Annotated in this window: 43 protein-coding genes and 2 pseudogenes (2 of these 45 cut by a window edge); 29 read left to right on the forward strand and 16 right to left on the reverse strand. The window is 69.8% G+C overall.

Annotation, left to right across the window (positions count from 1 at the left end; all coding sequences use genetic code 11):
- Window positions 1-297, forward strand: partial view of a hypothetical protein gene (locus tag ACIG36_RS08820; RefSeq protein ID WP_399924286.1) — the end only. It extends 714 nt beyond the left edge of the window; the window shows 297 of its 1,011 coding nt (coding positions 715-1,011); its start codon lies off the left edge, out of view; the stop codon is at window positions 295-297.
- 16 nt (window positions 298-313) lie between these two features.
- Here the strand turns inward: ACIG36_RS08820 and ACIG36_RS08825 are convergent, their stop codons facing one another.
- A complete protein-coding gene (locus ACIG36_RS08825) occupies window positions 314-1,633 on the reverse strand; it encodes a D-arabinono-1,4-lactone oxidase (RefSeq protein ID WP_399924289.1) in 1,320 nt (439 codons plus the stop codon).
- Window positions 1,593-2,834 carry an MFS transporter gene (locus tag ACIG36_RS08830; RefSeq protein WP_399924292.1) on the reverse strand — a complete coding sequence of 414 codons (1,242 nt, stop codon included), beginning with the start codon at window positions 2,832-2,834 and terminating at the stop codon, window positions 1,593-1,595. The genes ACIG36_RS08825 and ACIG36_RS08830 overlap by 41 nt, the downstream gene beginning before the upstream one ends.
- A 143-nt stretch (window positions 2,835-2,977) precedes the next feature.
- On the opposite strand from ACIG36_RS08830, the gene ACIG36_RS08835 reads away from it, so the two are divergent.
- Both ACIG36_RS08835 and ACIG36_RS08840 read left to right on the forward strand, forming a co-directional pair.
- Window positions 2,978-4,105, forward strand: a complete 1,128-nt coding sequence (locus tag ACIG36_RS08835) for a ferrochelatase (RefSeq protein WP_399924295.1) — start codon at window positions 2,978-2,980, stop codon at window positions 4,103-4,105.
- A gap of 14 nt (window positions 4,106-4,119) precedes the next feature.
- Window positions 4,120-4,920, forward strand: a complete 801-nt coding sequence (locus tag ACIG36_RS08840; RefSeq protein ID WP_399924298.1) for an inositol monophosphatase family protein — start codon at window positions 4,120-4,122, stop codon at window positions 4,918-4,920.
- A gap of 122 nt (window positions 4,921-5,042) precedes the next feature.
- On the opposite strand, the gene ACIG36_RS08845 is transcribed toward ACIG36_RS08840, so the two are convergent.
- Window positions 5,043-5,210, reverse strand: a complete 168-nt coding sequence (locus tag ACIG36_RS08845; RefSeq protein ID WP_399924301.1) for a hypothetical protein — start codon at window positions 5,208-5,210, stop codon at window positions 5,043-5,045.
- 298 nt (window positions 5,211-5,508) lie between these two features.
- Between ACIG36_RS08845 and ACIG36_RS08850 the strand changes: the two genes are divergently transcribed.
- The 4 genes from ACIG36_RS08850 to ACIG36_RS08865 all read left to right on the forward strand — a co-directional run bounded on the left by ACIG36_RS08850 (window position 5,509) and on the right by ACIG36_RS08865 (window position 8,915).
- Window positions 5,509-6,162 carry a response regulator transcription factor gene (locus ACIG36_RS08850; protein WP_030368611.1) on the forward strand — a complete coding sequence of 218 codons (654 nt, stop codon included), beginning with the start codon at window positions 5,509-5,511 and terminating at the stop codon, window positions 6,160-6,162.
- Between the two features lie 6 nt (window positions 6,163-6,168).
- Window positions 6,169-7,419, forward strand: coding sequence for a sensor histidine kinase (locus ACIG36_RS08855; protein ID WP_399924305.1), 1,251 nt, complete (start codon window positions 6,169-6,171; stop codon window positions 7,417-7,419).
- A 406-nt stretch (window positions 7,420-7,825) separates the two neighbouring features.
- Window positions 7,826-8,122: a DUF4193 domain-containing protein gene (locus tag ACIG36_RS08860; protein ID WP_399924308.1), complete on the forward strand. Its 297-nt coding sequence runs from the start codon at window positions 7,826-7,828 to the stop codon at window positions 8,120-8,122.
- A gap of 13 nt (window positions 8,123-8,135) precedes the next feature.
- Entirely contained in the window at window positions 8,136-8,915 is a 780-nt protein-coding gene (locus ACIG36_RS08865; RefSeq protein ID WP_399924311.1) for a hypothetical protein, read from the forward strand.
- A gap of 32 nt (window positions 8,916-8,947) precedes the next feature.
- Here ACIG36_RS08865 and ACIG36_RS08870 read toward each other — a convergent pair whose 3' ends face one another.
- Window positions 8,948-9,391, reverse strand: coding sequence for a DUF3093 domain-containing protein (locus tag ACIG36_RS08870; RefSeq protein ID WP_399924314.1), 444 nt, complete (start codon window positions 9,389-9,391; stop codon window positions 8,948-8,950).
- Between the two features lie 59 nt (window positions 9,392-9,450).
- Between ACIG36_RS08870 and ACIG36_RS08875 the strand changes: the two genes are divergently transcribed.
- From ACIG36_RS08875 to ACIG36_RS08910, 8 genes are all read left to right on the forward strand, one after another.
- Entirely contained in the window at window positions 9,451-10,035 is a 585-nt protein-coding gene (locus ACIG36_RS08875) for a PaaI family thioesterase (protein ID WP_399924316.1), read from the forward strand.
- Window positions 10,035-10,532: a dUTP diphosphatase gene (gene dut, locus ACIG36_RS08880; protein WP_399924319.1), complete on the forward strand. Its 498-nt coding sequence runs from the start codon at window positions 10,035-10,037 to the stop codon at window positions 10,530-10,532. Before ACIG36_RS08875 ends, dut begins: the two co-directional genes overlap by 1 nt.
- Window positions 10,492-11,322, forward strand: coding sequence for a DUF3710 domain-containing protein (locus ACIG36_RS08885; RefSeq protein WP_399924322.1), 831 nt, complete (start codon window positions 10,492-10,494; stop codon window positions 11,320-11,322). Before dut ends, ACIG36_RS08885 begins: the two co-directional genes overlap by 41 nt.
- Before the next feature lie 312 nt (window positions 11,323-11,634).
- Complete coding sequence (gene kdpF, locus ACIG36_RS08890; protein ID WP_043188605.1) at window positions 11,635-11,724, forward strand: K(+)-transporting ATPase subunit F; 90 nt, start codon at window positions 11,635-11,637, stop codon at window positions 11,722-11,724.
- A gap of 8 nt (window positions 11,725-11,732) precedes the next feature.
- A complete protein-coding gene (kdpA, locus tag ACIG36_RS08895; protein ID WP_399924325.1) occupies window positions 11,733-13,424 on the forward strand; it encodes a potassium-transporting ATPase subunit KdpA in 1,692 nt (563 codons plus the stop codon).
- Window positions 13,421-15,544 carry a potassium-transporting ATPase subunit KdpB gene (kdpB, locus tag ACIG36_RS08900; protein WP_399924328.1) on the forward strand — a complete coding sequence of 708 codons (2,124 nt, stop codon included), beginning with the start codon at window positions 13,421-13,423 and terminating at the stop codon, window positions 15,542-15,544. The genes kdpA and kdpB overlap by 4 nt, the downstream gene beginning before the upstream one ends.
- Before the next feature lie 4 nt (window positions 15,545-15,548).
- The gene (kdpC, locus tag ACIG36_RS08905; protein ID WP_399924331.1) at window positions 15,549-16,208 is read left to right on the forward strand and encodes a K(+)-transporting ATPase subunit C; all 660 of its coding nucleotides are present in this window, start codon (window positions 15,549-15,551) and stop codon (window positions 16,206-16,208) included.
- A gap of 169 nt (window positions 16,209-16,377) precedes the next feature.
- Window positions 16,378-17,064: an RICIN domain-containing protein gene (locus ACIG36_RS08910; RefSeq protein ID WP_399924334.1), complete on the forward strand. Its 687-nt coding sequence runs from the start codon at window positions 16,378-16,380 to the stop codon at window positions 17,062-17,064.
- A 217-nt stretch (window positions 17,065-17,281) separates the two neighbouring features.
- Here the strand turns inward: ACIG36_RS08910 and ACIG36_RS08915 are convergent, their stop codons facing one another.
- On the reverse strand, window positions 17,282-17,818 hold the full coding sequence (locus tag ACIG36_RS08915) for a GNAT family N-acetyltransferase (RefSeq protein WP_399924337.1): 537 nt from the start codon (window positions 17,816-17,818) through the stop codon (window positions 17,282-17,284).
- A 232-nt stretch (window positions 17,819-18,050) separates the two neighbouring features.
- Here ACIG36_RS08915 and ACIG36_RS08920 point away from each other — a divergent pair, with 232 nt between their 5' ends.
- From ACIG36_RS08920 to ACIG36_RS08935, 4 genes are all read left to right on the forward strand, one after another.
- Complete coding sequence (locus tag ACIG36_RS08920; protein ID WP_399924340.1) at window positions 18,051-20,606, forward strand: ATP-binding protein; 2,556 nt, start codon at window positions 18,051-18,053, stop codon at window positions 20,604-20,606.
- A gap of 115 nt (window positions 20,607-20,721) precedes the next feature.
- The gene (locus ACIG36_RS08925) at window positions 20,722-21,411 is read left to right on the forward strand and encodes a response regulator (protein ID WP_399924343.1); all 690 of its coding nucleotides are present in this window, start codon (window positions 20,722-20,724) and stop codon (window positions 21,409-21,411) included.
- Between the two features lie 93 nt (window positions 21,412-21,504).
- Entirely contained in the window at window positions 21,505-21,903 is a 399-nt protein-coding gene (locus ACIG36_RS08930) for an OB-fold nucleic acid binding domain-containing protein (RefSeq protein WP_399924345.1), read from the forward strand.
- 3 nt (window positions 21,904-21,906) lie between these two features.
- Window positions 21,907-22,635, forward strand: coding sequence for a DUF3159 domain-containing protein (locus ACIG36_RS08935; protein ID WP_399924348.1), 729 nt, complete (start codon window positions 21,907-21,909; stop codon window positions 22,633-22,635).
- Window positions 22,636-22,714: 79 nt separating this feature from the next.
- Here the strand turns inward: ACIG36_RS08935 and ACIG36_RS08940 are convergent, their stop codons facing one another.
- Both ACIG36_RS08940 and ACIG36_RS08945 read right to left on the reverse strand, forming a co-directional pair.
- Window positions 22,715-23,392 carry a potassium channel family protein gene (locus tag ACIG36_RS08940; protein ID WP_399924351.1) on the reverse strand — a complete coding sequence of 226 codons (678 nt, stop codon included), beginning with the start codon at window positions 23,390-23,392 and terminating at the stop codon, window positions 22,715-22,717.
- Entirely contained in the window at window positions 23,389-24,057 is a 669-nt protein-coding gene (locus ACIG36_RS08945; protein WP_399924354.1) for a potassium channel family protein, read from the reverse strand. The genes ACIG36_RS08940 and ACIG36_RS08945 overlap by 4 nt, the downstream gene beginning before the upstream one ends.
- A 436-nt stretch (window positions 24,058-24,493) precedes the next feature.
- Between ACIG36_RS08945 and ACIG36_RS08950 the strand changes: the two genes are divergently transcribed.
- The 8 genes from ACIG36_RS08950 to ACIG36_RS08985 all read left to right on the forward strand — a co-directional run bounded on the left by ACIG36_RS08950 (window position 24,494) and on the right by ACIG36_RS08985 (window position 34,156).
- Window positions 24,494-26,431, forward strand: coding sequence for an ATP-binding protein (locus ACIG36_RS08950; protein WP_399924356.1), 1,938 nt, complete (start codon window positions 24,494-24,496; stop codon window positions 26,429-26,431).
- Between the two features lie 8 nt (window positions 26,432-26,439).
- A complete protein-coding gene (locus ACIG36_RS08955) occupies window positions 26,440-26,859 on the forward strand; it encodes a roadblock/LC7 domain-containing protein (protein ID WP_399925375.1) in 420 nt (139 codons plus the stop codon).
- Window positions 26,856-27,218 (forward strand): DUF742 domain-containing protein, encoded by a 363-nt coding sequence (locus ACIG36_RS08960; protein ID WP_399924359.1) that lies wholly within the window; start codon window positions 26,856-26,858, stop codon window positions 27,216-27,218. Before ACIG36_RS08955 ends, ACIG36_RS08960 begins: the two co-directional genes overlap by 4 nt.
- Window positions 27,196-27,825 (forward strand): GTP-binding protein, encoded by a 630-nt coding sequence (locus ACIG36_RS08965; protein WP_399924362.1) that lies wholly within the window; start codon window positions 27,196-27,198, stop codon window positions 27,823-27,825. Before ACIG36_RS08960 ends, ACIG36_RS08965 begins: the two co-directional genes overlap by 23 nt.
- A 35-nt stretch (window positions 27,826-27,860) precedes the next feature.
- Window positions 27,861-29,297, forward strand: a complete 1,437-nt coding sequence (locus ACIG36_RS08970) for a cytochrome P450 (RefSeq protein ID WP_399925377.1) — start codon at window positions 27,861-27,863, stop codon at window positions 29,295-29,297.
- Window positions 29,279-30,400, forward strand: coding sequence for a cytochrome P450 (locus ACIG36_RS08975; RefSeq protein WP_399925379.1), 1,122 nt, complete (start codon window positions 29,279-29,281; stop codon window positions 30,398-30,400). Before ACIG36_RS08970 ends, ACIG36_RS08975 begins: the two co-directional genes overlap by 19 nt.
- Before the next feature lie 229 nt (window positions 30,401-30,629).
- Window positions 30,630-32,678 carry an APC family permease gene (locus tag ACIG36_RS08980; protein ID WP_399924365.1) on the forward strand — a complete coding sequence of 683 codons (2,049 nt, stop codon included), beginning with the start codon at window positions 30,630-30,632 and terminating at the stop codon, window positions 32,676-32,678.
- A 158-nt stretch (window positions 32,679-32,836) separates the two neighbouring features.
- Window positions 32,837-34,156, forward strand: a complete 1,320-nt coding sequence (locus tag ACIG36_RS08985) for a class I SAM-dependent RNA methyltransferase (RefSeq protein WP_399924368.1) — start codon at window positions 32,837-32,839, stop codon at window positions 34,154-34,156.
- A gap of 2,601 nt (window positions 34,157-36,757) precedes the next feature.
- On the opposite strand, the gene ACIG36_RS08990 is transcribed toward ACIG36_RS08985, so the two are convergent.
- The 9 genes and pseudogenes from ACIG36_RS08990 to ACIG36_RS09030 all read right to left on the reverse strand — a co-directional run bounded on the left by ACIG36_RS08990 (window position 36,758) and on the right by ACIG36_RS09030 (window position 54,869).
- Window positions 36,758-42,286, reverse strand: coding sequence for a hypothetical protein (locus ACIG36_RS08990; protein ID WP_399924371.1), 5,529 nt, complete (start codon window positions 42,284-42,286; stop codon window positions 36,758-36,760).
- 8 nt (window positions 42,287-42,294) lie between these two features.
- Complete coding sequence (locus tag ACIG36_RS08995; RefSeq protein WP_399924374.1) at window positions 42,295-43,989, reverse strand: hypothetical protein; 1,695 nt, start codon at window positions 43,987-43,989, stop codon at window positions 42,295-42,297.
- Window positions 43,989-48,215, reverse strand: a complete 4,227-nt coding sequence (locus ACIG36_RS09000) for a protein kinase (protein WP_399924376.1) — start codon at window positions 48,213-48,215, stop codon at window positions 43,989-43,991. Before ACIG36_RS09000 ends, ACIG36_RS08995 begins: the two co-directional genes overlap by 1 nt.
- A 144-nt stretch (window positions 48,216-48,359) precedes the next feature.
- Window positions 48,360-48,503 carry a hypothetical protein gene (locus ACIG36_RS09005; protein WP_399924379.1) on the reverse strand — a complete coding sequence of 48 codons (144 nt, stop codon included), beginning with the start codon at window positions 48,501-48,503 and terminating at the stop codon, window positions 48,360-48,362.
- 227 nt (window positions 48,504-48,730) lie between these two features.
- Window positions 48,731-50,176, reverse strand: coding sequence for a restriction endonuclease subunit S (locus ACIG36_RS09010; RefSeq protein WP_399924382.1), 1,446 nt, complete (start codon window positions 50,174-50,176; stop codon window positions 48,731-48,733).
- Window positions 50,173-52,443 carry a class I SAM-dependent DNA methyltransferase gene (locus ACIG36_RS09015; protein ID WP_399924385.1) on the reverse strand — a complete coding sequence of 757 codons (2,271 nt, stop codon included), beginning with the start codon at window positions 52,441-52,443 and terminating at the stop codon, window positions 50,173-50,175. The genes ACIG36_RS09010 and ACIG36_RS09015 overlap by 4 nt, the downstream gene beginning before the upstream one ends.
- 529 nt (window positions 52,444-52,972) lie before the next feature.
- A pseudogene (locus ACIG36_RS09020) lies at window positions 52,973-53,369 on the reverse strand (DNA-binding protein); the annotation flags it as partial.
- A gap of 254 nt (window positions 53,370-53,623) precedes the next feature.
- A pseudogene (locus tag ACIG36_RS09025) lies at window positions 53,624-54,022 on the reverse strand (ATP-binding protein); the annotation flags it as partial.
- 259 nt (window positions 54,023-54,281) lie between these two features.
- On the reverse strand, window positions 54,282-54,869 hold the full coding sequence (locus ACIG36_RS09030) for a SigE family RNA polymerase sigma factor (RefSeq protein ID WP_399924388.1): 588 nt from the start codon (window positions 54,867-54,869) through the stop codon (window positions 54,282-54,284).
- Between the two features lie 445 nt (window positions 54,870-55,314).
- On the opposite strand from ACIG36_RS09030, the gene ACIG36_RS09035 reads away from it, so the two are divergent.
- Both ACIG36_RS09035 and ACIG36_RS09040 read left to right on the forward strand, forming a co-directional pair.
- Complete coding sequence (locus ACIG36_RS09035; protein WP_399925381.1) at window positions 55,315-56,274, forward strand: 3-oxoacyl-ACP synthase; 960 nt, start codon at window positions 55,315-55,317, stop codon at window positions 56,272-56,274.
- A 166-nt stretch (window positions 56,275-56,440) separates the two neighbouring features.
- A protein-coding gene (locus tag ACIG36_RS09040; RefSeq protein WP_399924391.1) for an NAD(P)/FAD-dependent oxidoreductase crosses the window boundary here: on the forward strand, window positions 56,441-57,671 show its 5' portion. The gene runs 104 nt beyond the window's last position; only the first 1,231 of its 1,335 coding nucleotides appear in the window; the start codon lies at window positions 56,441-56,443; its stop codon lies beyond the right edge, outside the window.

Below are 57,671 nucleotides of genomic sequence, written 5' to 3' on the forward strand. Positions count from 1 at the left end.
GACGCGGGTGAGGGCGAATCCACGCCGTCGCCGGGCGTGTCGCGGCCGGGCGGCGATACCGGCAAGCAGACGCCCGACCCCTCGGGCTCCCCGTCCCCCGGCGGAAGCACGCCGTCGCCGAACCCGACGCCCAAGCCCTCGCCGTCGCCGGACGCCGGCAAGGGCACCGACGACAAGGGCGGCGCTGCCGGTGGCGCGGCGGGCACCACCGGTGGCCAGTCCGCACCGCCGCAGGGTCAGAACGCGGCGGCCGGCACGGGCACGGGCACGGGTTCCACGCCGGGCACCGCCTCCTGAGCCCGCGCCCGGTGGCTCACTCGCCCAGGACGCGCCGCAGGTAGTCGTTGCCGAAGACGCGGTGCGGGTCCAGCCGGTCCCGCACCGCGGCGAACTCCGCGAAGCGCGGATAGACGTCCGCCAGGTACCCGGCGTCGCGGCTGTGCAGCTTCCCCCAGTGCGGCCGGCCCCCATGGGCCGTCATCACCTGCTCGGCGGCGGTGAAATACGCCCGGTGCGGAACCCCGCGGTACATGTGCACGGCGATGTAGGCGGTGTCCCGGCCGGACGCGGTCGACAGCGGGATGTCGTCCGCCGGCGCCGTGCGGACCTCCACGGGGAAGCCGACCCGCAGCCGCCTGCGCTCGATCTCCGCGCGCAGCTCCCGCAGCGCCGTCATCGCCGCCTCGCGCGGCACGGCGTACTCCATCTCCAGGAAGCGGACGCGGCGCGGGCTGGTGAAGACCTTGTAGGGGATGTCGGTGTACGTACGGGCCGACAGCGCCCGGCCCGCGAGGGAGGCGAGGGCGGGCACGGCGGCCGGGACGGCCCGGCCCAGCGCGCAGGAGGCGCCGAAGACGCCGTTGGAGACCAGCTCGTCCGCCACCCATCCGCCCACCCGGCCGAGCGGCGCGGCGGAGCCGTCGGTGCGGTTGTTGCGCTTGGTGACGCAGCTGTCGGTGTGGGGGAACCAGAAGAACTCGAAGTGCTCATTCTCCGCGACCAGCCGGTCGAAATCCTCCGTCACCCGGCCGAAGGGCATGGGTTCCTCACGGGCAGTCAGCAGGAACTCCGGCTCCACGGCGAGGGTGACCGCGGTGATCACACCCAGCGCGCCGAGCCCCACCCGGGCCGCCGCGAAGACCTCCGGGTCCTTCGCGGCCGAGCAGGTCAGCACCGAACCGTCGGCCGTCACCAGCTCCAGGCCGCGGATCTGGGCGGCGATCGCCCCCGAGTCCCGGCCCGTGCCGTGGGTGCCGGTGCTGACGGCCCCGGAGACCGTCTGCTCCATGATGTCGCCCATGTTCGCCAGCGACAGGCCGTGCGCGGACAGCGCACGGTTCAGCTGCCGCAGCGTCGTGCCCGCGGCGACCGTCACCGTCCCCGCGGCACGGTCGACCGAGCGCAGGCCGGTGAGCCGCTCGGGCCGTATCAGCAGCCCTTCGGTGGCGGCGACCGAGGTGAAGGAGTGGCCGGAGCCCACCGCCTTCACCGTCAGCCCGTCGGAGGCGGCCCGCGCAACCACGGCGGAGAGCTCCTCCGCCGTGGCCGGGGCCACGCTCCTCACCGGCCGGACGGTGACGTTCCCCGCCCAGTTACGCCAGGCACTGCCCGCCTTCGTCGTCGCCGTCGTCAATGCCGACTCCCACCCGCTCAGGCGCCGGCTTCAGCCGGCGGTACCCGAGGAACGCGCCGGCGGCCGCGAGCATCCCCGCCGCGCCGGGCACCAGGTACCCCGCGGCGGCCCCGGCGGCGTCCACCGCCCAGCCGGCGGCCGACGAGCCGAGCGCCACGCCGACCGCGAGCCCGGTGCCCGTCCAGGTCATGCCCTCGGTCAGCTGCGCGCGCGGTACGTACTGCTCGACGAGGGCCATCGTGGTCACCATCGTCGGCGCGATGGCCAGGCCCGCGACAAAGAGCGCCACGGCCAGGAACGGCAGGTTCCCGACCAGTTGGAGGGGGATCATACTCACGGCCATCGCACAGACGCCCAGGACCCAGCGCCGTGCGGGGTCGCCCTTGAGATCCAGCAGGCCGAAGACCGCGCCCGCCAGACAGGAGCCCAGCGCGTACACGGCGAGCACCAGACTGGCCGCCGCCTTGTGCCCCTGCTCCTCGGCGAACGCCACGGTCACCACCTCGACCGACCCGAACAGGGCGCCGGTGGCCACGAAGGTCGCCACCAGCACCTGCAGCCCGGGGGAGCGCAGGGCCGAGCCGGCGGTGTGCTCCTCGCGCGGGTGCGGCATGGGCTCGGTGGCCCGCTGCGCGGTCAGCCAGAAGACCCCCACCGCCAGGAAGCAGCCGGCCAGCAGCGGCCCCGCCTCGGGGAACCAGGCCGTGGACAGGCCGATCGACAGGATCGGCCCGACGATGAAGACCACCTCGTCTATGACGGACTCGGCGGCGTAGGCCGTGTGCAGCTCGCGCGGCGAACCGCCGTAGATCGCCGCCCACCGGGCCCGCACCATCGCCCCCACGCTCGGCACACAGCCTGCGCCCGCCGCGAAGACGAACAGCGTCCAGTCCGGCCATCGTTGCTGCGCGCTCACCAGCAGCCCCGCCAGCGACACCAGCGAGACGACCGTCGCCGGGCGCAGCACCCTGCGCTGCCCGTGCCGGTCCACCAGCCGCGAGACCTGCGGGCCGAGCACGGCGGCGGCGATCGCGAGGGTCGCGGTCAGGGCGCCCGCCAGGCCGTACCGGCCGGTGATCTGCGAGACCATGGTGACGATGCCGATGCCGAGCATCGACAGCGGCAGCCGGCCGAGGAAGCCGGCCGCCGAGAAGCCCTTGGTGCCGGGGGCGGCGAATATGGCGCTGTAGGGACTGGACAAAGACGGCTCCCAGTGGGGTCGGGACAGGGGACGGGACGAGGGTGCCGTAAGGGACGTAGGTGGCCGATACAGCTTACGTGCGCACGTTTGTGCGGCGCACCGGCATTTCCCGGCTGTCAGTGCCGGGTGGCAGGATCGGACCCATGTCGGATCTGCCAGCTCACGCCCCCTACGACGCCCTGCTGTTGCTCTCCTTCGGCGGGCCCGAGGGCCCGGACGACGTGGTGCCCTTCCTGGAGAACGTCACCCGTGGCCGTGGCATCCCGCGAGAGCGGCTGAAAGAGGTCGGCCAGCACTACTTCCTCTTCGGCGGCGTCAGCCCCATCAACGACCAGAACCGTGAGCTGCTGCGCGCCCTGCGCGAGGACTTCGCCGCCCACGGGATGGACCTGCCCGTCCACTGGGGCAACCGCAACTGGGCGCCGTACCTGACCGACACGCTGCGCGGGCTCGCGCGCGACGGCCACCGCCGGATCCTGACCCTGACCACCAGCGCGTACGCCTCGTACTCCGGCTGCCGCCAGTACCGCGAGAACCTCGCGGACGCGCTGGCCACCCTCGAGGCCGAAGGGCTCGAGGTGCCGCGCGTCGACAAGCTGCGGCACTACTTCAATCACCCCGGCTTCATCGGGCCCATGGTGGACGCGACCCTCGCCGCCCTCGACCGGCTGCCGGAGGGGGTACGGGACGGGGCACATCTGGCCTTCACCACCCACTCCATCCCCGTCTCCGCCGCCGACACCTCGGGGCCGGCCGCGGGACACGGCGAGGGCGGCGCGTACGTCGCCGAGCACCTCGACGTCGCCCGGCTCGTCGCGGCCGCCGTGCGCGAGGAGACGGGCGTCGAGCGGGACTGGCGGCTGGTCTACCAGTCGCGCAGCGGCGCCCCGCACATCCCCTGGCTCGAGCCCGACATCTGCGACCACCTCGAGGCGGTGCACGGCGAGGGCGCGCCGGCCGTCGTCATGGTGCCGATCGGCTTCGTCTCGGACCACATGGAGGTCAAGTACGACCTCGACACCGAGGCCACCGCCAAGGCCGCCGAACTGGGCCTGCCGGTGGCCCGCGCCGCCACGGTCGGCGCCGACCCGCGCTTCGCCGCCGCCGTGCGCGAGCTCGTCCTGGAGCGGGCCGCGAGCGAGCGCGGCGAGCGTCCCGAGCGCTGCGCACTGGGCGCGCTCGGCCCCAGCCACGACCTCTGTCCTGCCGGCTGCTGCCCGGCGCGGGCCCCGCGCCTGGCCGCGGCCGGAGCCGACAGCCCGTACGCGTAAGGAGCGACACCACTGTGAGCGACACCCTGAAGGCCGAACTCCTGGCCGTGGCCCTCGAGGCCGCGGACCGGGCCGGCACCCTGCTCAAGGACGGCCGCCCGGACGACCTGGGCGTGGCCGCGACCAAGACCAGCCCCATCGACGTCGTCACCGAGATGGACATCGCCGCCGAGAAGCTGATCACCGGCTTCCTCGCCGAGCGCCGCCCGCAGGACGGCCTGCTGGGGGAGGAGGGCGCCAGCAGCGAGGGCACCAGCGGGGTGCGCTGGGTGATCGACCCCATCGACGGCACCGTGAACTACCTCTACGGCCTGCCCGCCTGGGCCGTGTCCATCGCCGCCGAGATCGACGGCGAGGCCGTCGTGGGCGTCGTCGCGGCGCCGGTACGCGGCGAGACGTACCGGGCGGTGCGCGGCGAAGGCGCCTTCCTGGGGGAGCGGCGGCTCGCGGTGCGCGCCGCGCCCGCCCTCGAGCAGGCGCTCATCGGCACCGGCTTCGGCTACCTGCAGAGCCGGCGCGCCGCCCAGGCGGAGGTGCTGCGCTCGCTGCTGCCCGAGGTGCGCGACATCCGGCGCGGGGGCTCGGCGGCCATCGACCTGTGCGACGTGGCCTGCGGCCGGCTGGACGGCTACTACGAGCGGGGCCTGAACCCCTGGGACTTCGCGGCCGGCGCCCTGATCGCCCGCGAGGCCGGGGCGCTGACGGGCGGTCGCCCCGGTGAGCCCGCCTCCGGCGAGCTGACGGTGGCGGCGCCTGCGGGCCTCTTCGAACCGCTCCAGGAGCGCCTGGAGGCGCTGGGAGCCTGGCGGGGCTAGGCCCGGCGTCGGCTGTCCGCCCGGGGGCGGACAGCCGGATGCCCCGGTGCCGGGGACGGCACCGGGGCATCCGTACGGAACAGGCCGCGACGGAACGGGTCGCGACGGAACAGCTCGCGCTGTCAGGCCGCGCTGACGCGGACGCCGTGTTCGGCGGCCAGGCGGTGGAGGTCGTCCAGCTCCGACTGCTCGACCTCGGCGAGGAAGTCGTCGCCGGTGCGGCGGGCGTGGTCGAGGTCGGACCGGGTGTTCTCTATGCGCTGGAGGATGCCAGCGGTGAACGCGTCCATGGATCTGCGCCCCCTTCGTCGTGGGTCGGCGGCACGGGGGTGTGCCACGGCGAAAACGATCACAAGCGTGCGTCCGCGTACACGGGGGCGTACGGCGGAGCGTGATCGCGGGTGTGCAGACGTCTTCCCCACCGCCGTCCGGGCGGAAACCTGCGATCCGAGAGCAATCCGGAATCCCTTCCCTCACCGGCCGACAGCCACCCCTTACGGCCGGTTTATCGACATCCGAGGCAGGATGGAGTGACCCACTGGGGTCATCGAGGCTGCCCATCCGGGCTCAAAGGGAAGGACCAACGCCGTGCGCGTACTCGTCGTCGAGGACGAGCAGCTGCTCGCAGACGCCGTCGCCACCGGACTGCGCCGGGAGGCCATGGCCGTCGACGTCGTGTACGACGGAGCCGCCGCTCTCGAGCGCATCGCCGTCAACGACTACGACGTCATCGTGCTCGACCGGGACCTCCCCCTCGTCCACGGGGACGACGTCTGCCGCAAGGTCGTCGAGCTCGGCATCCCCACCCGCGTCCTGATGCTGACCGCCTCCGGCGACGTCAGCGACCGCGTGGAGGGCCTGGAGATCGGCGCCGACGACTACCTCCCCAAGCCCTTCGCGTTCAGTGAGCTGACCGCCCGCGTGCGGGCCCTGGGCCGGCGCACGACCGTCGCGCTGCCGCCCGTCCTGGAGCGGGCCGGCATCAAGCTCGACCCCAACCGCCGCGAGGTCTTCCGCGACGGCCGCGAGGTGCAGCTGGCGCCCAAGGAGTTCGCGGTGCTCGAGGTGCTGATGCGCAGCGAGGGTGCCGTGGTCTCGGCCGAGCAGCTGCTGGAGAAGGCCTGGGACGAGAACACCGACCCGTTCACCAACGTCGTGCGCGTCACCGTGATGACGCTGCGCCGCAAGCTCGGCGAGCCCCCGGTGATCGTCACCGTGCCCGGCTCCGGATACCGGATCTGACCGCCCATGTCCGCCACACCCCCCGCCCCCGCACCCGCGGCCACCCCGCCCAAACCCACCTGGGATCCCCGCCAGCCGGTGGTCCGTCCCTTCCCGTGGCTGCGTCCGACCATCCGCATCCGGCTCACCCTGCTCTACGGCGGGATGTTCCTGATGGCCGGGGTGCTGCTGCTGACGATCATCTATCTGCTGGCGGCCGACGCCCTGCGCCAGGGCAACGACCTGCCCTTCCGCATCCTGAACGCGAACGTGCAGGTCACGGCCGAACGCTGTCCGAGCCTGCAGGGCACGACCCAGAGCGACGACTTCATGCGCGGCCTCGAGCAGTGCATGCAGACCCAGCGCGCCATGGCCCTCGACAGCCTCCTCAAGCGCTCCCTCCTCGCCCTGCTCGGCCTCGCCGTGATCGCCTTCGCGTTCGGCTACGCCATGGCCGGCCGGGTGCTCTCCCCGCTGGGCAAGATCACCCGTACCGCCCGCCGCGTGGCCGGCACGGACCTGACCCGGCGCATCGAACTGGGCGGGCCGGACGACGAGTTGAAGGAGCTGTCGGACACCTTCGACGAGATGCTGGACCGGCTGGAGCGGGCGTTCACCGCGCAGCAGCGCTTCGTGGCCAACGCCTCGCACGAGCTGCGCACGCCGCTCGCGATCAACCGGACGCTGCTGGAGGTCAGCCTGTCCGACCCCGGGGCCTCCCCGGAGCTCCAGCAGCTGGGCAAGACGCTGCTGGCCACCAACGAGCGCAGCGAGCAGCTCGTGGAGGGCCTGCTGCTGCTCGCCCGCAGCGACAACGAGATCGTGGACCGCAAGCCCGTCGACCTCGCCGAGGTGGCCTCCCAGGCCCTGGACCAGGCCCGTACCGAGGCCCAGGCCAAGGGTGTGGAGCTGCGCGGCACCCGGCAGCCCGCGGTCGTCCAGGGCAATGGTGTGCTGCTGGAGCGGATCGCGCTGAACCTGGTGCAGAACGCGGTGCGCTACAACACCGCCGACGGCTGGGTGGAGGTGACCACCCTGGCCCAGCCGGGGCAGGCGGTGCTGGTGGTGGAGAACACCGGCCCGGTCGTCCCCGCCTACGAGGTGGACAACATCTTCGAGCCCTTCCGCAGGCTGCGTACGGAGCGTACGGGCAGCGACAAGGGCGTCGGGCTGGGTCTGTCCATCGTGCGCTCGGTGGCCCGTGCGCACGGCGGACGGATCACGGCGGAGCCGCGCGAGGGAGGCGGCCTGGTCATGCGGGTGGTTCTGCCCGCCTGACCCGTGGCGGGGAGTCTGCGACAATAGGGCGGCCACGGTTCGCTTTGGGCGGAATTTCCCCGTTCCGACCGTTGCCGTGGCTGTGTGTGATCAGTCACATGCGCAGACTTCCGGCCATCTACTCTCCGTAGTCGGAACCGTCTCGGGAACGCCTGAAAAATGGGGGTTTCCGGGGGTCCTGATCACGGGAAGTACACGAGATGGCATGGCCGTATGCGGTTTTCGGACCGTGTACGGTCCCCATCGCCACCCATCCCGATCACCTCTTCAGGTGTGCGGTTGGGTGTCGATTGAGTAACAGACCTTGATGTGAGGCAAAATCTCCGCCTCGGGTCGGGCACAAGTCCGGCCTCTCACGCGTTACGTGCGCTGGAGACACCGCAGACACCCAGAGGGGGAGAGCGACATGGCAACGGACTACGACACCCCACGCAAGACCGACGACGACGTCGACCAGGACAGCCTTGAAGAGCTGAAGTCCCGGCGGAACGACAAGTCGACCTCGGCCGTCGACGTCGACGACTTCGAGGCCGCCGAGGGCATGGAACTGCCCGGCGCCGACCTCTCCAACGAGGAGCTCGCCGTCCGGGTCCTGCCCAAGCAGGCCGACGAGTTCACGTGCATGAGCTGCTTCCTCGTGCACCACCGCAGCCAGCTGGCCGGTGAGAAGAACGGTCAGCCGATCTGCCGCGACTGCGAGTGAGGCAGGGTCTGCCATGGCAGGCTCGACCCCGTTCCGGAAGCGGCGCTCCCGGCAGCCCGAGCTGACCACCGGGCCCGCCGCGGAGGCACCTGGCGACACGGTTGACGCGAACGTCGAGCGGGGCCGCACGGCCTCGCTCGCCGCCGTGGCCTCCCGCGGCGCCGAGCAGGTCAAGCGGGGCGGCCGGGGAGCGCGGGCGGGTCTGACGGCCGTCGCCGAGCGGATCATCACCAACGCCCCGCGCATCCCCGTGCGCGACCTGGAGACCCTTCGCGCCCAGTTCCCCGGACTCGGCCCGGAGGAGCTCGCGGACAAGCTGGTGGCCGGCGCCGTCTACGGCACGTCCACCGTGGGCGCAGGCGTCGGCGCGGCGGCCATGCTGCCCGTACCGCCCGCCATGCCCGCGGAACTGGCGGCGGAGATCATCGGCGTCGCCGCCGTGGAGTTTAAACTGATCGCCGAGCTGCACGAGGTCTACGGCGTCCCGGCGCCCGGCACCGTCCGTCAGCGGGCGACCGCCTACCTCGCGGCCTGGGCCGACGAACGGGGCATCGACGTCACTTCTCCGCTGACCGTCAACGCGGCGCTCGGCGGTCAGCTGCGGCGCGAACTGCGCCAGCAGATCCTCAAGCGCTCGGTCCGCAATCTGCCGACCCTCGCACCCTTCATGATCGGCGCGGCCGTCGGCGCGATGATGAACCGCCGCGACACCAAGAGGCTCGCCGACAAGGTCCGCAAGGACCTGCGGAAGCGGCAGGTGCCGTGGGACGAGACGGGCCTGGGCCTGGCGTAGTCCGCCGGCCCATCACCCCCGCCCCTGCACGCTCAGGCGCGTACGGCCGTCAGCGCGGCCGCCAGGCGCTCGGGGGAGCGGGTGGAGAGGTAGAGGTAGGGAGTCGGGTCCGCGGGGTCCGTGACCTCGATCCGCACCGCGGTGGGCACGTACCCGCGCAGCAGCATGAACGCCCGGGTGTCGGCCTTGTGGGTGCGCCAGGCGCGGGCCTCCTCGGCGTCCAGCACCTCGGGGACGCCCAGCGCCTCCACGGGGATCCGCGCGTCCCCCGCCATGAGCGCGCCGCCCACCACCCGGATCCGCGCCGAGCCGTACGTGCTGACCGCGACGGCTGCCAGCGCCCCGCCGCCCGCCAGACCACCGAGCATCGGCAGGGTACCCAGCGGCAGCAGGATCAGACCCATGGCGATTCCGGCGAGAACCGCGATGAACCACCAGGAACGGGGCGCGGACAGGCGTTCTTCGTAAGGCTGCATGCGCACAAGCTTGGCACGGACGGGACCGGGTGCCGCCGTCGCGGGTAAGGTCAGCCCCTGTGAGTGGACGAACGACAGCGGCAACACCGCCGCCCGGCGCCGCGCCTCCGGTGCGGCACCCCGAAGCCCCCGCACCCGGCGAGATCATCGGGTCGCACTACGAGTACTGCTTCGGCTGCGGCGGCGGAGTACCGCATGGGCTGCACCTTCAGACGAGGGCGGGCGAGGGCGTACGCGTCACCGCCGAGTTCCAGGTCAAGGAGGCCCACCAGGGCGCCCCGGGGCTGGCCCACGGCGGCGTGCTGGCCACGGCCCTGGACGAGACGCTGGGCAGCCTGGGCTGGCTGCTGCGGGCCATCGCGGTCACCGGCCGGCTGGAGACGGACTACATCCGCCCGGTGCCGGTGGGCGCCGTGCTGCACCTCCAGGCGGAGGTGGTCGCGGTCGCCGGCCGCAAGATCTTCTGCACGGCCAGCGGCCGGATCGGGAGCCCCGACGGCCCGCTGGCGGTGCACGCGGACGCGGTGTTCATCGAGGTCAAGATCGACCACTTCATCGAGAACGGCCGCAAGGAGGAGATCCAGGCCGTACTCGCCAACCCCGACCAGGTGAAGGTCGCCCGAGCCTTTGAGGTGAACCCCTAGTGCGCCAGCCCGTCGACGTACTCATCCGCCGGGTCGACCCCGAGGTGCCGCTTCCCTCGTACGGTCACCCCGGGGACGCCGGGTGCGACCTGGTCACCACCGAGGCCGCCGAGCTCGCCCCCGGTGAGCGGCTGGTGCTGCCCACCGGCGTCTCGATCGCGCTGCCCGACGGGTACGCCGCGTTCGTGCACCCCCGTTCGGGTCTCGCGGCCCGCTGCGGGGTGTCCATGGTCAACGCCCCGGGCACCATCGATGCCGGGTACCGTGGAGAGATCAAGGTGATTGTGGTCAATCTGGACCCGCGCGAAAGCGTCCGGTTCGAGAGGTTCGACCGCATCGCCCAGTTGGTTGTCCAGCAGGTCGAGAAGGTCCGCTTCCACGAGGTGGCGGAGCTTCCCGGCTCGGCACGGGCCGAAGGGGGCTTCGGGTCCACCGGTGGCCACGCTGCCGTGGGGAATGGATTCGCTTCGGTCGTTGCCGACCGGGAAGGACAGTGACGTGTTCGGTCGTCGCCGCAAGCGCAGCGAGGACGTCGTCGAGAGTGCCGATCGCCTCGACGACGTGACCTCCGAGGAGTCGGCTGGGGACGCCCTCGCCGACGAGGACGCACATGCCACCGCGGCCGAGAGCCGGATCCGGCTGGAGCCGGAGCCGCGCCCCGACGGGCCGTGGGACATCTCCGAGGTCAGGGAGCCCGGTGACGGGCGCGTGGACCTCGGCGGGCTGTTCGTGCCCGGTGTCGAGGGCATGGAGCTGCGGGTCGAGGTCGCCGGTGACGCGATCGTCGCCGCGACCGTGGTGCTGCGCGACAGCGCCGTGCAGCTCCAGGCGTTCGCCGCCCCCAAGCGCGAGGGCATCTGGCACGAGGTCCGCGAGGAGATCGCGGGCGGCATCACCCAGCAGGGCGGTGTCGTCGACGAGATCGAGGGCCCGCTCGGCTGGGAGCTGCGGGCCCAGGTGCCCGTGGCGCTGCCGGACGGCACCCAGGGCGTGCAGCTGGTGCGGTTCGTCGGCTGCGACGGCCCGCGCTGGTTCCTGCGCGGCGTGATCTCCGGCCAGGGCGCGGTGCAGCCGCAGACCGCCGGGCTGCTGGAGCAGATCTTCCGTGACACCGTCGTGGTGCGCGGCGAGTCCCCGATGGCGCCCCGCGACCCGATCGTGCTGAAGCTGCCGGAGGACGCCCAGATGGTGGCCGAGGGCCTGCAGCAGCAGGAGGAGCCGGGCTCGCGCTTCGCGGGCGGCGTGGACCGCCTCCAGCGCGGTCCGGAGATCACCGAAGTGCGCTGACAAAAGGACGGCAACCGGCCGCAATGCGGCCGGAATCCGTTGTTTCGCTGGGCCGGAACCCGATTCACGGGTTCCGGCCCAGCGGCGTTTTCGCAGGTCCGGACCACACGCGTATGAATCTCGTCAAGGACGCGCTAATGGCCGTAAGGGAGGCGTCAACGAAGCCCTGGCGGGGCGGTGGCGGCGGTTTCCTCTAGGGGTCCGTTCATCCGAACCTCTCTAGGAGCACACGATGGCCGATGTGGCCTTCGTCGTCACCACGATCGCGGTCTTCGCGTTGGTGGCTCTCGTCGCCAAGGGGGTGACGAAGCTGTGACCGCCGAGAACATCGTCGGCCTCGTCGTGGCCGTCGCCCTGCTGGGCTACCTGATCCTCGCCCTCGTTTTCCCGGAGAGGTTCTGAGTACCGATATGAGCCCCGTTCTCTCCGGAGTCCTTCAGCTCACCGCCCTGATCGCCGCGCTGGCCCTGGCCTATCGCCCGCTCGGTGACTACATGGCCCGTGTGTACAGCTCGGACAAGCACCTGCGCACCGAGAAGTGGATTTACCGCCTCATCGGCGCCAACCCCGGTGCCGAAATGCGCTGGCCCGCCTATCTGCGCGGCGTTCTCGCCTTCTCCGCCGTCAGCCTGCTCTTCCTCTACCTGCTGCAGCGGATCCAGGGAATCCTGCCGGACTCCCTCTCCCTCGGCTTCACGGCGATCAGCCCCGACCAGGCGTTCAACACGGCCGCGTCGTTCGTCGCCAACACCAACTGGCAGTCCTACTCCGGCGAGCAGGCCATGGGCCACGCCGTGCAGACGCTGGGCCTGGCCGTCCAGAACTTCGTCTCCGCCGCCGTCGGCATGGCCGTGGCCGTCGCGCTCGTCCGGGGCTTCGCCCGCTCGCGCACCGGCGACCTGGGGAATTTCTGGGCGGACCTGGTGCGCGGCACCGTCCGCATCCTGCTGCCGATCTCCGTGATCGGCGCGCTGGTCCTCGTCGCGTGCGGCGCCATCCAGAACTTCGCCGGCATCCACGAGATCGGGCAGCTCAGCGGCGGCGTCCAGGAGGTCAACGGCGGCGCCGTGGCCTCGCAGGAGGTCATCAAGGAGCTCGGCACCAACGGCGGCGGCTACTTCAACGCCAACTCCGCCCACCCCTTCGAGAACCCGAACGCGTTCACCAACCTGTTCGAGATCTTCCTGATCCTCGTCATCCCCTTCTCGCTGACCCGCACCTTCGGCCGGCTCGTCGGCAACGTCAAGCAGGGCTACGCGATCCTGGCCACCATGGGCCTGATCTGGCTCGGCTTCACCGCGCTGATGATGTGGACCGAGTACGCCGGTCACGGCGCCGCCCTCGAGGCGGCCGGGGGCGCGATGGAGGGCAAGGAGCAGCGCTTCGGCGTCGGCGCCTCGGCCATCTTCGCGACCACCACGACGCTCACCTCCACGGGCGCGGTGGACTCCTTCCACTCCTCCTTCACCGGCCTCGGCGGCGGCATCACCCTGCTCGGCATGATGCTGGGCGAGATCGCGCCCGGCGGCGTCGGCTCCGGCCTCTACGGCATGCTCGTCATGGCGATCATCGCGGTGTTCATCGCGGGTCTGATGGTCGGCCGGACGCCCGAGTACCTCGGCAAGAAGATCGGCACCCGCGAGATCAAGCTCGCCGCCTGCTACATCCTCATCACCCCGACCCTGGTGCTGGGCTTCACCGCCCTGTCCATGGCGCTGGCCTCCCCGCCGGAGTCCATCCTCAACACCGCGGGCAACTCGGTGAACGACAGCGGGGCCCACGGCTTCTCCGAGGTCCTCTACGCCTTCACCTCCGGCGCCAACAACAACGGCTCGGCCTTCGCCGGCCTGAACGCCAACACGCCCTGGTACAACACCACGATCGGCCTCGCCATGCTGCTCGGCCGCTTCCTGCCCATGGTCTTCGTCCTGGCGCTGGCCGGCTCGCTAGCCGAGCAGAAGCCCGTGCCGGAGACGGCGGGCACGCTGCGCACCGAGAAGCCGCTCTTCGCGGGCCTGCTCGTGGGCGCGATCCTCATCATCACCGGCTTGACCTACTTCCCGGCCCTGGCCCTTGGCCCGATGGCGGAGGGACTCTCATGAGCACGACCACCCCTGTCCGTACCGCCCCCGAAGAGCCCAAGGACGACCGTCCCCAGGGCACCGAGGAGCACGGTCGCGTCTCCGGTGGCCTCTTCGACCCGGCGCAGTTGGTGAAGTCGCTGCCCGACGCGTTCCGCAAGCTCGACCCCCGGGTGATGGTCAAGGCCCCGGTGATGTTCGTGGTCCTGGTCGGCTCGGTGGCCACCACCGTGCTGGCGCTGAAGGACCCGGGCGACTGGTTCGGCTGGGCGATCACGATCTGGCTCTGGCTGACCGTCCTGTTCGCCAACCTCGCCGAGGCCGTGGCCGAGGGCCGCGGCAAGGCCCAGGCCGACACCCTGCGCCGGGCCAAGACCGACACCGTGGCGCGCCGCCTGAACGGCGACACCGAGGAGTCGGTGCCCGGCACCGAACTGCGCGTGGGCGACCTGGTCGTCTGCGAGGCCGGCGACATCATCCCGGGTGACGGCGACGTCGTCGAGGGCGTGGCCTCCGTCGACGAGTCCGCCATCACGGGCGAGTCGGCGCCGGTCATCCGCGAGTCCGGCGGCGACCGCTCGGCCGTCACCGGCGGCACCAAGGTCCTCTCCGACCGCATCGTCATCAAGATCACGACGAAGCCCGGCGAGACCTTCATCGACCGGATGATCAACCTGGTCGAGGGCGCCGCCCGGCAGAAGACGCCGAACGAGATAGCCCTCAACATCCTGCTGGCCTCGCTCACCATCGTCTTCCTGCTCGCCGTCGTCACCCTCCAGCCCTTCGCGATCTACGCGAAGGCCGAGCAGACGATGATCGTGCTGGCCGCCCTGCTGGTCTGCCTCATCCCGACCACCATCGGCGCGCTGCTCTCGGCGATCGGCATCGCCGGCATGGACCGGCTGGTGCAGCGCAACGTCCTGGCGATGTCCGGGCGCGCGGTGGAGGCCGCGGGCGACGTCTCGACGCTGCTGCTCGACAAGACCGGCACCATCACCTACGGCAACCGCCGCGCTGCGGAGTTCGTGCCCGTCAAGGGCACCACGGCCGCCGAGGTCGCGGACGCCGCCCAGCTGTCCTCGCTCGCCGACGAGACGCCCGAGGGCCGCTCGATCGTCGTCCTGGCCAAGGAGAAGTACGGCCTGCGCGAGCGCCACGAGGGCGAGCTGGTGGGCGCCGAGTGGGTGCCCTTCACCGCCCAGACCCGGATGTCCGGTGTCGACGTCGACGGCCGTAAGGTCCGCAAGGGCGCGACCGGCTCCGTCATCGCCTGGGTCGAGGAGCGCGGTGGCCGGGTGGCCGAGGACGCGCGCTCGCTCACCGACCAGATCTCCCAGGCGGGCGGCACGCCGCTGCTGGTGGCAATGGAGGAGGAACTCCCAGGAGGACAGAGCGTCGCGCGCGTCCTGGGCGTCATCCACCTCAAGGACGTCGTCAAGGAGGGCATGCGGGAGCGGTTCGAGGAGCTGCGCCGCATGGGCATCAAGACCGTCATGATCACGGGTGACAACCCGCTGACGGCCGCTGCCATCGCGAAGGAGGCCGGCGTCGACGACTTCCTCGCCGAGGCCACCCCCGAGGACAAGATGGCCCTCATCAAGCGCGAGCAGGCCGGCGGCAAGCTCGTGGCGATGACGGGCGACGGCACCAACGACGCGCCCGCGCTCGCCCAGGCGGACGTCGGCGTGGCCATGAACACCGGTACCTCGGCCGCCAAGGAGGCCGGGAACATGGTGGACCTGGACTCCGACCCGACGAAGCTCATCGAGATCGTCGAGATCGGCAAGCAGCTGCTCATCACGCGTGGCGCGCTGACCACCTTCTCGATCGCCAACGACGTCGCGAAGTACTTCGCGATCATCCCGGCGATGTTCGCGGTGGCCTACCCGGGTCTGGACAAGCTCAACATCATGGGCCTGGCCTCCCCGGAGTCGGCGATCCTGTCGGCCGTCATCTTCAACGCGCTGATCATCGTGGCCCTGGTGCCGCTCGCCCTCAAGGGCGTGCGCTACCGCCCGATGAGCGCGGACGCCATGCTCCGCCGCAACCTCTTGATCTACGGACTGGGCGGCCTGATCTCCCCGTTCATCGGCATCAAGATCATCGACCTGCTCATCTCCCTCATCCCTGGCATCGGGTGACGTCATGAACAACTCCGTACGCAGCACGGCCCGCCTGCTGGGTGCCGGGCTCCGCGCCCTGCTCGTCCTCACGGTGGTCTGCGGGGTGATCTACCCGCTGGTCGTCACCGGCATCGCGCAGGCGGCCTTCCACGACAAGGCCAACGGCTCGGAGATCAAGGTCGACGGCAGGTCCGTCGGCTCCGAGCGGCTCGGCCAGAGCTACAACCTTCAGGAGAAGGACAAGGACGGCAACCCGCTGCCCGACCCGAAGTTCTTCCAGCCGCGCGCCTCGGCGGCGGGCGCCAACACCGAGAACACCCGGTACAAGCTGCTGGTCTCCGGCGCCTCCAACCTCGCCGCGGACAGCAAGGTCCTGCTGGAGAACGTGGAGAAGCGGCGCACCGACGTCGCGGCCTTCAACGGCGTCTCGCCGTCGAAGGTCCCGGTGGACGCCCTCACCGCCTCCGCCTCGGGCGTCGATCCGGACATCTCGCCGGAGTACGCGCGCCTGCAGGCCAAGCGCGTCGCCGCGGCCAACGGCCTGCCGGCCACGACGGTCCGCAAGCTGGTCGAGGACCACGTGGACGGTCGGGTGCTGGGCTTCATGGGCGAGGAGCGCGTGAACGTGCTCAGGCTCAACGTCGCGCTGAAGAAGCTGGCCGCCGGCAACGGCAAGGGCTGAGCGAGGAGGCGGGACGCGGGAACGCCGGTGGTCCGGGCAGGTTGTGCCCGGACCACCGGCGTCGTCGTCTGCGCGCTTCTGGATATGTACGCTTCCACTTGTTTTGCCCAGAGCTGATTGTCCGTCTATTTCCCTCTGCGGCAAGGTTTGTGGGGCCTACGATCGCGCAATGAAGATCACCTCGAAGCTCGCAGTCCTCGCGGCCTCCGGTGCCGCCGTCGTCGTGATGACCCCGGCGGCGAGCCACGCCGACGCGGCGCCCGGCGCCCGCCAGTTCCTCGTCAACAACCACAGCAACCAGTGCCTGCAGATCGCGGACCCGGACGCGGGCAACGGTGCCCCCGCGGTGCAGGGCTACTGCGAGAACGGGCAGAAGGCGCAGTGGCGCATCGAGCGCGTGGGTGCCTCGCGTGACTTCAGAATCGTCAACGCCGTCTCCGGCAAGTGCCTGGAGATAGCCGACTCCCGCAAGGACAACGGCGCCCCCGCCCAGCAGTGGGCCTGTGTCGACAAGGTCGACACCCAGCTCTGGCGCTTCGACACCCTCAACGACATCGCGCAGGTCACCAACAAGAACAGCGGCAAGGTCCTGGAGGTCGAGAACTCCAGCCTTCGGCCCGGTGCGCGCGTTCAGCAGTGGTCGTACTCGAGCACCGCGAAGGGTCAGACCTGGCGCGCCCCCGAGGTCCCGGGCACCGCCACCCCCACGCCGAGCCCGTCGCAGCCCACCGAGCGGCCCACCATGCCGCCCACCGCTCAGCCCACCCCGCGCCCCACGGTGGAGCCCACCCGGGCCCCGCAGCCCTCCAAGGCCCCGTCGACCCCGCTGCCGTCGCTCACCCCTGCCGGTCGCTAGGGCCTGTCGTCACATTCCCGTCTGCCCCGCGACGCCTGGCACGCACTCTCGCCGCACCGGGCGAAAGCCCAAGTACGTCCAGTACGAGGACTTCCGCCCGGCACGCCGAGAGCACGCACCAGACGCCGCGGGGCCGCCCTCCGGGCGACGACGGCAATGTGACGACAGGCCCTAGCCGCCCGTGCGTGCCCGGGGGCGCCGACGTGCCCCCGGACGCTCACCACGCGTCGCCCGGCCGCCAGTCGCACACCAGCTCCCCGTCGAGGTCCAGCTTCGTGCCCACCGGCAGCACGAAGACGGAGCCGTCCTCCTCCGGGGTGCGCTCGATGCCCGTCGGCGTCAGCACCGCGGAGGGGCCGCGCCACGGCTTCCAGCCGCGCCCGGCGTACAGCGGCACCGCCTCGTCGGCCGCGCCGAGCGCCCCCAGTTCGTAGCAGCCCTCCCGCAGCACGCGCTCCAGGGCGTCCATCACGGCCGAGGCGTGGCCCCGCCGGCGCCGGTCGGCCCGTACCGCCACGCCCTCGACGTAGCCCGTGCGCAGGGCGCGGCCCCCGTGCAGCAGCCGGCGCTGCACGAGCGAGCCGTGGGCGACGAGCTCGCCGTCCTCCCGCACCAGCGCGTGCATGCCGCCGACCGTGTGGTCCCAGTCCTCGTCGGTGAAATCGCCCTCGAAGGCGTCGTTCAGCAGGGTGCGCACCGCGAAGAGTTCGGCGGCGGTGAGCTCGGAGGTGTGAGCGGTGCGTATGTCCGTCATGCGGATCAACCTGGCAATCGGGCGACAAGGGTGTCAAGGACATTTCGTGCGGGCGGGCGCGGGTGCGTTACGCCCGTAGGCGTCAGAGCTGCGTCAATACCTTCCGTCCGGCGGCCTCCGGCCCGAAATGTCCAAAACCTTGGCCGTAAGGTCGACGGTGCGCGACAGTGCAGCACCTCAGGACGGAGAACCGCCCCGAACGCCGTCGCACATCCTGAAAGACAATGGGGCCATGGGACGCGGCAACCTTCGGATCTATCTCGGCGCGGCACCGGGCGTCGGCAAGACGTACGCCATGCTCTCCGAGGCCCACCGGCGCGTGGAGCGCGGCACCGATGTCGTGGTCGGCTTCGTGGAGCACCACGGCAGACCGCGCACCGAGGTCATGCTGCACGGCCTCGAGGAAGTGCCCCGGCGCGAGATCACCTACCGCGGGTCCGTCTTCACGGAGATGGACGTGGACGCCGTCCTCGCCCGCCGCCCGGCCGTCGTCTGCGTCGACGAGCTCGCCCACACCAACGTCCCCGGCTCCCGCAACACCAAGCGCTGGCAGGACGTCGAGGAGCTGCTGCAGGCCGGCATCGACGTCGTCTCGACCGTCAACATCCAGCACCTGGAGTCACTCGGCGACGTCGTCGAGTCGATAACGGGCGTCCGGCAGCGCGAGACCGTGCCCGACGAGGTCGTCCGCCGCGCGGGCCAGATCGAGCTGGTCGACATGTCGCCGCAGGCCCTGCGCCGCCGCATGGCGCACGGCAACATCTACAAGCCCGACAAGGTCGACGCCGCCCTCTCCAACTACTTCCGCCCCGGCAACCTCACCGCCCTGCGCGAGCTCGCCCTGCTGTGGACCGCCGACCGCGTCGACGAGTACCTGCGGCAGTACCGCACCGAGCACAGCGTCTCCACCATCTGGCACGCGCGCGAGCGCATCGTCGTCGGCCTCACCGGCGGCCCCGAGGGCCGTACGCTCATCCGCCGCGCCGCGCGCATGGCCGCCAAGGGATCCGGCAGCGAGATCCTCGCCGTCTACATCGCCCGCAGCGACGGCCTGACGTCCGCCTCGCCCAAGGAGCTGGCGGTCCAGCGCACCCTCGTCGAGGACCTGGGCGGCACCTTCCACCACGTCATAGGCGACGACGTATCGGCCTCGCTGCTGGAGTTCGCGCGCGGGGTCAACGCCACCCAGATCGTGCTCGGCACCAGCCGCCGCAAGAACTGGCAGTACATCTTCGGCCCCGGCGTCGGCCAGACCGTCGCCCGGGAGTCCGGCCCCGACCTCGACGTCCACATCGTCACCCACGACGAGGTCGCCAAGGGCCGCGGCCTGCCCGTGGCGCAGGGCGCCCGGCTCGGCCGGGGGCGGACGGTGGCGGGCTGGGTGGTCGGCGTGCTCGGGCCCGTACTGCTCAGCCTGCTGCTGACGCAGGTCGTCCCGGACCTCGGGCTGGCCAACGACATGCTGCTCTTCCTGTGCCTGACCGTCGGCGCGGCCCTGCTCGGCGGCGCGTGGCCGTCCCTGGCCTCGGCCGCCATCGGCTCGCTCCTGCTGAACTACTACTTCGTCCATCCCGTCCACCAATGGACGATCACCGACACCAAGAACATCGTCGCCATGACGATATTCGTCATCGTCGCGATAGCGGTCGCCTCGGTCGTCGACGTCGCGGCCCGCCGCACCCACCAGGCGGCCAGGCTGCGCGCCGAGTCGGAGATCCTCTCCTTCCTCGCCGGCAGCGTCCTGCGCGGCGAGACCAGCCTGGACGCCCTGCTGGAGCGGGTCCGCGAGACCTTCGGCATGGAGTCGGTGGCCCTGCTGGAACGCGCCAGCGAGGTCGACCCCTGGACCTGCGCCAGCAGCGTCGTCACGGCCACCGGCAAGCCGCTGCTGCGGCCCGAGGACGCGGACGTCGACATGCCGGTCGGCGACAACATGGCTCTCGCCCTCTCCGGCCGGGTGCTGCCCGCCGAGGACCGTCGCGTGCTCGCCGCCTTCGCCGCCCAGGCCGCGGTCGTCCTGGACCGCCAGCGGCTGGTCGACAAGGCGGAGGAGGCCAGGGAGCTCGCCGAGGGCAACCGCATCCGCACCGCCCTGCTGGCCGCCGTCAGCCACGACCTGCGCACCCCGCTGGCCGGCATCAAGGCGTCGGTGACCTCGCTGCGCTCCGACGACGTGGCCTGGTCCGACGAGGACGAGGCCGAGCTGCTGGCCGGCATCGAGGACGGCGCCGACCGGCTCGACCACCTCGTCGGCAACCTCCTGGACATGTCCCGCCTGCAGACCGGCACCGTCACCCCGCTGATCAGGGAGATCGACCTGGACGAGGTGGTGCCCATGGCGCTCGGCGGCGTCCCGGAGGGCAGCGTCACCCTCGACATCCCCGAGACCCTGCCCATGGTCGCCGTCGACCCCGGCCTGCTCGAGCGCAGCGTCGCGAACATCGTCGAGAACGCGGTCAAGTACAACCCCGACGGCAGCGCGCCCGTCCTCGTGGCCGCCAGCGCCCTGGGGGACCGGGTGGAGGTCCGGGTGGCCGACCGGGGGCCCGGCGTCCCCGACAGCGCCAAGGACCGCATCTTCGAGCCCTTCCAGCGGTACGGCGACGCACCCCGCGGCGCCGGCGTCGGCCTGGGCCTGGCCGTCGCGCGCGGCTTCGCCGAGGCCATGGGCGGCACGCTGACCGCCGAGGACACCCCGGGCGGCGGCATGACCATGGTCCTCACGCTCCGGGCGGCGGCCGGGATGCCGCCCGTACGACCGGACCTGCCGGCGCAGGCCACGACGTGACGCCGACCGGCCCGCGAGGCGCCGGCCCGCGCCGCCCCCGCCGCACACAACGCATCGGACGACCAGGATTCCGGGCCCCACGGCGGGCCCGCACGAACAGTAGAGGTGGAGCAGCATGAACCGGGTGCTCGTGGTCGATGACGAGCCGCAGATCGTCCGCGCTCTCGTGATCAACCTCAAGGCGCGGAAGTACGAGGTCGACGCCGCGCCCGACGGCGCCACGGCACTCCAGCTCGCCGCCGCCCGCCACCCCGACGTGGTCATCCTCGACCTCGGCCTGCCGGACATGGACGGCGTCGAGGTGATCAAGGGCCTGCGCGGCTGGACCCGGGTGCCGATCCTGGTCCTCTCCGCGCGCCAGACCTCCGACGAGAAGGTCGAGGCGCTCGACGCGGGCGCCGACGACTACGTGACCAAGCCCTTCGGCATGGACGAGCTGCTGGCCAGACTCCGCGCCGCCGTGCGGCGGGCGGAGCCGACGGGCTCCTCGGCGGCGGGCGACGACGCGATCGTCGAGACCGAGGTCTTCACCGTCGACCTCGCGGCGAAGAAGGTCAACCGGGGCGGCAAGGACGTACGCCTCACGCCCACCGAGTGGCACCTGCTGGAGGTCCTGGTGCGCAATACGGGCCGTCTCGTCAGCCAGAAGCAGCTGCTGCAGGAGGTCTGGGGCCCCTCGTACGGGACGGAGACCAACTACCTGCGGGTCTACATGGCCCAGCTGCGGCGCAAGCTGGAGCTCGACCCGTCGCATCCGAAGCACTTCATAACGGAGCCGGGGATGGGGTACCGGTTCGAGGTGTGAGGGGACGGGCTACCGGTTCGGGGTCCGAGGGGTTTCGAGGCGTGAGCGGCTTCGAGGTCTGAGGGGCGTGGCGCCCCCCGCTACGCTGGTGACATGAGCGCCGTACCCCGTCCCGAGAAGCCGACCGGCCGTTTCCGCCGGATGCTGGACCGGCTGTCCAGCTCCCAGGAGGAGCTGCACCACGCCGAGCTGCAGCAGGACACGGCGGCCGCCGGCTGCAAGCGAATATGCGACTGCGACGACCGGGACATCGTCAAGGTCACCGGAACCCTGCGCACCGTGACGCTGCGGCCGCGCGCCGGGGTGCCCGCGCTGGAGGCCGAGCTCTTCGACGGCTCGGCCGCGCTGGACGTCGTCTGGCTGGGGCGCCGCTCCATAGCCGGAATAGAGCCCGGCCGTAAGCTGATCGCCTCCGGCCGGATCTCCATGAGCCGCGGCCGGCGAGTGCTGTTCAACCCCAGATACGAACTCCGACCGCTCGGACAGGAGTAGCCGTTGTCGTCCATCGACAAGCCGACGGACCAGCAAGCCACCCAGGGCGCGCGCGACGCGGATTCCAGAGCGGTCACCGAGGCCGCCCTGTTCGACGCGTTCGGCGGCGTGCGGGGCATGGTGGAGACCACCGTTCCCGGCCTGGTCTTCGTCGCCGTCTACACGGTCAAGCGGGACATCCACGTGGCGGCCATCGCCGCCCTGGGCCTGTCGCTCCTGCTCGGCCTCGCCCGGCTCGTCCGCAAGGACACCCTCAAGCACGCCTTCAGCGGCGTCTTCGGGGTCGCCTTCGGCGCCGTCTTCGCGATGATGTCCGGCGACGCCAAGAACTTCTACCTGCCGGGCATGCTCTACAGCCTCGGGCTCGCCGTGGGCTACATCGTCTCGGCCGCCGTCGGCTACCCGCTGATGGGCCTGATCCTGGGGCCGGTGTTCAAGGAGAACCTCTCCTGGCGCACCCGCAACCCGGGCCGCAAGGCCGCCTACACCAAGGCCAGCTGGGCGTGGGGCCTGATCCTGCTCGCCAAGTCGGCGGTCCTCTTCCCGCTCTACTGGTGGGGCGACGTGACCCAGCTGGGCTGGGTGAAGGTGGCCCTCGGCATCCCGCCGATGCTGCTCTCGGTCTATCTGACCTGGATCTTCCTGTCGAAGGCGCCGCCGCCGATCGACGTCTTCGCCGAGATGGAGGAGGCGGAGCGCGCCGAGCGCGAGGCCAAGGCCGCGACACGCTGACCGGCTGTTGCACGGCTACATGTGGGGAGGGCCCCCGGGAATCGATTCCCGGGGGCCCTCCCCACATGTACGTACGGCCTCAGTCGTCCGTGCCCTCGCGGCGCACCGACAGCAGGTCCTCCAGCTGCTCCTCGCGTGCCGGAGCGGCCACGAACAGCAGCTCGTCGCCGGCCTCCAGCGCGTCCTCCCGGTTCGGGGTGAGCACGCGGTTGCCGCGGATGATGGTGACCAGCGAGGTGTCCTCCGGCCAGTCCACGTCACCGACGCGGGTGCCGGCCAGCGCGGCCTCCGGGGGGAGGGTGAGCTCGACCAGGTTGGCGTCGCCCTGGCTGAAGCGCAGCAGGCGCACCAGGTCGCCGACGCTCACGGCCTCCTCGACCAGCGCCGACATCAGGCGCGGGGTGGAGACGGCCACGTCCACGCCCCAGGCCTCGTTGAACAGCCACTCGTTCTTGGGGTTGTTCACGCGGGCAACGACCCGCGGCACCCCGTACTCGGTCTTCGCGAGCAGCGAGACGACGAGGTTGACCTTGTCGTCGCCGGTGGCCGCGATGACCACGTTGCAGCGCTGCAGCGCGGCCTCGTCGAGCGAGGTGATCTCGCACGCGTCGGCCAGCAGCCACTCCGCCAGCGGCACCCGCTCCACCGAGATGGCCGAGGGGGCCTTGTCGATGAGCAGCACCTCGTGCCCGTTCTCCAGCAGCTCGCCCGCGATGGAACGCCCGACGGCACCGGCACCCGCAATAGCGACCCTCATCGCTGACCCTCCTCGGGGCCGGAAGCGAAAGCCGCCTCCACCTTCTCGACCTCGTCGGTGCGCATCATCGCGTGCACCAGGTCGCCTTCCTGCAGCACCGTCGCGGACGTCGGCAGCATCGCTTCGCCCAAACGGGTGAGGAACGCCACCCGGACCCCGGTCTCGTCCTGCAGCAGGCTCACCTTCTGGCCCACCCATGCCTCGGACACCGGCACCTCGGCGAGCTGCACGCCACCGCTGGGATCGCGCCACAGCGGCTCCGCGCCCGACGGCAGCAGCCGTCGCAGCATCTGGTCGGCGGTCCAGCGCACGGTGGCGACGGTCGGGATGCCCAGGCGCTGGTAGACCTCGGCGCGGCGGGGGTCGTAGATGCGGGCCGCCACGTTCTCCACGCCGAACATCTCGCGGGCCACGCGGGCGGCGATGATGTTGGAGTTGTCGCCGCTGCTCACCGCTGCGAAGGCGCCCGCCTCCTCGATGCCGGCCTCGCGCAGGGTGTCCTGGTCGAAGCCGACGCCGGTCACCCGGCGGCCGCCGAACCCGGAGCCCAGGCGGCGGAAGGCCGTCGGGTCCTGGTCGATCACGGCGACCGTGTGGCCCTGCTGCTCAAGGGTCTGCGCGAGGGCGGAGCCCACTCGCCCGCACCCCATGATCACGATGTGCACGATGCCTGCCCCATGCTCCGTACGACCGTGCTGACCTGCACCAACACCCTGCTCACATCTTTCTTCTCGAGCTCACGGCCCCACGGGGAAGGCCCCGTGGGTACGACGCGACGCGCCCACGCCGAGCGCTGTCCGCGTCAGGCGCATGGCACCACCGTATCCGCTACCCCGCACGGACCGGGCCCCCGGACCGCGAAGCCGGTCCCGGTACCGGGGCGGACACGGTGAGTGATCCCGTCCGTGGGGGCATGGCCGAAAACGTGCGCGCAAGTGTGTTCGATGTTCGTGACGAAGATCGGACGCACGGTCACCTGCGCGGTTAGGATGATCGCCGTATTCCGTTTTGGACGGGACGTCAGGACGCCGACCCGTCCTTCCCCGGCTACCGCTGGAAGGTGTCCCCAGCCCGTATGTCCCCGTCGCCCAAGAGGAATTGATGTCACATCACATACCGGAGGTGGTGATCTGGTGTCTGGCCCTCGCGCTGACCGCCGTCGCGGTCCTGCTCGTACGCCAGCGGACGATCACCACCGGAGTGCGCAGGCGCGTCGATCAACTGGAAGGCAGCCTGCGGGCGCGTGACGAGGAACTGGCCCATCTGGTGGCCGTCCGGCTGCCGGCCGTCTCGGACGCCGTCAGCCAGGACGTGCCGCTGCCCGGCCCGCTCGACGAGCGGCTGGCCGGCACCGCCTTCGCGCAGAACCTCCAGTCCGTGATGGACCTGTTCACCCAGGCCGTGGACAAGGCGCAGAGCCGTGCCGACCAGTCGGCGAAGGCCGCGCTCAAGGCCTCCATGCGCGCCCTGCAGGGCCTGGCGCACGAACAGCAGCTGGCCATCTCCGAGATGCAGGAGCGGCACGACAACCCCGACGTGCTGCGGGACCTGCTGGAGATCGACCACGCCAACTCCCAGTTCGGGCGGCGCGCCCAGGCCATCGCCGTGCTGTGCGGCTCCTGGCCGGGCCGGCAGCGCGTGGCGTCCCCGCTCACCGACGTCGTCCGGGGCGCCACCTCGCGCATCCGCGACTACCGCCGCGTACGGGTGCACACCCACGTGGAGATCGCCGTGGTCAGCCGGGCCGTGGAGCCCGTCGTGCTCGCCGTCGCCGAGCTCCTGGACAATGCCGCCCGGCACTCCCAGCCCAACACCACCGTCGAGGTCAGCCTCCAGCCGGTGCACAACGGCGCCTGTGTCGTCATCGACGACGCGGGCGTGGGCATGGACGCCCAGGAGGTCCAGCAGGCCGCGGCCATGCTGTCGGGCCGGCGTGTGGTGGACGTCTCCCGGCTGGGCGACCCGCCGCAGTTCGGCTACCCCGTCATCGGGGTGCTCGCCGCGCGCTACGGCTTCAGCGTCTCCGTCGACACACGCTCGCCGTACGGCGGTGTGCGGGCGGTGCTGTTCCTGCCGAGCGCGCTGCTGACCCAGCTCGAGATCGACGGCCCCGGTACGACGCCGCTCGCCGGCCGGGGCGGTCATGCCCGTGACGTCCGCGATGCCCGCGACATCGGTGATGCCCGTGGCACCCGTGATGCTCGTGACGCCCGCGACATCGGTGATGCCCATGGCCTCCTCGATGCCCGTGGCGCCCGTGACGCCCGCGATGCCCGTGGCGCCCGTGACGTCTCCGACGGCCGCGACATCTCCGACGGCCGGCGCCGGCCGTCGCGCCCGCATGCCCGTCACGCCGCCGAGCGCACGCACGCGCACGAGGGGCCGGCCGGTCACGGCCGGCCGCCGGCCGCCCCGCCCACCGGGGCACCCGCCGGCCCCGACGCCCTGGGCGGCGCCACCACGGGAGCCCCCGGCTTCCCCGACATGCCCGACATCCCCCGTGTCCCGGACGTCCCCGGGATGCCGGACGCCTCCGGCGTCCCCGGCGTCCCCGGCACCCCCGACGTCCCGGGTGCCCCGCCGGTGATCGGGTCGACGGCCGGCGGTCTGCCCAAGCGCCGCCGCCGGCAGCCCGCCGGTGACCGGCACCGCCGCCCCTCCCCGGCACCCGCGCCCGCCGACCTGCCCAAGGAGCGCACGGCGGAGGAGACCGCCCGGCGCATGGGCGCCTTCGCCCGCGGCACCCGCTCCGGCCGCACCGGCAACCACCACCTGCCGTCGCTGCCCCCACCGCGCGGCGACGGCGACCGCACCCCGCCCGCCGCCGCCCCGCCCGCGCGGCCCCCGCAGCACCCAGGCCCCGTACCGCCGTCCCCCGGCTCTGTACCGCCTCCTGGCTCCGTACCGCCCCCGGGCTTCGTACCGCCGCCCGGCTCCGCACCGCCGCCCGGCTCCGCACCGCCCCCCGGCTCCGTACCGCCTCCCGGCCGGCGCCCCGGCCATGCCCCCGTAGAAGACGAAGGGAACCCGTACGCGTGAACGACCACATGAACAAAGAGCTGGGCTGGATGCTCGACGAGGTCGTGAAGATGCCGGAGGCCCGGCACGCGATCCTGCTGTCCGCCGACGGCATGCTGCGCGCCCACTCCCAGGGCATCCACCGCGACGAGGCCGAGCGCCAGGCGGCCGCCCTGTCCGGACTGCAGTCCATCAGCCGCTCCACCTCCGACTTCTGCACCCACCCCAACCACCAGGAGAGCCCCTGGCGGCAGACGCTGGTGGAGTTCGCCCACGGCTACGTCTTCCTCATCGCGGCCGGCCCCGGCGCCTACCTCGCCGTCTCCGCGGGCGAGAACGTCGACATGGAGGCCGTCACCTACCGCATGCAGAAGACGGTCGACCGGCTCGGCAAGGAACTCACCAGCCCGCCGCGGCAGGACAGCTGGCAGGGCATGGGCCCGGCATGACCCCGCCGGCGTCCCGACGCGACAAAGGGCTGGTGCGCCCGTACGTCGTCACCGACGGCCGCTCGCATCCCACCCGCAACACCTTCGACCTGGTCACCCTGGTCATGGCGCACGGCGACCTGCCGATCGGCGGACTCAGCCCCGAGAAGCGCGCCCTCATGGAACTCTGCCTGGGCGGCGCGCTGTCCGTGGCCGAGATCGCCGGCCACCTGATGCTGCCCGTCAGCGTCACCAAGGTGCTGCTCGGCGACCTCGTGGACAGCGGCCACCTCTCCACCCGGGCCCCCATCCCCTCGGCAGAGCTGCCCGAGGCCCAGATCCTGCAGGAGGTGCTGGATGGACTCCGCGCTCGCCTCTGACCACGGCGCCCACGGCGGCCACCCCGACGGCGGCGTCTATCTGCGGCGGACCGTGCGCACGGCCGCCAAGATCCTCGTTGTCGGGCACTTCGCGGTCGGCAAGACCACCTTCGTCGGCTCGCTGTCGGAGATCCGGCCGCTGCGCACCGAGGAGACGATGACGCAGGCCGGGGCGCTCGTCGACGACCTCGCCGGCATCGAGGGCAAGACCACCACGACCGTCGCCATGGACTTCGGCCGGCTCACCCTCAGCGACAGCCTCGTCCTCTATCTCTTCGGCGCCCCCGGCCAGCAGCGCTTCACCCGGCTGTGGCAGGACATGACCCAGGGGGCGCTCGGCGCGATCGTCCTCGCCGACACCCGGCGCCTGGAGCAGTCCTTCGACGTCATGGGCCTGCTGGAGGAGCACGGACTGCCGTACGCCGTGGCCATCAACCACTTCGACGGCGCCCCCACCCACCCCGACGAGGAGATCCGCGAGGCGCTCGACCTGCTGCCCGAGACCCCGCTGATCACCTGCGACGCCCGCGACCGGATCTCCTCCACCCGCGCGCTGATCACCCTCGTGGAGTACCTGCAGACCCGCACCGCCCAGGAGCCCGTGTGAGCCACCGCCCCGACGCCGGCCCCCCGCAGTCGGTCATGCCGTCGGCGGCCTGCCCCGCGCACCAGGGGCCCGGCACCCCCCTGTACGGGCCCGACTTCGCCGCCGATCCGCAGGCCGTCTACGACCGCCTGCGCGAGCACGGGCCCGCCGCACCCGTCGAGCTGTCCCCCCGGGTGCAGGCCATGCTCGTCACCGACTACCGGGCCGCGCTGGAGGTGCTCCGCAGCCCCGAGACGTTCGTCAAGGACGCCCGGCACTGGCGGGCCCTGGCCGAGGGCCGCGTCGAGGCGGACAACCCGGTCGTGCCGATGATGGCCTACCGTCCCAACTGCCTGTTCTCCGACGGCGACGACCACCGCCGCTACCGGCAGGCCGTCGACGACAGCCTCGCCCGCATCGACCCCAACGCGCTGCGCGGCTACGTCGAGCGCAGCGCCGACAGCCTCATCGACCGCTTCACCGCGCTCGGCGAGGCCGACCTGCTCGGCTCCTACGCCAAGATGCTGCCGCTGCTGGTCTTCCAGCAGCTGTTCGGCTGCCCGCCCGAGCTCGGCGACCGGCTCGTCGAGGGCTTCTCCGGCATCTTCGACGGCGTCGACGCCGAGCGCGCCGACGCGCTCATCACCAGCAGCCTCCAGGAGCTCATCGCCCTCAAACGCGAGCGGCCCGGCGCGGACATGACGTCCTGGCTGATGGCCCACCCCGTCCACCTCAGCGACGAGGAGATGCTCCACCAGCTCGTCGTCCTCATCGGCGCCGGCACCGAGCCCCAGCAGAACCTGATCGCCAACGCGCTGCGGCTGCTGCTGTCCGACGACCGCTTCGCCGGCGACCTCGCGGGCGGCAGCATGCCCGTCGAGGACGCCCTCGACGAGGTGCTGTGGCTCGACCCGCCGATGGCCAACTACGCGGTCCACTACCCGGTCGCCGACGTGGACTTCGGCGGAGTGCCGCTGCGCGCCGGCGAGCCCGTCGTGGTGAGCTTCGCCGCCGCCAACACCGACCCCGCCCTGCGCTCGGACCGCCGCACCGGCAACCGCGCCCACCTCGCCTGGAGCGCGGGCCCGCACCACTGCCCCGCCAAGGACCCCGCCCGGCTGATCGCGGCCGTCGCGGTCGAGAAGCTCCTGGACCGGCTCCCCGACCTGGAGCTGGCCGTCCCCGCCGAGCGCCTGGTGTGGCGCCCCGGCCCCTTCCACCGCGCCCTGACCGCCCTGCCCGTGCGTTTCCCCCCGGTTCCGGTGCCCGTACCGGCGCCCGCGCCCGTGCACCCGGACGGCAGGCCGCACCCGACGCCGGACGGACCGCAGCCGCCGGCCGAGACCCCTGGAGACAGCCGATGGAATCCCCGACCTGCCCCATCGCGATCGATCCCACCGGTACCGACATCCACGGCGAGGCAGCCCGCATCGCCGCCCACGGGCCGGCGGTCCCCGTGGAGCTCCCTGGTGGCGTGGTGGCGTGGGCAGTAACCACCCAGCCCCTGCTCAAGCGGCTGCTGACCGACCCGCGCGTCTCCAAGGACCCGCGTCGGCACTGGCCCGCCTGGATCAACGGCGAGATCTCCCCGGAATGGCCCCTCTACACCTGGGTGGCGGTGACCAACATGTTCACCGCCTACGGAAACGACCACAAGCGGCTGCGCACCCTCGTCGCCAAGGCCTTCACCGCCCGCCGCACCGCCGCGCTGCGCCCCCGCATCGAGGAGATGGCCACCGCCCTCCTGGACGACCTCGCCGCCACCCCGCACGGTGAGACCGTCGACCTGCGCGAGGCCTACGCCTACCCGATCCCCATCCAGGTGATCTGCGAGCTGTTCGGCGTCGAGGACGAGACCACCCGCGAGGGGCTGCGCCGCTGCGTCGACTCGATCTTCCACACCTCCGCCGACCCGGAGGAGGTCACCGCCACCTACACCGAGCTCTACGCGCTGCTGCGCGGCATCGTCGCCGCCAAGCGCGAGACGCCCGGCGACGACATGACCAGCGTCCTGATCTCCGCCCGCGACGACGAGGCGGACGCGCCGCTGAGCGAGCAGGAGCTCGTCGACACCCTCCTGCTGATGATCGGCGCCGGCCACGAGACCACCGTCAACCTCCTCGACAACGCCATCCACGCGCTGCTCACCCACCCCGAGCAGCTGGCCCTCGTCCGCGAGGGCAAGGCCGGCTGGAACGATGTGATCGAGGAGACACTGCGCTGCCAGGCGCCCGTCGCCAACCTGCCGCTGCGCTACGCGACGGAGGACATCGAGCTCGACGGCGGCGTGACCCTGCACAAGGGCGACGCGATCCTCGCCGCCTACGCCGCGGCCGGCCGCGACCCGGGCCTGTACGGCGACGACGGCGCCCGGTTCGATGTGACGCGCGCCACCAAGGAGCACCTGTCCTTCGGGCACGGCGTCCACTTCTGCCTCGGGGCCCCGCTGGCCCGGCTGGAGGCGGCCGTAGCCCTGCCCGCGCTCTTCGAGCGCTTCCCCGACATGGCACCGGCGGTGCCTCAGGGGGAGCTCCGCCAGGTGGAGTCCTTCATCTCCAACGGCCACCGGTCGCTGCCGGTGCGACTGCGACCGTGAGGGGCGAACGACGGCGTTCGTGAGTCGTACGACGGCGTTCCTGACGACCGAACGACGGCGCCCGCAAGGGTCGTAGGGCGGCGTCCGTGAGGGCTGAACCAGGCCTAATACCCCGTCCCGGCACCGACCGGGACGGGTGAAGGCGCTTCTTAACGCCCCTTTAACGGGTTTCCGCGTCGTCGGGTAGCCGGGTGGGCGTCATCCATATGGAACCCTTACGATCCTCTGCGTGTCCAAATTGACCGACCTGCCGAAACGGATCCTCATCGGCCGGGCGCTGCACAGCAACAAGCTGGGGGAGACCCTTCTCCCCAAGCGCATCGCCCTCCCCGTCTTCGCGTCCGACCCCCTCTCCTCCGTGGCGTACGCGCCGGGCGAAGTGCTGCTCGTCCTGTCCGTGGCAGGCGTGTCCGCCTACCACTTCAGCCCGTGGATCGCCCTCGCGGTCGTCGTGCTGATGTTCACGGTCGTCGCCTCGTACCGCCAGAACGTCCACGCCTACCCCAGCGGCGGCGGCGACTACGAGGTCGCCAACACCAACCTGGGGCCCAAGGCGGGCCTGACCGTCGCCAGCGCGCTGCTCGTCGACTACGTGCTGACGGTGGCGGTCTCGATCTCCTCCGGTATCGAGAACCTCGGCTCGGCCGTCCCGTTCGTCATCGAGCACAAGACGCTCTCGGCCATCGCCGTGATCGTCCTGCTGACGCTGATGAACCTGCGCGGCGTCAAGGAGTCCGGCAAGCTCTTCGCGATCCCGACGTACGTCTTCGTCGGCGGCGTCTTCGCCATGATCGCCTGGGGTGCCTACCGCGGCCTCACGGGCGACACCATGAAGGCGCCCACCGCGGACTACACCATCCACGCCGAGCACCAGGGCCTGGCCGGCTTCGCGCTGGTCTTCCTGCTGCTGCGCGCGTTCTCCTCCGGTTGTGCGGCCCTGACGGGCGTCGAGGCGATCAGCAACGGCGTGCCCGCCTTCCGCAAGCCGAAGTCGAAGAACGCGGCCACCACGCTGGCCATGATGGGCGCCCTGGCCGTCACCATGTTCTGCGGCATCATCGCGCTGGCCATGGTCACCAAGGTGCGGATGGCCGAGAACCCGGCCACCGACCTGCTCCACAACGGCGTCCCGGTCGGTGAGGACTACACCCAGAACCCGGTGATCTCGCAGGTCGCCGAGGCGGTCTTCGGCAACGGCTCGTTCCTGTTCATCGTGCTCGCCGCGGCCACCGCGCTCGTGCTGTTCCTCGCGGCCAACACCGCGTACAACGGCTTCCCGCTGCTCGGCTCGATCCTCGCCCAGGACCGCTACCTGCCGCGCCAGCTGCACACCCGCGGCGACCGGCTCGCGTTCTCCAACGGCATCGTCCTGCTCGCCGCGGCCGCCGCGATACTCGTCTACATCTACGGCGCGGACTCCACGAAGCTGATCCAGCTCTACATCGTGGGCGTCTTCGTCTCCTTCACGCTCAGCCAGATCGGCATGGTGCGGCACTGGAACCGCCACCTGAGCGGCGAGACCGACCCGGCCAAGCGCCGCCGCATGATCCGCTCCCGGGCGATCAACACCTTCGGCGCCTTCTTCACCGGCCTGGTCCTCGCGGTCGTGCTGGTCACCAAGTTCACCCACGGCGCGTGGGTGGCCCTGCTCGGCATGGTGATCTTCTACGCCACCATGACGGCCATCCGGAAGCACTACGACCGGGTCTCCGAGGAGATCGCCGCCGGGGACGAGCCCAGCGACGAAACGGTCCGTCCCTCCCGGGTGCACTCGATCGTCCTGGTCTCCAAGGTCCACAAGCCGACCCTGCGCGCCCTCGCCTACGCCAAGCTCATGCGCTCCGACACGCTCGAGGCCCTGAGCATCAGCGTGGACGCCGAGGAGACCAAGGCCCTGCGCGACGAGTGGCACCGGCGCGGCATCGACGTACCGCTGAAGGTCCTCGACTCGCCCTACCGCGAGATCACCCGCCCGGTCATCGAGTACGTCAAGCGCCTGCGCACGGAGAGCCCGCGCGACGCGGTCAGCGTCTACATCCCCGAGTACGTCGTCGGCCACTGGTACGAGCACCTGCTGCACAACCAGAGCGCGCTGCGCCTGAAGGGCCGCCTGCTCTTCACGCCCGGCGTGATGGTGACGTCCGTGCCCTGGCAGCTGGACTCCTCCGAGGCGGCCAAGCTGCGCGCCCGCAAGCACGCGGAGTGGAACGCGCCGGGTTCGGTGCGCCGCGGCCCGGTGACGGAGCCGAAGAAGGAAAAGGCGGCGACGAAGCGGTGATTCCCGGGGGGCAACCCCCGGACCCCCGGCCGGGACGCGTCGTGGCGTAGCCGGACGTCACGGGCTCGGGTGAGCGCAGGTCATCAGAGGGGTGAGGCGGGACGTAGACTGGACGGCTGTCCCGCCTCACCCCTTTTGATCTACCTGGAGCCGACCGCATGTCGATGGAACCGCAGGAATCGCTGGTCGGCGAGGAGTACGAGGTCGAGGTCGGCCCGGTGGCCCACGGCGGCCACTGCGTGGCCCGCACGGAGTCGGGCAGGGTCCTGTTCGTCCGGCACGCGCTGCCGGGCGAGCGCGTGGTGGCGCGGGTGACGGAGGGCGAGGAGACGTCCCGCTTCCTCCGAGCGGACGCGGTGGAGATCCTTGCAGCCTCCAAGGACCGGGTAGAAGCGCCCTGCCCCTTCTCGGGCCCGGGAAAGTGCGGAGGCTGCGACTGGCAGCACGCGAAGCCGGGCGCGCAGCGCCGCTTCAAGGGTGAGGTCATCGCCGAGCAGCTCAAGCGCCTGGCGGGCCTCACGCCCGAGGACGCGGGCTGGGACGGCACGGTGATGCCGGCCGAGGGCGACAAGCTCCCGGCGGGCGAGGTCCCGGCCTGGCGCACGCGCGTGCAGTACGCGATCGACGCGGAGGGCCACGCGGGCCTGCGCAAGCACCGCTCGCACGAGGTCCAGGTCATCGACCGCTGTCTGATCGCGGCCCCGGGCGTCACGGAGCTGGGCATCGAGAAGCGGGAGTGGCCGCAGATCGCGTCGGTGGAGGCGATCGCGGCGTCGGGTTCGGCAGACCGCCAGGTGATCCTGACGCCGAAGCCGGGCGGCCGCCTCCCGATCGTCGAACTGGACAAGCCGGTGTCGGTGATGCGGGTAGGGGAGAAGGACGGACGTACCCACCGGGTCCACGGCCGCCCCTTCGTCCGCGAGCGCGCGGACGAGCGCACGTACCGGGTGGGCGAGGGCGGCTTCTGGCAGGTACACCCGAAGGCGGCGGACACCCTGGTCAAGGCGGTCATGCAGGGCCTGATGCCGCGCAAGGGCGACATGGCCCTGGACCTCTACTGCGGCGTGGGCCTCTTCGCGGGCGCCCTGGGCGAGCGCATCGGCGAGAAGGGCGCGGTGCTGGGCATCGAGTCCGGCAAGCGCGCGGTGGAGGACGCCCGCCACAACCTCCAGGACCTCGACCGCGTCCGCATCGAACACGGCAAGGTCGAGGACGTCCTCCCGCGCACCGGCATCGACAGCGCCGACATCATCGTCCTCGACCCCCCACGCGCGGGCGCCGGCAAGAAGACGGTCCACCACCTGGCGTCGTTGGGCGCCCGCCGCATCGCCTACGTGGCCTGCGACCCGGCGGCCCTGGCACGGGACCTGAACTACTTCGCGGAGGCGGGGTACAAGCCGGTGACGCTGCGGGCGTTCGACCTGTTTCCGATGACGCATCATGTGGAGTGCGTGGCGATTTTGAAGCGGGTGGGGTAGGTGGCCTGACCTGCGGTTTTGCCTGGTGTGCATGATGTGCGCTATGGGCGTTACGGGCGAAATTCTGACGCTGGAATGACGCTCGTGACGCTCTCCTGACGCTCGTTCTGATGGGGTGTTAGCTGCCTGATCGCGCAGGTCATGCTGGGTGGGAGGCGTGCTCCCGAGGACTGTCTTTGCGGGAACTTGAAGGAAGGCGGCCGGTTCCGGCGCCGCTGGTTGCGGTGGCAGACGCGCTCCCGCCGTGCTTTGGTAGTCCGGACGTCTGGCGGTGCGGGTGCTCAGTAGGGGGGGGCCGTACGGGCTCCAGCCGCGCAAGAATGGCTTGAGGTCCTCGAGGCGGGGCTCAGGGACTGCGGGCAGCAACGATGAACCGTTGAAGGGGTTCAGGTGTTGCACGTGGCTCTCTGCCCATGCGATCCATGGCTCGACTTCGTCCCTGGCCGGTCCGGTCGGTAGAGTCTCTGCGTGGAGGCGGAGCGCGCTGATGTACTCGGCCAAGCCCGCTGCGTGACGCCACGCTCTTTCCTGCGCTTCTAGGTGCTGGACGCGGTACGCCTCCGCGTACTGGATGCGGGCTTCTTCCATGGCGGTTTCCCAACGGATGCGCTTCTGGCGTGCCGCTTCTATCTCGTCCTGGCGTCTGCGTTCGGCGGCTTCGCCGCGGAGGGTGACCTCGTGGGCGATCTCGGCGAGCTGGTCTTCGAGGGCGCGGCCGGGGGTGTCGGCCCATTCGCTCGCCCGGTGCGGTTGGCCGCCGCTGAGGACGAAGCGGAGCCGTTCGGACGGGGTGTACTCGAAGCGGGGGATCCTGATCCAGGAGTTCTTCTTGGCCTCGGCGAGTTCCTTCTCGGTGGCGACGTGCTCGGTCCGGTCCTGCTCCTGGAGAACGAGGAACCCTACAGTCTGGCCCTGTGCGGTGATGGTGAAGTGAGGAGTTGCTCTGCGGCGGCGATGAGACGGAGGTGCCGAGCCGGTCTGTCCTGCCGAACTGGAGTGTCCTTCGGTCTCGGTGGCGGTGATCAGCGCCTGGATGAGCCGGAGGGCACGTCCCTGGACGGGCTTGGTCAGGCCCAGCGGCTGGGGTTCGTTCTGCATGGCCTGGACCAGGGCGTGAGGCCGCGTGAGCCGAGAGGGAACGGGGACGGGTGCGAGGACGGCGAGGCGCCAGGCGGGGATGTCGACCAGTTTGATTTCGTACCCGCCACGGCACCAGCCCCCGTACAGCTCCTTCGTCTCCGGGATCCTTCCGGACCTGCGTGCCGCGGCGACGCGGGACGGCCACTTCTCCAAGTCCGGACCGCTGCCGCTCTTGACGATCCGGCCGCCGGCCTCCGCGAGCTCCTGCAACAGCTGCTCCGTGAACGTCACGCGAGGCTGTGATGGAGGGCTTGGCTTCCGCCCGGCGGCCGGGGCTTCGTGCGCTCGAGCGGATGGGGGTCGCGGAACAGCGGCCTGAGCCTTTCGCGGGCGAGACCCGCGGGGAGGGTACGTGCCGTGCGCCAGATAGTGCTGGCTGGCGCTCGTCAGGGCGACTCTCCACTGCCCGCCCTTCCGGGAGACCGTGACCAGGCCCCGGCTCTGCAGTGCCTGACAGGTGGTCTTGTGGGAGCTGGTCTTCCAAACGCCGGCAGGGCACCCGTCTTCCACCCACTGCAGCACTGAGAGTTGCCGCTTATTGACCTGCCGTTCCAATGGCCCGCCTTCGACTCGAGTCGACGTACGACGGCGGCATGCTGTCAGTTCCGTTCGTCAGTGGCGGGTGGTTCGAAACAATTCGCTCGAACGAGCGGGGGTGACGTGGACCGTGTCTATGTCCGCGCGGGCGGCGTCTTAACACGTCGTTCGAGTTCGGCTCGTGTCGGCTTCTTCAGCGGCGGGGGAGGTAGGAGTTCTGTTGCTTCTGGCGGCCCGCCACGCAGTCCGATGGGTTCGAAGGCCACGATCGTTTGGCGGTCTTCCTCGCACTCCGGGCGTCGCCTGCCGTATGACCCGGCGGAGAGGGGGTCGGTGTACGTGTGTGCGCCTCCGTCTCGATGATGTGGCCGCAGTACAGCCGGACACGCCACCGCATGATCTCGTGGTCGGCCTTCTTGAAAGACTGCATCAGCTTCGCGACGTTCTCGAACGCCTGGCGGCGACGCTCCGCCCTCGCTGGGCCTGCCCGGCATTTGGCGATGTCCTCCTTCACCTGAGGTCGAACTGACTCATCAACCTCCTCGATCTGCTTCTGGTGTCAACGACTCCTGAATTGTGGTTCTGGCACGGAATATGAGACGGAGCCAGTTCACGAGACGCCAACATCTGGCGGCGATAGTCTCCGCGGGTAAGGCCATGCTCCTCCAACGGAGCCCCGCTGCTCCGGTCCTGGGCTTCGCGCATGACAGCCAGCGTAGAAGGGGCGTCCACCAGCTTGCTGATTCTGCCCATGAGCGACCGCTGGGGGTGCGTACTGGCTCAGAGCAGCGTCAGATGTTCCGCGGGTCAGACACCGTCGTTGACCTTGTCGGAGTCGGAATCAGACCCGATTCCCGACACCTCATAACTTTTGGCGGTGCTCTAGTAGGAGAGAAACGGTCTCTGTTCCACTGGAGCACCTTCCTAACCGAGGGCGGTACGCGTCGCACCCCCATGGCGGGTGACGCGAGGACGGCAGTCGACCTTGACTGTCCCCCGAACGAATGCCTCATCTGTGGCTTTACCAGACCACACGTAGGCTTCACCCGGGCTGAGTGCTGCCAGCTTGCCCGGAGTAAGACCTGACAACGCTGCGTTGACCTTCTGCAGGTGTTTCAGCCAGGCAGGCGATGTGAACCTGTGCAGCACCATGTGGGTGGAGAGCTCGATGAGCTCGGACGGCACAGAGGGTGGATCCTGACTGGCGACGAGCACGGACATGCCTTTGTGTCGCATTTCGCGCACGCTGGAAACGAGTCCCGTCACCAAGTCACCACTGTCGGCGTACTTGTGCGCCTCGTCGAAGACGACCAGTTTGTTGAACGAGCGCCCTTGGTCGGTCGCCTCCGAGAACAGGTGCATCAGGACGACGAACAGGCTCAGCGCGTCACTTTTCTCGATGTCGTCCGAACGCAGGTCCACGATGATCAGACGCCCCGGACGCGCAAGATCCTTGATGCGCACCGAATCGTCGATGAAGTCGCCCGCGAGATCCAGTCGTTCCCGCGCCTTTCTCTTCAAGTGCTCATCGAGAGTCGACTCCTCGACCCCACCGCGGACTGCTTCCAGAGTCAGGTCGGAGCGGTTCGCCTTGATGATCCTGCCGATCTGGCGGATATAGCCGGATTGGTTACCGACAGCCCCCATGAGGAACTTCCAGTGAGCGATCTTCAGCTCGGAGGCGGCGAAGGCCAGAGGATGCACAAGGACCCCCGGATACCGGGCCTGGCGCTCCTCCACGTATTCCTCGGGAACGAGTAGCACGACATCTTCGAGGGCCGCGGGCTGCGCCCCGTACCGCCGATGCAGGGCTTCCCGCTGCCCCTCGTCGGTGTTGGCGTGGACCATGCTCAGAAACTCGGGCTCGTACTCCGAGGTCTCGCTGTAGTGAAAGACGATGCTCGCCAGCGGGCTCGCCAGGCGGTTGACTCCTGGCACCGGCAGACTCGCCATCTCCAGAACCGCACCCAGCGTGTAGCTCTTGCCGCCGCCTTGCACTCCGAACAGGCTGATCGCGTGGGTCTCGTTGAGGTCCAGGGCAACGGTGCGCCCTGCACTCAGACCAAGCAGGCCGAACTGCTGTGACGGCCGCGAAACGCCAAGGACGATGTCCGGATTCTCAGTCTCCGGACCCCTGGGTTTTTCGCTCTCCGGACCGGCTTCTTCGGTTGTGTCCTCCTCCAGCGTGGCCTCTTGTGATGATGGAGTGCCTGACTCCCGTACGTCGGCTTCTGTGCCAGAACTCACGGTGTGGTTAAGCCCCGCCGTAGTCTGCTCCATGAGTAGCAAGCTGGCAGCCAGTGCGGTCGTGGCCACGTCGTCGTGGGTTTCCGGCAGTTCGGGCACGTCCTCGTCTGGATCGTCGGACAGCGGAGCTGGTTCCTCCGGGATGTCCCTGGTACGCGCGCGGGGGCGTAGTTGGACCGTATCCCCGGCAGCGGCGGAATCGTCGGCTTCCCCATCAAAGGCTTCCAACCCCGGCAGCACCGGCTCGTTCTGCGCGGTGTCCTCCGCAGCCGTAAGATATTCCGTCTCTATGGCGTCCAGCAGCCGCACTGCACGATCCCGGCCGATGCGGTGGAACGCCACCCCCTCCTCCTGGTCGGTGTCGAGTCCTTCTTTGGACAGGTCGAACACGAGGCCGCTGCGCGTGAATTCGAGGCGGTAGCCGTGGTCAAGGCGTTCCAGAAGCCATCGCGCCTCGTCCATCGCCTGCTGGTCGAAGAGGCCGTAGCGTCCCGCACGAGAAAGGTACTGGTCCAGCATGGCCCGCAGTGCCACGTTCTGAAGCGGACGGTCGGCACGCCCATGGATCGGATCGAACCGCTGCGCCAGGACCCGCTCGGTGTTTCCGATCTGGCGGATGATCTGCTGCCGCTTGCTTTGGTAGGCGCCGACACCACCGCTGGTGTGGCACTTGACCTCCAGCAGCCGGCAGACGATGGTCCGCCGCTCGGCGTCGAGATCGAACAAGGCGAGGTCTGTGCGGTGCAGCCTGACTTCGGTGTCTCCCCCCGCCGCCCGGCTGCGCTCCTCGTCGTAGAGCTCTGGGTGGGTGTCGAGAGGGACAAGGATCTGGTTGCGCAGTGCCTTACGTGTCCCCAGGTAGAGACGTGCGAGGGCGAGGCCGAGGACTTCGGTGCGCTGGCTCTCACCGAGTGCCGCGAGCTTGAACACCAACCCGCCGGACAGCTCGCGCAGCTGATCGAAAAAGGTCCGGATGTGCCGTTCCGGGATGCCGAGAGCGCGGTCGGCGAGAACGGGTCCGAGGAGGGCGCGCATCTCGTCCAAGGAGCGTGAGGAGACGACGATCTGGTGTCCCAGTCCGCCATGGGACGTGGTGGTGTGGTCGATGACGTACTCGGAACGTCCGCGTCGGCCATGGTCGAAGTACTCGGCACCAAGGGTACGGTCCACGGTGACGACCCAGTCGCTCACCTGATGGACGTCGTGCAGAAGCGCCCGGTCGTCAGGGGTCAGGCGAACCGTGATCTGCGGCATCATGCCGGGCCGGCGTTCGCCCGCGCTGGCCGCGACCAGCGCGGCGGACAGCGCTCGGGGCAGAGCCGCGAGGAGGTCGGCCGTCGTCTCGGCCCCCGTCACCGGGTCAGTGACACCGTGCCGGGGCTGCCGGGCCCACTCGGCGTTCTCGTCGTCCTCCCGATACGCCGTGCTCATCTCCTGGACGAGGCCGTGAACGGCGACCCGCCCTGTGCTGTCCCGGCCGGGCGCGATGTCGTGGCTCTCACCTCCGAAAGGGTTGAATAGGAATGTGAGATGAGCGGGGAAGTCGTCCGCTGTCCTCAGCAGTTCCGTGGCATCGCGGATCACTACCGACAGCTTGGGTCGCAGGGGATCTCCAGGGGTCGCGAACGCTTCGGCGGCGGCCGAACGGGAGCCGCTCGCCGGAACCATCAGATCCGTCAGGGCGGAACCCGTCCAGGGATCGTCCGGCGAGGCAGCGAAGAGCCGCACCGTGTAGTGCAGATGGGACAGGTGGCGGCGCTCCTGAAGGGAGATCAACATGTCGGCAAGGAGTTCACCGTGGCCCGCGCCGAGCGCGTTGATCACCAGGCTGTCGACATAGGGATGGAGGCGGATGTACTTCTCCACCCGGTCAGCCAGTTCGTCACCGCTCACGCCTCCTGCCGCTGCCGCCGCATCGATGCCGAGGGCGCCCGCCACCCGTGCCAGTACTTCGCGGGGGTCGTCGGCTTCGCTGGGGAGGCATACCTGCCAGTAGTCAGTCAACGGGCTGCTGGCAAAGGCGAGTTCCCCGGAGTTCAGTGGGACGGCGAGCGGGTACCCCAGGGGGGCGAGTCGCTGCTCCAAGCTGTCCAGCCGTGCCTTGACCAGGCTGCCCGGGGCGTCTTGAAGCCTGTCGAGCCAGTGGTCGGCAAGCGCCGCCTGTCCGCTCCACCACAGCATGCGCAGGGGGTGGGTGGGTGAGACCAGGATCACGGTGCGTCGGCTGCCGTCGATGTCGTGGAGGCGGACCGTGAGGGTGTCAGTGCGAAGCAGTTGGTGCAGCGTGGCCCGGCGTCGGTCGGCGCCGCTGGCGCCTGGTCGGTCCAGGGCGCGCAGGCAGGCGGTGACAGCGGACAGATACGCCTCTCCGTACGCTTCCACGGCCTCCCGCAGTGTGCGAGGGTCCACGCCCTCCACTACCAGGATGTCTCCCGAGCCATCCGGAGAGTCGGGGACGGTGAAGCGGCCGAAGAGTTCCGCCCGCGCGAGGACGTAGTCGCGCAATGGGCTGTCGAATGGGGCCTCGGACGCGTCCTCAGTGGGCTCGGGCAGGCTGGGAACCCCGGCTGCGTCCACCTCGATCTCCGGCCCGCGCAGCGTGTGTGGTCGGCGTAGGATGCGCTGTTGTACTTCGGCGAGGATTCTCGGTACGTCGATGGTGACGAGTCCGGCCGGCCCGAACGAGGCTCGCAATGATCGGGTCTTGAGGCTGGTGTTCCGCGGCCCCCAGCCGACCTCGCGGCACTGGATGCGGCTGAGGGAACGGCCCTCGGCGAGGGCGGTGAAGCGCAGCCGGTTGATCGCCTGGGCGAGTCCAGGCGCGTGGTGGCCGCGCTGAGTGGGCGGTTCGTCGAACTCGCCGTCGGGAACGACGTAGAAGCGGTCGCTCTCGTGCGGCTTGCGGCCCACCGTCCGCCCGTCCGAGGCGAGGGGCATCGGGTCGTCGTTGCCGTCGAGGGGAGTCACCCGGACGAAGTGCCAGCCCTCCTCCCAGTCGGGGCTCCGGCGGCCCTTCTTGAGTTTGATGGCGGCCTTGAGCACCGACTTGGCCTTGGTGGTCACGGACACGGTCGCGGTCAGACCTGTGGGACTGGCAAGCGGGGCGCTGTCGTCGTCGTCCCCAGTCTCGGCGCAGATCTCGACCTTGAAGCGCTTGATCCCCGGGATATTACGCGGGTCGGGGTCTACGGAGAACGTGACGGGCAACGAGGAGAGCCCTCCGGGCAGCAGGTAGGGCTGGCCGAAGAGGCGTTCCAGGGCAGGGTGGTTGCGCTGGTCCTCGATGTTCTCACCGGCTTTGGGCAGCGCGGTCAGGTCGTCGACCTCGATCCGTACGGTCTGGTCGGCCGGGTCGTTCTCCTGGGGCCAGTGGTGGAAGGCGAGTGGCCAGTTCTCCGGGTCCGCAGCGATGGCTCGGCACCAGTGTCGAGGGTCGGACAGCCCCGTGGTCGCCGCGAAGTCGACGAGGCGGCGCAGGAAGCGCTGGTGCTCGGACGAGTTGCGGGGCAGACCGAGGGCTAGGATGCGCTGCCTGTCGGTGGCGGTGCCTTCGGTGAGCTTCTCGACGGTGCGCCGGTTGCGTTGAGTCTTGGTGACGACGAGGGAGGGGTCGGCGAAGAGCCTGAAGTCCGGTACGAGGCCGAGCAAATGGACAGCCGCGCCAGCCGCCTCCGGATGGTACCCGTTCTCTCTGAGGGTGAGCAGATACCGGGCCGCGGTGCGGTCACCGGTGTCCGACATCTCGGCCAGCAGCTGCTCGACACCCGCGCGCAGCGGATCGGGAACGTCCTTGAGTAGGTTTCGCTTGAGTCGTGTGTGTACTTCTCGGAGGGAGATCTCCTCGAAGGTGGCGATGGAGAAGGAGTCCTCCGCGCTGGCCTTGGTCCCAGGCGGTACGAACACCAGCAGCGGCGGCCGCAGCTGACCCTGTTCGTCGGGGTTACGCAGCTCGACGAGTTTAGTGCTGGTGATGAACCTGTCGTCGCTGGCCGCGGTGCTGACGGCGAGTACGTGCACTTGGGCATCGGGCACCGCCGCGCGCAAACCGAGAGTGAGGCGGACGGCGAGTTCGGCGTCGAGCCCCCCGACGCGCATGCAATGGCCTGGTTCGCGGGTACGCAGCAGGTCGGCGAGGCGCGGCAGCACGACGTGTTCGAGGGCCTGTCGCCAGTCGGTCTCGGTGATCTCCACCAGTCCGCTTGCCATGTCCGTGTCTACCTTCCGCCTGCCGTGACCGTGCCGTCTTCGGTGATCGTGAACCTCGGAGTGATCACCTGGGTGAGATATGCGTCCGAGAGGTCGTTGTAGAAGCCGATCTCACGCATCCGCGTAGTGAACGCCTCGGTGTTGGCCCGCAAGGCCGGCTCCTCGTCTAGACCCACTGGGCCGAAGCCGTCCCCGGTCGGCAACCGATCCACGTGCAGTCCGTAGCGGTTGCGCAGCAGGGCGAGGAACTCGTCGAGACGGAGGGAGACAGTGTGGTGCGTGTACGGGGATGAGCTGCCGCGGGGATTCAGACGCAGCAGCGCCACCTGTACCAGCACCTCGAGCAAGGCGCTGTCCAGTACGAAGCGACGGCGGCCACGGTGGGGTTGGGCGATGGCCGCGCCGGGCCTGCTCTTGAGCAGCAGGGCATCGATAGTGTCGACGATGTACTTGTGGTGGTAGCGGCCCCGGTAGGCCATCAGCAGCTCCAGGTAACGCTCGAAGGGGGCGAGCCCCATGGCTTCGTCGAGCAGGGGCCGGACCTCCTCGGGCTGTTCGCTCACCGGAGTGTCATCGAGGATCGAGGTGAGCCGGGCGCTGAAGAACTCGTCGCGCAGCCTGCCGTAGGCGTCGGTGCCGAACCGTAGCAGCTCGGGAACGGAGAAGTGGCCCCGTGCTGGCTTCGTCTCCTTGCCCTGGCCTACGAGGTGTTCGGCGAAGTCGTCCAGCTTGCGGACGGTGTAGGCAGCACGTACGAAGTCGGGGATGCGGCGCAGCCAGTGTTCCGTGCTGTGTTCGGCGAGTGCGGCGGCCGGAGTGCCAGGTACCCCAGCGACGTCGACGAAGAGCCCTACGCGGAAGGGGCATCCAGCGAGCGGATCGGATGCGTCTACGGCGACCGGGCAACGATCGTGCCCGCAGGCCGGGTCCGTCGCCGACCGTGCCACGGCCTGGGGCAGCAGTTTCATTGTCTTGAGCTGACCAAGGGCGAGGTGGAAGGCGAAAAGAATCTTCAGGTACTCGACCATGGTGATGCGGGGTAGCAGATCCTTGAGGGAGAGCAGCCGTACGACGTCGTCGGCAAGGAGGTCGGCCTGCCCCACGCACAACGGGGGTGCGGAGTACCATCCCTTGACACTGTGCGGACTGTCCGCTTTTACCTGGCTGTTGAGGTGAAGGACTGCCTGTGTCTCGACGTCGATGGAGGCTGCCTGGGCGGGCATGGAGCTGGTGGCGTCGAGCCCGGTGAAGAAGAACTTCCGGATCTGGTCCAGCGCGAGCGCTCCGTAGGGGCCGCGGGCGTGCCGCAGCATCTCGTACAGCTGGGCGTCGGCCCCGTAGGGGCGGGAATGATAATAGTTGCGGAACTTGTAGGTGAGGCCGTGCAGGGGACGCAGACCGGCGACCGCCTGTGTGGGTCTGCCGCGGTTGACCATGTCCAGGAGCTGGGTCTCGACCCACCGCCGGGACATGTCGGGATGGTCGGCGAAGCCCTGGAACCGGTCCGCGTGGCGGGGGTCAGTGAACTCGCCTGCGAACTCGCCGGCCGACAGGTCATTGCGCCGCACCATACGGCTGGTCAGACCCTTGTGGTTGAGGCGCATGAGGAAGCCGGTGAGCACCCGATCCATCTGCACCCGCTTGTACTCCAGGTAGGAGACACCAAAGTGCTTGAACTCGGTGTCCCGTCGGCGCAGTGCCATCAGAGTCCTCCTTCCATGTCCGGTCCGCGGCTGGGTTCGGGTGTTCCGGTCTCCGACAGCGCGGGGGCCAGGCGCAGGGCGCCGTCGGGCAGTCTGCTGAGCCGGTAGGGCGGAGATCCGGGCGAGTTGAGGAGCACCTCCTGGTAGGAGGTGGCGGCTAGCGCATTCTTGAAGACGGCGAGGGCGAGGTTCTGCCCCTGGCGGTCCTCCACACCGGGCTGATGGCCACGGTGCAGTCGGTCGAGCAACTCGTACAGGTCGAGGCGGACGGTCAGTTGGGCACGGTGGGCGCGCCCATCCTTCGGATGGTGGCGTACGACGAGTTCGCGGGGGCTCGTCTCCACGTACTGGGAGGACGGCTGTCTGGCAACGGCGATGGTGAAGCTGTCGGCCGGGAACAGCCGGTGGCTGCGCACGGTGCCGCCAGGTACGGCCCGCACCTGGAGTGCGAGTTCTCTGCCCTCTCTGCCGAGGGCGCGCGGCATGCCTTCTCCGCGGTTGACCGCCTCGATGAGGCGGGCGAGGTCCTCGGGGCCGGGCTGCCCGGTAGCCAGGAGACGCAGGAAGCGATCCGCCGCTTGGTAGGGGAGCAGGCTGGTCCAGCGGGTGTCGTCGAGGCTTTCGAAGTAGAAGCGGCGCCGGGCCGCGGCAAGGTAGGCGCGGTGTGCGGAGATCTGGGCGCGGTCGGCGAGGTGGGTGCGGGGCAGGGCGCGGAAGCTGTCGGTGAGCATCCGCTCGTCGAGGTCACCGCGCTGGTCGAATGAGACGAGGGTATGTCCGGCTGCGGGGCCCGTGTAGTCGAGACGCCGGTCCAGCTGTGGGTCGGGGACAGCCGCCACGTCGAGCTCACGCAGACGGCTCAGGAGCCGGTCGCCTTCGCCCGGACGGGGCTCACCAGTTGCCGTCTCACCCGTGTGGGTACCGGTCCAGCTGGTGAAGTACAGGCTATCGAGGATCTCCTGGGCCGCCTCGGTTCCGTCGCTCGCGTACAGCGAGTGGATCTGGCCACAGTCGCGGCCCGAGGTGAGGGTGTAGGCGAGGGCGGACCGCAGGTCGCGCAGCGTGATGTGGAGGCGGCCTCGCAGGTGCACCATGCGATAGAGGGTGGCGAGCCGTTCAGTGACCTGTGGTCCCGCGGTGGGGTGGGAGAAGGTCCGGGCGTTGTGAAGAGCGTAGCAGCGTGGGGCGAGCGTGCAGGAGCCGCAGGCCTCCCAGCGCCGTTCGTCGGTCAGGACGGCGACCATGCGATGCATGACCGACCCGGTGCCCTCGGGGTCGGCGAGGACATCACGGGCGTTCAGGTTGACGACGGCGATGCCATGCTCTCCGCGGCCTGTCGTCAGCCCTTCCCGGACGGTGGCCGCAAGCAGCGGATAGCGGTCCGCGTGCCGGGTGGTGAAATCCACGAGCCGGCCTTCGTTGACGGCGATAAGCCGGGTCTCGCCCTCGGGCCATGCCGCTGGATCCGTCCCCCGATAAGGGGCCAGAAAAGTGTCCAGGACGGTGTCGTTGTCAGTGTCGCCCTCGTCCTGGCTGCCGTCGTGGTTGGTGTGGAAGGAGCGGCCGTTGAGGGTGAAGTCGTCGCCATTGGCGCGTGGTTCCCCGAAGTCCGCGCCGCGGCGGCGCGCCTCGTCGGCGAGGTGCTCCAAGAAGGCCGTCTTGCCGTCTCCGGCATTTCCGGTGATGACCACGAGGCGGTGGTCGCCCTTGAGGACGTCCGGGCGTAGCCCGGAATCGAGGCGGGTCTCGACGTAGAGAGGGAAGGCGACGGGATCCAGCCCGCGGGTACCCGCGTTCGTACGGGCGCTCTGGCTGTAGAGGGTCTGCAGATGGCTGACGAAGGGATTACTTCCCACCGTGTCGCCGTCACTCGCCGTCGGCTGGGGCAGCGCCGCCGGGACGCGCGGCACGATCCGCACTTCATGTACAGCGGCGAGCGCGGCGCGGAACTCCTCGGCGTCGCGGTAGCGCTGGAAGCGACGCGGGGCGATGGCACGCAGCAGTACGGCGGTGAACTCGGGGTCGAGGTCGGCGAGGCCAGGCAGCCTCCGTGGGTCGAGCGGCTGCCCGCCGCGCGGTGGGTTCTCCCTGCCCTCCCACGGATAGTAACCAGTCAGCGCCTCGTAGGCGGAGATCCCGAGGGCGAAGAGATCGAGGTCGGTGAGTTCTTCTCTGCTGGGCCGCTTCAGGCCGGTGGCCTCGGGCGCCAGGTAGCGGGGGGAGCCGAGGGTGGGGGTGAGGGTGGAGTCGGACGACACGGCTGCGTTGAAGTCAAGGATGCGGGCGCCGTCGGCCGTCCACAGCAGGTTGCTGGGCTTGATGTCGCAGTGGAAGACGCCGTTGGCATGCAGATGGGCGAGGCCGGCCAGGCAGTCGTCGAGCAGCTTGCGTACGTCTGCCGGGCCGAGGGGGCGGGTCTGGTCGAGGATGCGTTGCAGGTCCTGCCCCTCGGCGAATTCCATGCGCAGATAGGGGAAGCGGCTCTTGGGCAGCCACTCGGCGTCGATGAGACGCACGAGGTTGGTATGCGGAGGGAGCTTGCGCAGGATGCGGTATTCGACCTTGAGGCGCTCCTCTACGGACTCATGGTCCTTGGTGATGATCTTCAGGACCTCATCGGTGTCGTCCAGGGTGTTGAACACCTGGTAGACGACACCGAACTGGCCCTGCCCCAGCCGGGCTCGGACCCGGAACTTCTCGGTGAGGCGGAAGCCTTCCGGCAGGTCGGCGTAACTGTGCGGGTTGTCCCAGTCGAAGGGATCCCCGGACTCCTCCCGCTCGGGCCGCCGGGCCCGGACACGGGAACGGCCCGCGTCGGCCAGCCCCAGCCTGCGGATAGCGTCGCGGGCGAGGGGCCGCTCGGCGGGGTCGGCGGACAGCAGCCCCCGGATGACCAACTTGAGCTCAGAGTCAAGCCGGTCGGCATCGTCGAGGCTGTCGAGCAGTATGCCGCCCCCTTCGAGTGAGGGCAGCTCGCCGGTGTAGAGCTCGTGGAAAAGTACCCCGGCCGCGTACAGGTCGGTGGCGGGCGAGAAGATGCCGGGCTGGCTGTGGCACTCGGGGGCGAGGTACGCCGGAGGCTGGCGGGTGTACGCCTCCATGCCGAGGGTGAGTTCGCGTGGGCGCGGCGGCCCCGGGTGGGCGTAGTCGAAGCCGGTGAGCATCGCGACGCCGTTGCGCCCGACCAGCACGGTGTCCGGGCTGAGGTATCGGTGCACTACCCTGTGGGCGTGCGCGACGGCGAGCCCGCTGAGCACCCCGTCGACGATGCGCCGCTTGGCGTCGGCGCCGAGCGCGCCCTGCCCCTTCGCGTCGAGCTTGACCCGCAGCGCGCCAGCGAGGACATCTTTCAGTACGACCGCGTATCCCTCCCCCTCATCCAGCGGGAAGGACGTGACACATGGGACGATGTTCGGGCAGGGCGGGAGCTTGTTGAGGGCCTGGATGGGGTTGCCGATACGCGCATATGCGGTGGACCGCTGACCGTCCGGCAGTAAAGGGTCGACTGCGTGCGCCTGGAGGATGTACGTCCCTGACTGCGGCTGATCCGCCAGCCGCACCCGGTACACGGAGACACGACGTGCCGGGCCATCGTCCTCGTCGGACGACTCGGTGGGGTCGGCCTCATAGAGGGTCTCCACGACCTCGTAGTGACCGAAACGCCGTTTACCAGACGGCGGGCGGGTCTCCGCCTGGAAGACACGGGCCAGGTCCGCGCGCAACGCCGAGAGATCTCCAGTGGGCCTGTTGCCGGGCGGCCGGTGGCGTTGGAGGAAGGGCACCAGGTCGTCGAGGTGGAGGGTGCTCGGCTCGTCGCGGCCGTCGGGATCGTGCAGCGTGGCACCGGGGTACGGCAGGATCACCAGCCCCTCGCACCATACGGACCCGAGCCGACCGCCCCCGTCCCGCGACCGCGCGAGCAGATCCGCGGCGACCCGCGCATGGTTGCGGATCTTGCGCGCCGGACTGGCGAACGGCGCCCCCTGCGGATACCAGCGCCCACCCCGTACCTCGACACGGCCGTGCACGCCCTTGGTGTCCGCGAGGTAGACGGCGTGGTCGGCGATGATGGCCAGGTCCACCTCAAACACCGGCCGCCCTGGCCCGTACGGCAGCTCAAAGTTGGCCACGACGATCCACTCGTTCGGCGCGTGCTGCCGCAAATGGCGCAGCACCATCCGCTCGGCCTCGTTGGCTGGCTCACCGATCGGAATGATCCGTGCCATCGCCGCGCTCCCCCGTTCCCACCGCCGCCCGCATACCTCCTCGCCTCACGAGTTCCGGTACGCGCGCGGCCATACGCCGTCATATGTGTCTCACATGTCACTGAACACTCTAGGGCGCCCCAGTGACAACGCCTCCAAAACCGGTCAACTGACGATCACGGCACCTCCCCTCTGCGGGGCATTGGCCACGGCGACCGGGGCGCGCAGCGCCGTGTCGCCGTCCGGCGGGCCGTCTCCCTCGACGCCGTCGGCGGCCGCCGGCTCCACGTCGCCGGGCGCGCGGCTCAATCCGTGCCGCCTCTGGGCGGGCGCAGCCATACGAGCCCGTCGAGGTGATCCGTGACGATGCCGCGCTGCTCACGGCGTGTGTCGTGGGCGAGTTGTCCGACGGGGAGACGGCTCGGCTCGCGGGCGGCGCGTGCGGCTTCAAGGACGGCTTGTTGTAAGGCGGATACGCGGAACGGGCCCTGAGGTGTTCCAGGGCCCGTTACGGAAGAAGCAATCTGCCTTTTGCCTCAGCTGGTCGCAGCGCCGGCATGCAGCGCCACGGCTTCCTCCAGTTTGGCGAGGGCCAAGTCCTCCTTGGCATCGGCTTCGTCGCGCCGCTTGTATGCCTTGAGGACGGTCTTGCTGATGCGGTCACGAACCGCCTTTGTCAGAGCAGGCACGGGAATCGCAGAGCACAGGTCGAGGTGAATGTCTTGCTGCTTCCCTCCTGTCGAGCAGGAGCGCAGCACCCTGAACAGCGCCTCGGAACGAAGGAGAGCGAACAGGTAGGCACCGGAGAAGTTCGAAGTTCCAGACCGAATCCGGAGGAAGTCCTCGGAGTAGGCGTGGCTGCTCCACTCACCCGTCACGAGGATGCTGCGGCCGTAAACCTCGTTGTCCCCAAGCGTTCCACGGGCGGCGACCAGCACCGTCTCGTCCGCCGCCAACACTTCTTCCGGCGTCCACGCCTTACTGATCCACCGCCCTTCTGGTCGCAGCCAGAAGGCCTGCCGCTGCCCGATGAGCCGATAGCTGAACGCATCTCCCGGCTCGCCGTCGACGCGCGAGAAGCGCACACCGCGGCTCAGCTGGCCCTCCCTGCAGACCTCCCCCAGCGTCACATGCTCCACCGAAGCCAACCGCTTCCAAATCTCCCCAGCCCTCGGTTGAAAGTTGAGCGCCCGCAAAGTCGTCGCCGAAAGTCCACGCCGCACGAACCCCAGATCCCGCCCCTGTTCATGCCACCGGAGGTCGAGCAAGTCCTCGAGTCCGGCCGTGCTGAACAGATCCTGGGTCGCCTCGGTGAGCCCCTTCTGAAAAAAGGCACGCAACTCGGCCGCTTCCTGAATGAGCTCGTGGATCTCCTTCTCTACCGCGTTACCGAAGCGCGGCACCGGAAGACCCTGAATATGGTGGGGCTCGATGTGCTTGACGGCCGACCCGTAGACCGTTCCCTTGACGAGAGCCTCGCCGAACCGGCTGACCAGAAAGGCGTACAGGTACCCGGACTTGATCCGGGCAGCATCGGGTACGACCTTCAGGACGTCCTGCGAGGACCAGAAGCCGGCCATGTCCGGGCGCGCGTACGAACGCCTCCCGGCGTTGAACCCCGAGCATGAGATCAGCGTCATGCCGGACTCGAGCTTGAGGTATGACAGGTTCGACGACTCGGCGTCGGCCTTCCTCAGCCTCGGCAGCGTGCCGAAGTCGGCGACCAGCATGTCTTTGCTGCCCACGAACGGCACGCTGTGTTCGGGGGTGGTGAGGTACACCCGCCGGAACTGCGGCCCGTTGTAGATGCCCCCAGCATGCCCCGTCGTGACTTCGCTCAACGGGTCCGTCTTCACAGTCAACTGTTCAAGCAGCCGCTGAGTCGCGAACGCCCCGGACAGGTAGGGCTTCGCGTCCAGCCGCAACCCCTGCCTGTCCAGCCACTTCCGCCTGGCCGGGTTGCCCGGCTCGGCGACCTTCACTCCTTCTCTCCCTTCTCCCAGGGGAGTTCGTTCCGGTGCTTGTCGAGGAACGCGTGGTACTCCGTGATAACGCTGGGCCGGTCGTGGCGCTCGCTCCGGTCCCGCAGGGACATCAGGTCGTTGTCGATGATGAAGTCACGCCGCTTGATCCGGCGTTCCACCGCGACGTTCTTGACGACGATCTCGTCCGTCTCCTCGTACTCCTGCACCAGGCGGTCGCCTCGCGCGTCGCGCACATGCAGCGGGTTGCCGCGCCGGTCGAAACCGACCTTCTCGGCGACGGCCATGAACACCGGGTAATCGAGCTCCCCGTGCAGCCGCTCCTCAAGCTTCTCCTGCTCGGTCTTCTTCCGCAGGAAGAGGAGGGTGGTGAGGATGTTGACGCCGGCACCCACCACGAAGATCTCGACGGGCAGCTCGACGCTCGCCATCACCCAGCACTCGTCGAGGATGTACTGCCGTACCGCCTCGTCGTCGGGGCCCGGGTTGGAGAGGATGCCGTTGGGCAGGACGATGCCGATGCGTCCGCCGGGCTTCACCCACTCGACTGCCTTCTGTACGAAGAGCCTCTCCGGGGCGACGGATGTGGCCGGCTTGCCGCGCTTGAGCGTGCCGTCCTCCTGGCGGGACCAGCCGTAGGCGATGCTCTGCTGCTTCTCCTCGCCCGACTCCTCCTCACGGAAAAGGTCCAGGACCGGCCCCGTGACAGGGATGTCGGTGCCGAAGGGCGGGTTGGTGAGCAGGATGTCGACCTCGCCCGGGGCGATGCGGTGCAGGTGCTTGAGAGCGGGCTCCACGCCGGGGAGGCTGCCCATTCGGGGGAAGCCGAGGGAGTCCAGCTGGAAGGTGTTGCCCGCGATGTCGGTCAGCATCATCACGCCGAACGCGGCGGCCCGGGTCAGGAAGGGGTCGAAGTCGGTGCCGTAGACGCGGTCCTTGGCGTACTTGCCGAGGTCGTCGCGGCGCTTGGTCTCGAACCGGGCCCGCTCCTGCACGGACAGCTTTTTCTCGTCCTTCGGCATCCACTCCCTGTGCAGCACGTGCAGCAGGGTCTCGCGAAGGAAGCCGCCGGTGCCGCAGCACGGATCGAAGACTGTCTGGTCCAGCTGAGGGTCGAGCATCTCGACCATGAGCCGCACCGCACCGTTCGGGGTGAAGTACTGGCCGCGGTCACCACGCAGGTTGTCGCCGACGAGTTCCTGGTAGGCGGTGCCGAGCGCGTCGAGGGAGGTGTCGTGGATGCTGTACGTGTACAGCTCGCTGGTGATGAAGGTGAGGGCGCCGTCGCCGAGGGTGAGCCGGTCGTACTCGTTGAACAGCTTCTCCTTGGCGTAGACGCCCTTGACCTCGTCGAAGAGTTCCTTTATCCGGGCAGCGACAGCGGGGCTGCCCGCGTCGTTCTTTGCCGCGTCGGCCAGGTCGTCGGAGTCGACATAGAAACGGGGCTCCCGCCCCTCCTCACGTACCAGACGCTCGTCGTAGAGCTTGGCGAACAGGACGTACAGGAACTGCCAGAAAGCGGCGTCCTTGGGTAGTCCCTCGTTGCCGTGGATGTAGTTGTGGCAGCGGCGGAAGGCGAACCGCAGCATCGCCTCATCCGCCCGGCGCATGGTGGCGAGCGAGGAGGCGTTGCCCTGGGCGTCGAAGAGCGTGGCGTCGCCGCGCGGCCAGTTCGCCATCGACCGGTACTCGTCTTCGAACCGCGAGGGGTCACGGCGGATGAAGTACAGGTCCTTGTCGTCCGTCCACAGCCCGAACAGGCAGTCGGGTCCGGCCGCGTGCATCAGGTCGGCCACCTCGTCGACCTGTTCCTTGGCGTGGGCGAACGTACGGATCTTGGAGACGGTGCGGCTGTCGTTGGGGCGCGGCTTGGTGACGACGATCCGTCGGATGTACTGCAGTTCCTTCGGCTGGCTGTGTTCGAAGATCGCGATGCTAGCGCGGCGCCGGGACTTGCGCCCTGTCTTCTTGTTCACGACAGGGATCGAGAAGTCGGCCACCATGTCGTCCGGGTCGATGCCGTACTGGCGGACAAGCGCTCTGGCGATATGCTGCCGCACCTTCTCGGCCTCGGTGAGCTTCACCACCTTCTCACCGGTGATGTAGTCGAAGACCTCGTCGTCCTGAAGTTTGCGCGGCCCGGCGTTCTCCCCGGAGACGGCCTCCCCGTTCACCGCCCCCTTCGCGGACTTCCCCCGCTTCTCGGAGGCCGCCGGCTTCCGCTCACCCTCCCCTGGAATGTCAAAGCCCAGCTGCTCCTCGGCCATCGCGATAACGCCCACCTTGTCCCATATTGCTACAATTTGCGCCACTGTCGTTATTTAGCGTCCCCCCAAGACTAGGGCAGCGTGGAACCGGTTCTTCTCCGGTCCACGCTGTCCATAGGGCGACTGTCTGGGTATCCAGGTACTTCGCGGATGCCGGCAGCGCGGTGCACCCGCCGTACGGCCTGGTCCGCCGCATCTGCGGGCTAGCGATGCGCAACGACCGCCGGATCCAGTGGGGGCTCCGGCGGCACCGTACGATCCGCGCGGTGGCGGGTATCGTAGGGTGTTTGGGATCGCGATCGCAGTCCGGGCGCGGGGGGATCGGAGGGGCGATGGCTGGCCTCAGGCGTCGACGTTGAGTTCCAACATCGAGGGCGGGCACTGTGTGTGAACGCATCCTAACGCTCAGGCTCTGGTCGAGCTCGCAGGGTGTGCCGATGTCGGCGAGACCGTGCCCGTGGGCTGCGCATTGAACCTTGGAGCGGCGGCGGAAGCCTGGCGCCTCAGAAAGAGGCGCGATGGCAGGTCGGACCTTCTCCGTCTTCATCCGGGGATGGCTCGCGATGGGCATGGTGATGTTCTCGTCGTCTGAGGTCAGGATCGTGACGTGCCCGGGCTGAGCGAGGGCGGTGGCGCAGAGCGTGGCATTGCTGGCGTACTTGTGGCCGTGCAGTCCTGCCGCGCGCCGCAGGGTAGCCGCTGACCGGGCGAGAGCTTAGGTGAACGGCTTGACCCGCAGCCGAGACAGTGGCCATTTCAGCGCGGCGTCATTTGATCCTTGGGTGGATCACCTCGACGACCACCCCGGCGGAGGTGGCGACGGGCAGATCGGCGTCGCGGGCGGCGGTGAGCCACTCGTGGACCTCACGGTTGCGCTGGACGGCCTTGGTAAGGCCCTCGCTGTCGAGGACGAGGGCGCCGCTCACGCGGCCGCCTCGGCGTCGGAAGAGGGGGCACTTCCGGTGAGCTTTGCCCGCTTGACGGCCACGGTCTCCGAACGGCGGGGCCGTTGACCTGGTCCAAGTCGGCGATCACCTTGTCCAGGTCGTCGCGCTTCTGGCGTTGCGCGGCTTTTCCAGGTACGCGGATACGCCGCGCTTGCCGGCCCGCTTGCGAAGGGCCTGCAGGGTGCCGGCGGCGAGGGAGATGGATATCCCGCTGCTGGGTCCGTCGCCGGGGAGCCCCGTACCTGCTCGATGGGGTTCAGGACGGGGGCCGGGTACGCGTCGATGCGGCACCGCAGCGGATCGTCGTCCTCCGGGTGGGCGCTGCTCCACTGCTTCAGTTCCACGACCACGTAGGACGGCCCACCAGTGGTCGGGTGGACACCGGCCAGTATCACGTCCGCGCGCTTGCTCGTCAGCGGCAGTCCGTATTCCAGTAGCACCTCGACATCCCCGAGCCCGGCTTCGACCAAGGCGTTGGTGAGCGCGGGGATGCTTCGCTCCCATGAGCGCTGCTCCGACGGCTGGGGCCGGTGGCCACACTTGTGCAGGAAGTTCTCGGTCAGGAGCTCCGCCAGCCGTCCTTCGAGGTGGGTGCGGTTGGCCAACGACGCCGCGGACTCACGGAACAGCAAGGAAATGCCCCCAGGCAGCACGAAGTAACTCGTGCGGGTGGGGGCATGTCCTTACGTTCCGGGAAAGCGGAGCGGAAGCCCGTCGGGCCGCTGAGATGGTCTTCGCCATCCTAGGGCAGGGCGTGGATCATGTAAGAGGAGTGTGGGTGTCGATGCCGCCAGGTAGCCGCCCTCGCCCCGCTGTCCGCGAGACCGATGCCCGGCTGCGCGCGTGATGGGTCGGCCCGTACCCGTCTGCCGGCCCGCACTCGTACGTTCCTTACCCGGCGGCGCAAGCCGCCCCGTACTCGGGCGAGTTGTGCCGCACCACATGGTTCTCCCCCCTCATCACCCGCGTCAGCTTCGTCATCCCCCGAGAGATGTGGGACTTGACCGCGCCCACCGAGATGCCCATGGTTTCGGCGATCTGGGATTCCTGGAGGTCCATCCAGTGGCGGAGGACCAGGGCCTGGTACTGGCGGGGTGGGAGGGTGCGGAGGGCCTGGACTACCGCGCGTTGGTCGTAGCGGAGGATTGCATGGTGTTCCGCCGAGTGGGCCGGCTCGTCCCATTGGGGGTCGGTGTAGCGGCGGGCCACGATCAGGTGGCGGAGTCTCATGCGGGCCAGGTTCTGGACCGTGGTGCGCAGGTAGCCCGCCGCGGCGTCTGCCGAGCGTAATCTGTCCCAGTTTTTGTAGAGTTGGCAGAATGCCTCCGCCACTACATCCTCCGCGTCCGCTTCCGCTCCCAGGCGGGCCGCCAGTTTGAGCATGCCCGGGTATTTCGTGACGAAGAGGTTGGCGATGGCATTCGATCGTTCAGAGTCGTGTGAATCCGGCGGAATTGGTACTGACGGTACTGGCGTCATGCGCTGGAGTCTTCTCTCGTCGTGCGCCCGCTTCCCCCGTGGAGCGGGCGACCGCGTGATCACGATGCCATGCCCGTGGCGCTTCCGGTTGTTCGTGCGGGATGCCGGTAAGTGACGTTGATCTCAGGCGTTAAGTCGAATTGGTCGCTCCGTTTCTTCCTTCGGTTCCCCCGCGTCGGAGCATGTTCCGTTGCGCGTGATGCAGGTCACTTTGGTTCGTGGCTCTTCGCGGTAAACCTCTCCACGTCCCCGCGCAACTAAGTGCTGTACGGCAAATCAGAGACGGAACGGCTTCCGGTTCGGGATTGGCTGGAAGCGCTGTATCGAGCGGTTGAATCCTCCGCTTCATACAGTTGCACGGGGGAGCACGATGAAAGTCGCACAGCCGCTTGTTGTGGAGTCGGTGGCCACCTGGTTACCGGAAGGTCGGGAAACGGTGTCCGAGATGGTGGACGCCGGACGGATAACCGTCGAGGAATCCCGGGACCTCGGTCTGACCGAGGTGCCGGTCGGTGATGTGCCGGCGCCCGACATGGCCGTCCTCGCCGCCGAGCGGGCGCTCGCCGCCGCCGGCCGCGATGCCGGTCCCGTCGGCCTGGTGGCGCATGCCTGGCTCTACCACCAGGGGCATGACTTCTGGTCGCCCGCCCACTACATCGCCGACCGGCTCGGAGCCCGCGCGGCGCTGCCGCTCGGCGTGCAGCAGATGTCCAACGGCGGCGCGGCCGCGCTGGGCGTCGCCGTGGACAAGCTCCTCGCCGATCCCCGGCTCCAGGCGGCGCTGGTGACCACCGCCGACCGCTTCACCCCGCCCGGATTCGACCGGTGGACGGCCGACTACGGGGTCGTCTACGGTGACGGCGGCACGGCCGCGCTCCTGCGGCGCCATTCCGCCGACGTCAAGGCCGGGCTGTTCGTACGGTCCCTCGCCTTCGTGACGGCCTCCGCCTACGAGGTCATGTACCGCGGCCGCGACGCCTTCAGCCCGGCGCCGCTCTGGCACGGCGGTCGCGTCGATGTGCGGCGACCCAAGAAGGCCTACCTCGAAACACACGGCGGGATTTCCGACTTCACCGAGTCCGCTCGGCAGTGCGTACGCGCCGTGCTGTTGCAGGCCCTGGTCGAAGCCGGCCTCGAACCCGGTGATTCGCGCATTCGCTGCGTCGCCCTGCCCCGGCTGAGCGACAGCGTTCTCGGCATGATGTATCTGCCCGTTCTCGACGGACTGGTGAACGGCGACATCGTGCGCGAACGCGAAAGCAGCGGACATCTCGGCGCCGGCGACATGCTGGCCAACCTCGCCCACATCTCCTCGGCCATCGGTCTCGAATCCGGCGAATTCGCCGTCGTGCTCGGCGGCGGTGGCGGATTCACCTGGTCGTGCCTCGTCGTCCAAGCCGTTTGACGAATTCGTTTGATAAATCCGTTTGATAAATCCGTTTGATTTCAGCCCGTCCACAGCTGCAACCCGTCGTACCTCAGAACTTTCTTTCAGTGAATCCGTGATTCGCCGTGCCCACTTTCCCGCCCGGCAGTCCCACTTCATTTCACGAACGGACGAAGGATCAGTCGTGCCCGAAAACATGACCGACACCTACGATGTCGTCATCAATGGGGCGAGCGTCGCCGGATGCTCCGCAGCCATTCTCTTCGCCCGCCGGGGAGCCAGGGTCGCTCTCCTGGAACGCCGCTCCTCCATGAGCGCGCACAAGGTCCTGTGCACCCACTACATCCAGGCCTCCGCCCACCCGGTGATGACCGAGATCGGCCTGGCCGACGCGCTCGACGGCGTCGGCGCCATCCGCAACTCCGCCGACTACTGGACCAAGTGGGGCTGGATCAAGCCCGAGGCGCGGACCGGGCCGGGCGTCCTGCCGCACGGCTACAGCGTCCGCCGGGAGACCCTCGACCCGCTGCTGCGCCGCCTGGCAGCCGAGACCGAGGGCGTGGACCTCAAGCCCGGCCACACCGTCGGCGAACTCCTCACCGAGGACGGCTGGGTGACCGGCGTCGCCGGTACGACCGCCGGCGGCACCTTCGCCCTGCGCGCCCGCCTCGTCGTCGGCGCCGACGGCAAGGACTCCACCGTCGCGCGGCTCGCCGGCACCCCGGCCGAGATCAGCGAGAACAACCGGTTCAGCTACTTCGCCTACTACCGCGGCATCACCCACCCCGAGGGCCGCACCTCGGCCCGCGTCTACTACCTCGACCCGGACAACGCCTATGTGATGCCCAACGAGGACGGGGTCACGGTCATCGCCGCCGTACTGTCCAAGCAGCGCCTCGACGACTTCAAGGACGACATCGAGGGCGCGTACCTCGATCTGGTGCGCTCGCTCCCCGAGGCACCCGACATCGACAACGCCGAGCGCATCTCCAAGGTCATCGGCACCGTCAACTACCCGCTGATCTCCCGCCGTCCCACCGGCACCGGCTACGCCCTCATCGGCGACGCCGCCCTCACCAGCGACCCGCTCTCCGCCGTGGGCTGCGCCTGGGCCATGCAGTCCGCCTCCTGGCTCGTCGAGGCGGCCGCCCCGGCCCTGGCCGACGACGACAGGCTCAGCGCCGCCCTCGCCGCCTACGCCCGGCGCCACGCCACCGAGACCGGCCCGCACCAGCACCTCATCGCCGACTACGCGACGGCGCGCCCGTTCAACGAGATCGAGGCCTTCATGTTCGAGGCCGCGGCCAAGGACAGCCGGATGGCCGAGCACTTCCACGTCTTCGGCTCCCGCCTGATGACCGTCGAGGACTTCATGGCCCCCGACATGGTCGCCCGCGCCGAGAAGGTGAACGGCT

Source organism: Streptomyces sp. NPDC053048, from assembly GCF_044547045.1.
Classification (GTDB): Bacteria; Actinomycetota; Actinomycetes; order Streptomycetales; family Streptomycetaceae; genus Streptomyces.

Excerpts from the sequence above, each read along its gene's own strand:
- ACIG36_RS08835 (WP_399924295.1), top strand. The coding sequence starts at position 2,978 with ATGTCGGATCTGCCAGCTCACGCCCCCTACGACGCCCTGCTGTTGCTC.
- ACIG36_RS08845 (WP_399924301.1), bottom strand. The coding sequence starts at position 5,210 with ATGGACGCGTTCACCGCTGGCATCCTCCAGCGCATAGAGAACACCCGG.
- ACIG36_RS08855 (WP_399924305.1), top strand. The coding sequence starts at position 6,169 with ATGTCCGCCACACCCCCCGCCCCCGCACCCGCGGCCACCCCGCCCAAA.
- ACIG36_RS08860 (WP_399924308.1), top strand. The coding sequence starts at position 7,826 with ATGGCAACGGACTACGACACCCCACGCAAGACCGACGACGACGTCGAC.
- ACIG36_RS08865 (WP_399924311.1), top strand. The coding sequence starts at position 8,136 with ATGGCAGGCTCGACCCCGTTCCGGAAGCGGCGCTCCCGGCAGCCCGAG.
- ACIG36_RS08870 (WP_399924314.1), bottom strand. The coding sequence starts at position 9,391 with ATGCAGCCTTACGAAGAACGCCTGTCCGCGCCCCGTTCCTGGTGGTTC.
- ACIG36_RS08885 (WP_399924322.1), top strand. The coding sequence starts at position 10,492 with ATGGATTCGCTTCGGTCGTTGCCGACCGGGAAGGACAGTGACGTGTTC.
- kdpA (WP_399924325.1), top strand. The coding sequence starts at position 11,733 with ATGAGCCCCGTTCTCTCCGGAGTCCTTCAGCTCACCGCCCTGATCGCC.
- kdpB (WP_399924328.1), top strand. The coding sequence starts at position 13,421 with ATGAGCACGACCACCCCTGTCCGTACCGCCCCCGAAGAGCCCAAGGAC.
- kdpC (WP_399924331.1), top strand. The coding sequence starts at position 15,549 with ATGAACAACTCCGTACGCAGCACGGCCCGCCTGCTGGGTGCCGGGCTC.
- ACIG36_RS08910 (WP_399924334.1), top strand. The coding sequence starts at position 16,378 with ATGAAGATCACCTCGAAGCTCGCAGTCCTCGCGGCCTCCGGTGCCGCC.
- ACIG36_RS08915 (WP_399924337.1), bottom strand. The coding sequence starts at position 17,818 with ATGACGGACATACGCACCGCTCACACCTCCGAGCTCACCGCCGCCGAA.
- ACIG36_RS08920 (WP_399924340.1), top strand. The coding sequence starts at position 18,051 with ATGGGACGCGGCAACCTTCGGATCTATCTCGGCGCGGCACCGGGCGTC.
- ACIG36_RS08925 (WP_399924343.1), top strand. The coding sequence starts at position 20,722 with ATGAACCGGGTGCTCGTGGTCGATGACGAGCCGCAGATCGTCCGCGCT.
- ACIG36_RS08930 (WP_399924345.1), top strand. The coding sequence starts at position 21,505 with ATGAGCGCCGTACCCCGTCCCGAGAAGCCGACCGGCCGTTTCCGCCGG.
- ACIG36_RS08940 (WP_399924351.1), bottom strand. The coding sequence starts at position 23,392 with ATGAGGGTCGCTATTGCGGGTGCCGGTGCCGTCGGGCGTTCCATCGCG.
- ACIG36_RS08950 (WP_399924356.1), top strand. The coding sequence starts at position 24,494 with ATGTCACATCACATACCGGAGGTGGTGATCTGGTGTCTGGCCCTCGCG.
- ACIG36_RS08955 (WP_399925375.1), top strand. The coding sequence starts at position 26,440 with ATGAACAAAGAGCTGGGCTGGATGCTCGACGAGGTCGTGAAGATGCCG.
- ACIG36_RS08960 (WP_399924359.1), top strand. The coding sequence starts at position 26,856 with ATGACCCCGCCGGCGTCCCGACGCGACAAAGGGCTGGTGCGCCCGTAC.
- ACIG36_RS08965 (WP_399924362.1), top strand. The coding sequence starts at position 27,196 with ATGGACTCCGCGCTCGCCTCTGACCACGGCGCCCACGGCGGCCACCCC.
- ACIG36_RS08970 (WP_399925377.1), top strand. The coding sequence starts at position 27,861 with ATGCCGTCGGCGGCCTGCCCCGCGCACCAGGGGCCCGGCACCCCCCTG.
- ACIG36_RS08985 (WP_399924368.1), top strand. The coding sequence starts at position 32,837 with ATGTCGATGGAACCGCAGGAATCGCTGGTCGGCGAGGAGTACGAGGTC.
- ACIG36_RS08990 (WP_399924371.1), bottom strand. The coding sequence starts at position 42,286 with ATGGCAAGCGGACTGGTGGAGATCACCGAGACCGACTGGCGACAGGCC.
- ACIG36_RS08995 (WP_399924374.1), bottom strand. The coding sequence starts at position 43,989 with ATGGCACTGCGCCGACGGGACACCGAGTTCAAGCACTTTGGTGTCTCC.
- ACIG36_RS09000 (WP_399924376.1), bottom strand. The coding sequence starts at position 48,215 with ATGGCACGGATCATTCCGATCGGTGAGCCAGCCAACGAGGCCGAGCGG.
- ACIG36_RS09015 (WP_399924385.1), bottom strand. The coding sequence starts at position 52,443 with ATGGCCGAGGAGCAGCTGGGCTTTGACATTCCAGGGGAGGGTGAGCGG.
- ACIG36_RS09030 (WP_399924388.1), bottom strand. The coding sequence starts at position 54,869 with ATGACGCCAGTACCGTCAGTACCAATTCCGCCGGATTCACACGACTCT.
- ACIG36_RS09035 (WP_399925381.1), top strand. The coding sequence starts at position 55,315 with ATGGTGGACGCCGGACGGATAACCGTCGAGGAATCCCGGGACCTCGGT.